A 56,905-nucleotide genomic window follows, 5' to 3' on the forward strand; every position below is an offset into this window, starting at 1 on the left:
CCCCTCAAGATGAGATTTCCCAATTAGTAAGACCCCTTGAAGACGACGAGGTTGATAGGCCTGAGGTGGAAGTGCAGCAATGTATGGAGCTGACAGGTACTAATCGGTCGAGGGCTTATCCAAAAAACACCCCAAAAAGTGAAGCGAGGCTTCGAAGGTAATTCCGATTACTTTTCGGGGACCCCGATAAACCAAGTAAGGGCTAACACGCAAATACGTTTCGTATCCAGTTTTCAAGGATTAAACCTTGAATCGTTTGGTGGCGATGGCGGAGGGGTTCCACACGTACCCATCCCGAACACGACCGTTAAGCCCTCCAGCGCCGATGGTACTTGGACCGAAGGGTCCTGGGAGAGTAGGACGCCGCCAAGCAAGAGGAAAGAGCACTACCGTTCATTCGGTAGTGCTTTTTTTGTTGTTGGGCAAATCGAGGCGAATTCCGTCACGCATATTCCCATCTATTTCATGTACAATAAGAAATGAAATTTTTAAATGGAACTTGCACGAGGTTTTACAAGAATGAGATAGATGGAGGTCGCTGAGGGGAATGAAGCCGATACTGGAAGTGGCTGCAACATTCGGCATAGCCGAGGAGTTTGTAGAGTTGTACGGACGTTACAAAAGCAAATTGGATCCTAGTTTACGGGAGAAGCTAGGTGACCGGCCCGACGGAAAATTGGTGCTGGTGACCGCGATGAATCCGACGCCGGCCGGCGAAGGAAAAACGCTAACCACGATTGGCCTGGCGCAATCGCTGAACGCCATCGGAGCGCCGACAATCGCAGCGCTGCGAGAACCGTCGCTTGGACCCTGCTTTGGAATGAAGGGCGGTGCTACGGGCAGCAATAAAGCACAGCTGCTACCTTCCGAAGATATCAACCTGCATTTTACCGGTGATTTGCATGCCATTACATCGGCGCATAATTTACTTGCGGCGATGCTGGATAATCATATTTTTCATGGGAATGTGCTGCAAATCGATACGAATCGAATCTTGTGGAAACGTGCTATGGACATGAACGACCGGAGCTTGCGACAAATCGTTGTTGGACTTGGTGAAGGAAACGGGAGCGTGCACGAATCCGGGTTTATGATCACGACCGCCTCTGAAGTCATGGCGGTGCTGTGCCTCAGCGAGGATGCACTAGATCTCAAGCAGCGTTTGGGCCGGATCGTCGTAGCCTACAATATGACCGGGGAAGCGATCACCGCGGCGCAAATCGGCGCCGTGGATGCGATGACCGTTCTTTTGAAAGAGGCGATCAAGCCGAACCTTGTGCAAACAGCCGAAGGAACCCCAGCGATCGTTCACGGCGGACCGTTTGCCAATATCGCCCACGGCTGCAGCAGCGTCATCGGAACGAAAACTGCGCTCAAACTGGCAGAGATCGTCGTAACCGAAGCGGGCTTCGGAGCCGACCTGGGCGCGGAGAAATTCTTTGACATTAAATGCCGACAAGCGGGTTTAAAGCCGGATGCGGCGGTGTTAGTCGTCACGATAAAGGCGTTGAAATATAACGGCGGAGCGGCCAAGACGGAGTTGGATCAGCCGAATTTGGAGGCGCTGCGGGCCGGACTTCCCAACATGAAACGGCATGTGGAGAATCTCCGGAAATTTGGGGTACCGGTGATGGTTGCGTTAAATCATTTTACCAGTGATACGGAAGAAGAGATCTCGATCGTGAAAGAGGCATGTGCCCGCTGGGGAGTAAAGGCAGAGCTATCCGATGTTTGGGCCAAAGGCAGTGAAGGCGGCAAAGAATTGGCGACAACCCTGCTCGGCATCCTGCAACAGGAAACCGCACGGTATACGCCGCTCTATGCGGACGATCTGGACCTTAAGACCAAAATGGAGACGGTCGTAGGAGAGATTTACCGTGGAGTTGGTATCAAGTTGAGCGCCAAAGCCGCGGCCCGACTGGAGGAACTTGAACGCCAAGGCTTCGGCCGGCTGCCGGTGTGCATGGCGAAGACGCCGTATTCGTTCTCCGACCAGGCGAATCTGCTGGGAGCTCCCGAAGGGTTCACGGTACAAATCAAGGATATCACCTTATCCGCAGGAGCCGGCTTCGTCGTCGTTCATACCGGCAATATCGTTACGATGCCCGGACTGCCGAAAGTGCCGGCGGCGGAGCGGATCCATCTGGACGAGCACGGAGAAGTTGCAGGTTTGTTGTAGCCAAGTAATCATGGGCAATTGACACTTCAGGTATCTTCTGACAGACTCTACATAAAGATTAGAATTTGAGAGTGGTCAATCGATGAAATGAGGTGGATTTGTGGAAATCAGGCCATTGCGAGCGGTTGAATTTGATGCCAGCCTGAGCTTGTCCGAATATGCTTTTCAATATAAGGTGAAGCCGGAGGACAGAGAAGAACGGAGAAAATCCTTTATTCCCGAACGTTCCTGGGGAGCGTTTGAGGGCGGCGAGCTGCTCGCCAAGCTCATGCTGCTACCCTTGCATCTGTACGTACAGGGACGCCCCGTCCCTATGGGAGGCATCGCCGGCGTGGCCACCTGGCCGGAGCATCGGCGGAGCGGACTCGTGAGGGAGCTGCTGGCTACCGCGCTCCGCCGTATGAATGAGCAAGGGCAAATTCTTTCTTGCCTTCATCCTTTCTCGATCCCCTTTTACCGGAAATTCGGCTGGGAGGTCTACACAGATTACAAGAAGTATACCGTTAACATCGATAGTTTCCCCTCCAAAACGCTGGTTACGGGGAATGTTAAGCGGGGCGTAAAGGATATTGAGCTGTTGAACGGGATCTATCATTCCTTTGCCCGGCGATACAACGGAATGCTTGTCCGGGACGAAGAGTGGTGGAAGCGTATGGTATTAGGCGAGGAGGACCATACCGCCGTTTATTATGCTGAATCGGGGCAACCGGAAGGGTACGTGCTCTACCAGGTGAAGAACAAGGAGCTTATTATTGACGAATTCGTATTCCTGAACGAGACGGCCCGTCAAGGCTTGTGGACATATCTGGCCAACCACGACTCCATGGTAACCCAGGTGATCTTTGATCGCGTGCCGGCGGATGACCTGTTGCCGTTTCTGATGCGCGACCCGCGCTGCAAGCAGGAAACCGTGCCGTATTTTATGGCTCGGATTGTCAATGCGGCGGCGTTCGTTGGCGACTATTCGTTTATTCCACCGGCTTCCACCAGCCCGATTCGCCTTGGACTGCGAATTGAAGACGAGGCTGCACCCTGGAACGAAGGGGATTGGCTGCTGGAGGTGTCCTCGGAAGGGAAGGGGAGCCTGACGCCGGCGAATCCGGCGAATCCTGCAGATTCTGGGCTGGTTTGTGACATCCAAACGCTGACAGCCCTACTGCTCGGCTATAAGCGGCCGCGGGAGATGTTCGCCTGCGGTAAATTAAGCGGCCCGGGAACCGATGCGGAAACGCTTGAACGGTTGATTCCCTTGAGCCAAACGGCATTACTGGACTTCTTTTAAATCACATGATTGGCATTTTCGGTCGATTCCCCACTTCTTCGAGTGGGGGATTGGCTTTTTTTGTTTTCGATCAGAAAAATTCCAACCTGAAATCGCAATTTTGCCTCCTCAAAAACCGAGTCCGTTTTAGCTAGACTAATAGTATAAATTCGGATGCAGGAAAGGATTTAACCGCAATGAAGAGAAGACAATGGTTGGCTGTTCTACCGCTTGCCGCCATGATGATTTCTTTGCTAGGCGCTTATGGCGTAATCAATGCGGCGAATAACGAGGAGAATCAAGTTCCGGGCATGTCCGAAGGCAGTCAAGGTTATCCCATTGAGCTGACTTTCTGGGCGTTGGGGAATACCCATTACGTGACCCTGGCTCAAGAGTATATGGCGGAGCATCCAAATATTAAGATCAACATCAGTGTCCAAACCGATACATTCGCGCACCATGACCGCATGGAGTCAGCCTTGTCTTCTGGATCGGGCGCACCGGATATCTTCATGCTGGATCGGGAGTTTATGGAACGGTTCGTGAACGCACAGGACCAATTTTATAACCTATATGATTTCGGAGCAAAAGGCATCGAAGTGGACTATCTGTATTGGGCCTGGAAACAGGCGACTTTGGTGGATGGCTCTTTTCAATTGGGCTTGCCGGCCGGTATCAGTCCGACCGTTGTATATTACCGCGCAGATTTCATGGAGCGGGCGGGTCTTCCGGCCGATCCAGAGGAATTTAGCGCAGCGATTAACAAATGGGACAAATTTGCCGCAGTGGCGAAGCGGTTCACGGAAGAAACCGGACTCCCGTTTGCGGATTCGGCAGATTTGGTGTACAACGGACTTAGGGATCAATCGACAGACCGGATTTATTTCAATAAAGTCGACGGGTCCTTTATCGGAGATACGAATCCGCAGGTGAAAAAGGCGTATGACTATACGGTAAAAGGCATTCGGGAAGGGTGGATCGGCAACTGGACATTGGGGTCTCCGGAATGGGAAAATGCGATCCGCGAGGGTGACCTTGGCGTCATCCTCGGCCCGACCTGGATGGAAGAAACGATCCGCAGCGCGAAGGAGACTGCAGGGAAGTGGCGGATTGCCCAAATTCCGGAGGGCTCCGGCAGTTGGGGAGGCACCTTTTTGACGCTGCCGAAGCAAGGAAAACATCCGAAGGAAGCTTACGATTTCATCACCTGGCTGACAAACAAGGACAATCAGTTGAAGTCGTTTCAAGCAAGCGGTCAGTTGCCATCGATCCCGGCGGTGTATAACGAACCGGCATTCCAAGCGGATCAAGACGAATTTTTTGGTGGCCAGGTCATTTCGGAAGCCTACGCACGATCGGCACAACGCGTAAAGCCGGTTTATTACGGGCCACGTTTTGAACAAGTTGATACGTTGATTAAGAATGCGCTCCGAAATGGATTTGAGAACAAGGTCGACCCGCAAAGTGAATGGGATGACGCCATGAAACGGGTCGCAGACGCGGCTTAATCATAGATCTTGAATGGATACGATAAACCTGATTCGCAAGAGGGCTAGCCCTCTTGCGATTTTCTCTTTGTTAAGAAGCAAAGGAATCTGTCGTGCCATGAAGAATAATAGAGTAGGAGATGCATAGGAGGAACGAAATGAAGCTTCGAAGAAAAATCTTGCTGGCTATTATTCTTCTCGTCTTTATTCCCGTCATTCTGATGGGTTCGATATCGTACTACAGCTTCTCACGCGCCATGGAGAACAAATCCAACAATTTCTATTGGGTCTCCTTGCTCGAAACCGACCGTAAGCTGAAGTTCGCGCTGAACGAAGTGACGACCGTATCCAACTCGGCGATCGCGCAGCCGGTGATTCAGAAGCTGGTGAAGCAGCCGAATTTCACGGTGACCTATGAGCAGAAACAAGATATCAACAATCTGATTAACCACCCGATGATCACCTCCTTCGGGTTGTATTCCAAGGACAAGCTGCAGTACCAATATAATGAGGCGATGTCTTTCAGGGAATTGAAGCAGCAAAGCTGGTATGGTGCCATGGAAGCCGCCGAAGGCCGCTCGGTATGGGTAGGTCCAGGCGAGAACGGCTCCGCGGCGACGGGGAAGCCGGTTCTGATCCAAGCCCGCCTGATTAAGGATTACTATTCGCTAGAGGATATCGGTGCTTTAATTATTTATGTGAAACCCGATATTCTGGACCAGGTTTTTTGGGATGCCGCGACCTTAAAGCAAGGGGATATTTTACTCGTCAACAAGCTGGGGAATATCGTGTTCGACAAGTCCGGCACACATATCGGAGAACGCACGGAATTTCCTTTCCTGACCCATGACGAGCCGGAAGGAAAGGGCTACTATACGGCCAAATATCAAGGCGAAAAGTCGCTGATCACCTACTTGCCTTCGCATAACAAGGATTGGTACCTGGTGGCCATTACGCCAAGCAAGCTGATCGCTTCGGAATCGAACTCCATCCGCAACATCGCGATCGTGTTGGTTCTGGTATCGTTGATCTCGGCTTTCCTGTTCGACCGCTTTTTCGTCCGCCGCCTGGTGCGCAGCATTATCGGTGCGGTGAACGGGATGAAACGAGTGCAGCAAGGGATATTCGTACCGATCACGTCCGCGGTCCGCAGCGAAGACGAGACGGATTTGCTGGTCGATGGCTTCAACCGGATGAGTACGCAAATTTCCGAATTGATCGAGCAGGTGCAGACCGAGCAGGCGCGTAAGAAAGAATTTGAGCTTCAGGCGCTGGTCGCCCAAATCAATCCTCATTTTATTTACAATTCGCTGGAGTCGATCAATTCGCTGGCCGTCTTGCAGGGAAATAAGGATATCAGTAAAATGGTGGTCTCGCTTGGCAAGCTGCTGCGAATCAGCATTAGTGAAAATCAGCAATTGATCACGCTTTCGATGGAAATGGAGCATGTGCGGCACTATCTGGACATTCAGAAATTTCGCTTTGAGGATCAATTCGACTATCATATTGAAATCCCCGAATCGCTTAAATACTTCTTGACCCAGAAGCTCATTGTACAACCGATCGTAGAAAACGCGCTGTACCACGCGATTGAACCCATGGAGGAGAAAGGGTTGATCTCAATCACGGCCAAGGAGGACGATCGGGACATTATGATCGACGTGACGGATAACGGGCCGGGCTTCAGCTCGGATACGCTGATGAACCTGTGGAGCAAAGACGGGAGCCCGAAGAATTACCGGGGGACCGGCGTCGGGCTCAAAAATGTGCACGAACGGCTGCGCATCCGATTTGGCGCCCGCTACGGCATCTTGATTTGCTCTTCTCCCGGACACGGCTCCATCATTCGCATCCGTATTCCGAAAATTCTCCACGAACCGGGAGCGGCCAAACGATAAGGCGGACAAAGGAGGCGGACAACATGAAAAAATGGTTCTTAAACTGGGGTTGGATCGCCGTTTATGCTGTTGTGCTGGCGATTTCCGTACTGATCATCGCTGCCGACGGGCACGAGCCGATTGAGGAGAAACAGGCGGAGAAGGTCACGTTAACCTTTCGCCACTTCTGGATCAAGGAGCATGACCGGCAGATGCTAGATATCGTTGAGGATGTCGTCGCCAAATTTCAAGAGACGCATCCCAACGTGAAGGTGAATTTTGAGGGAATGGACCAGACTGTCCATCGTGAGCAAAAGCTGAAGAGCGAGATGGTGACCGGGACACCTCCCGACATGTTCGTGTTGTTTGGGGGCGCTGAAATCGAGCCGTATGTCCGTTCCAACCGGTTGATGGATCTGACCGATTTCGTGGAGAAAAACGGGCTGGAGCAGGAATTCCAGGACTTGCACTTATGGACCTTCGACAACCATATTTACGGTTTGCCGATTGAGGGGAATGCCGAACCTTTATTTTATAACAAGGAAATATTCCGTGAACTAGGGATAGAACCGCCGCAAACGCTGGAGAATTTAAACGAAGCCATTCGCGTTTTGACCGCCCACCAGATCACGCCGTTTGCGCTCGGAAATGAGGAACGTTGGCCGGCGGCCATCTTCGCGCATTATTTAATGGACCGCTATGCAGGTCCGGGGCTGATCGAAGAACTGGTGCAAGGCGACGAGTCGTTAAGCTTCCAAAATCCTTATTATTGGAAAGCGTTTAAGCAATTGAAAACCTGGATTGACGAGGGCGCTTTCTATGAGCCGGCCAACGACCTGTCGACTGAGGAGGCTATCGAGCGGTTCACCAGCGGCGAAGCCGCGATGTACCTGAACGGGAGCTGGGATATCAACCTGTTCCACAACGAGAAGGCACCGACCGGGTTTCAGAATCAGGTCGGCGTCCTCCCGTTTCCTTCGCTGACGAAGGGAGGCAATCAATCGATTGCCGGAGGTTACACGATCGGGATCGGCTTGTCCTCTAATTTGGAGGAAACGAAATGGGAAGCGGCACAGGAGCTGCTGAAGGCTTTTTATACTGAGGAGGTACAGCGGCGTATCGTTTACGAGGCCTTGCGTATACCTTCGATGAAGATTACGTACGATTCGGAAAAAACGGGACCGGTCTTTGCTCAGGTCGTGGAAATGATGGAGCGAAGCAGCCAAAGCTTTGTGCCGTATGACAACGTACTTCCGCCTGAGGTCAACAAGACTTTCTTGAAGGTGTTGGAGGAAATGATCGGCAAGCAGGCGACGCCCGATGAGGCGTTGGAACAAATCCAGCAAACCTCGAAAGAGTACTGGCAGCTGCGGAGGAGCTCACTGCCTGACGGAACGACGGGAGGTGCAACATGGTAGCAAAGGGGGAAAAATACCGGGTTATTCTAGTGGATGATGAACCGGTTATTCTGCGAAGCTTGAGAGTAGCCGTGCCTTGGGAAGAGCTGGACTTGGAGATCGTCGGAGAGGCGCGGGGCGGCGAAGCGGCGCTTCAGCTCGTGCACGAGCTGTCGCCGCATATGATCATCAGCGACATCCGCATGCCGGGGATGGATGGGATCACGTTGATGAAGGAAGTGCTGGCGGAGAATTCGAATCGGCTGTTTATTTTTATCAGCGGTTATGGGGAGTTTGAATACGCACGCGAGGCGTTGCGGGAAGGCGCATTTGACTACCTGTTGAAACCGATCGATCACGACGAGTTGATCGAGATGATCCGTCGGGCCAAGAAAACGTTAGAGAAACAGATGGAGAACGACAAGCTGCTGCATTCGGTGCAGGTGTTGTCGGTTCTAGCAAGGGAGCGCATGTTTGCCGAATTTATCGAAGGCAACCAGAGTCAAAGCCATCTGCAGCATATGCGTTGGCTGGAGAACAGCGAGCTGATGCAGGACTATTTCATGGCCGTGATCCAACTGGATCACTTCATGAAGCTGAATGAGCAGTGGTCCCCGGAGGAGCGGCGGCTGTGGTTGTTTGCGGTTCGCAATATTTTGGGAGAATGGTCCATGGCGCGGGGGGCGCTGACGATGTTTCCTTTTCATGGCGGGGAGTGGGTTCTGCTGTTTCCGAGCACGCTTACGAGCCAAAAGGAGGAGCTCGGCAGCGATGTGATCCGGCAAATTCAGCTTTACACCAAGTTGTCCTGCTCGATTGGGTTTAGTCAAACGGTTGCTGGAATGGAGCGGTTGAGCGAGGCGTACCAAAGTGCTGCCAGGGCGTTATATCAGCGGTTTTACAGCGACAGGGCAGGCGTATTCGTCGATCAGCCAAGCCGGGAGTCTGGGGTTGACCGGGAGGCGAAATATCCGAAGCATCTGGAAGCGGTGCTCCTGGACAGCATCCGGACGTTAAACCGGGAACGTTTGTTGTCGGCATTGGATGAAACAAAGCAGTATATTGAGGAGCAGGGCTTCTCGAAGGAAGCCGCCGAGCGAATCATCGTGGAACTGACGGTAGTGATGTTCCGGCAATATGAGCAGATGAACCTGCTGTCGGAGTGGTCGTTGGAGGGCTTGCTCCAGGAGCTGCAGTCCTTGGAAACGCTGCATGAAATGATCGGACTGCTCAAAACGAATTTTGGACGGTGGATAAGCGAAAGCCGAGACAGCCAATTCAAGGACAACGTGCAGACGGTGATCGCCAAGACGCAGGAGTACATCCTCAGCAACTACCATAAGGACCTCAGCATGGAGGAGGTCGCGGAGCGGGCCGACTTGAGCATCAGTCACTTTTGCTTGCTGTTTAAGCAGGTGACCGGCTACACGTTCCTTGAGTATTTGACGGAATGCCGCATCGAAAAAGCCAAATACATCCTGAAGAACAGCCACGTCAAAGTGTTCCAGGTGGCCCCGATGGTCGGCTACCAGGATCCTCGCTACTTTACCCAGGTGTTCAAAAAGGTGACTGGCATGACGCCAACGGAGTTCCGGGAGGTAGGGGCGTAGGTGCTCGGCTGGGGGACAAAAAAACCTGCATTGGATGCAGGTTTTTTTGTGGTTACGGGGATCACGCGACTCACCATCTCCGTTGCTAGGAAGTAATGTATGCGAAAAATCGAATAGAATTCAGCATCATCCACGATTGCAAAGGAATGTATTCGAAATTTCATACACATTTGCGCTATAGGAGGACGTAGACAAGGATTCTGTATGAAAAACCGAATAGAATTCGGACTTTTCGCCGTTCCCACCATTTTATATGCGAAAAATCGAATACATTTCATAGCTAGAGTCGCTTGCGGCGGAAGAAGGCAACGAACCCGGCGGTGCCCAGCAGCACCAGCAAGGAGATGCCGGTGAACAGGGCCACGTCGGCGCCGCTGCCTGCGGCCGTGGCGGCAGCCCCGAACTCGGGGCCGCCACCAGGGATGCCGCCGCCTTGGGTACGGTCACCGCCCATCGGGCGGGCTTGACCTGCGCCTCCGGCGGCATCGCCTGGCGCACCGGCGTCGCCCGGGAACCCTTCCGGGGGCTGGAAGCCCTCCGGAAGGGCCGGGGGCCCGCCGGCTTCGACGCCCGCGGCGTCCGCGCCAGCGCCGGCCTGCGCGCCGCGCTCGGCCCCGGCAGCCGGCACGCTCTGCTCGGCGGCATCGCCTTGGCCGCCGCCATCCGCCGCCGCGCGGGCGTTCCGCCACTCGCCCATGCCGCCGCCCATGCCGCCACCGCTGCCCGAGCCATCGCCCGACGAGGCGATCGTGCCGTCGAGCTGCTGTCGGATGCTCTCCACCTGGCCGGCGTTGGTGGAGAGCAGCTGCGGCAAGGCCTGCTCGTACTCGTCATAGGTGTAAAAGGCCGTTGGATCGGCCTCCACATAAGACGAGATGAGCTCCGACAGCTCCGCCACGCGAGCGGAGAAACTGCCATCGGCCAGATAGCCGTCGATTGCCTGCTGCAGCATTTCATGATACTGCGCCTTGTAGTCCTCGACCGCCAGCAGCTTCGCTACCAGCGGCCGTTCGGACAGCGCGCCTTGCGTCGGCTCGTCGATTAGCAGGCTGGCCTGGCCGATGGATGCGGCTGGAGCCGCGCCGCCTTCAGCCGCATCGCTTGGAGCCGCACCCCCTGGGGCTGCAGCATTCGGAAGCGCGATACCGCCAACTGCGCCTCCAGCCGCACCTCCAGCCTCATCGCCGCCGCCAGCAGGAGCCGCGTCTGCACGGCCCGAGTCCGCCGCCGCATCAGCGCCGTCCGCACCGGCACCGCCGTTCGCTCCGCCCCGGCCAAACCCGCCGCGGCCCATCCCCATGCCGCCGCCCATCCCGCCAAAGGCCATGTTGTAATCCCACGGAAGGATGGAGAAGACTCCGTCGTCTTCATACAAATAGTAGTTTTGCTTGTTGCTGCCCAGGTAGCTGTCCATATTGTTCGTCAGCACGTTTAGCGCAATGTAGCCCAGCGCGTCCGGCACATCGATATATTTTTCAACATCGTTGCCGTTGTTCAGCTCATCCAGCATATGGATCAAAATATCCTCATTCGTCGTTTCCGACTTCAACGCCAATCCGGTATAAGCAGCCGGATCTTCGCCCAACCAAGTCAGGTCGCTGCCGCTGCCGGTCATTTCTCCTTTGTACAAGGCCCCGTAGGCGTTGCCGAAATGCCGCTCCAGATAGGCGTCGCCGATCTGCTCCACCGCCAGGTAGAACCCCCGAAGCTCGCCATTGACGTACACATTCACGTACGAATATTTGGGCGTAGGCAGCCCCATCTGCTCCGCCAGCTCATAGGTCAGAAACTCGCGCATGTAGGAAGCGTCGCTGTAGTTGTTGTTCAGGTTGATCTTCTGAATGCCGTCCAAGGTTTGATTCACATATTCGTCAAAAGACAGCTTAAAACTGTACCGATCGGAATCGGTCATCTGTACCACGCTTCGTAGACTTAAGTTACCCTTGGTGCGAATTCCGACGTTGTCGAAATGCTGTCCGTTGTAATCGACCGACGCCGTCTTGTATTCCTCGGCGCTGGCATTGTCCAGCATGTCCTGGAAATCCGCCTCGTCGATCGTGATCTTCACGTCGACCACCCGGTCCTGGGGAAACACCTCTTCATCCAACCTCTTCTCTTCCGCAGAGACCATTCGCTCCTCGGCGGTGTCCGTCTGACCGTCCGAACGGGGTCCCCCAGATGGAATCGCCTCACAGGTGATCAAGCCCGCAAACAACAGCCCAACGCATGTCCAAAGCAACAGCCGGGTCCCTTTGCGTATCATTCTCCTTCACCCCCGGATAATCGTTAGGATACGTAGTCGCCGTTATAGCTGATCAATACGGCGTTTTTGACGCCGCCCAGCCCGGTTATTTGGTTGACGAATTTCCCTTCCTGGTCACGCAAGCGCACTTCCAGCGTCATCTCGATATTACCGGAGGTCACGGTTTTTTGCTTCACGTTGTAACGTTTGACCATCTGCCCGATGTGCGAATGAACCAGCTGTTCGCTTTCGTCACTTTCACAGTTGACGACAAGCAAGTAAGGCGTTTCGAGCGAGCTGCTCTTGATAAACAGGAAAAGAATCAGGCCAATCACCGCAGAGCCAATGGCAGCGAGTGCATAAAATCCCGCGCCGGCAACAATCCCGGCCGCAGCTGCCCAGAACAGGAAGATCAGGTCGGTGGGGTCTTTGATCGGTGTACGGAAGCGGACGATCGACAAGGCGCCGACCATACCAAGTGACAACACCAGGTTGGAATTGACGGCGATGATAACCATGGCGGTGACCATCGTCATGCCGATGAGCGAGACGTTAAAGCTTTTCGAGTACAGTACCCCGCTGAACACTCGTTTATATAAAACGTAGATGAACAATCCGATGAGAAAAGAAACTCCCAGCGTGATCATCATTTTGCTTATGCTGATGTCTGAAGCGAAATTGTCTAGAAACGAATTTTTGACGATATCACTAAAATTGGTTGGGTTTGCAGTTTCCGTTGCATTCATAAATCAATAATCCTCCCATGCGTTAGTTTTCAGAAATTTACGGCAAATGACGTATTTGGACGCCGATTGTTGCTTCAGCCCTTCCATTTGCAAGGCGGCCCGGAGAATTTCGGGAATGTACTCGTCGTACTTGACCTCGAGAATGATGAGCTGATCGTCGATGGCCGAGACGGGCCGTAAATCCGGATCGAACAAGTCGACGGCGTGAAGACCGGTTCGCAGCTCTTTGTCGAAGGTGATCCGCACGTTGCCGTTCGGACAGATAAACGGTTCGCGCACATAGTCGACGATCACTCGCGGGGCGAGCAGCTGTTGCTTCATTTCACGGTACAGTTCAAGGAGCAACGGCTTCTCCGGCACGTTCAGCCCTTCGATCTGTCCGGCCAGAATGGCGTCCACCGTCTCCCGGGTTAATCGCTCTTTTACTTTGGCGATCCTATCGCCGGTTTTGATTTTTTTCTCAAAATGGATGAGGTCGTCCCGCTGGTTATAAATCCGGATCCGGTACTTGCGGCGGTCGCGGAGTCCTCCCAATTTATTGTGCAGCGCGGAATTGTTGATGTCGTCGAAGTAAAGGCTGCGAATATGGTATTCTCCGCTCGTGCCCGCATGCTCGTCATAACGGGCCAATCCCCGGAGCCGCTGGCGAAGGACGTAATACTGGTGGCGATTGATCAGAAATTTTAGTTCATGGCGGTACTTCAGGTTTGGGTTCAAGTTGCACCTCTTTTCTCGGGGGCCGGATGAATTACGCTACCTATCCTATCAAGGCTCGCTGATTGTCCACTTAACGCAAACTGAAAATAAACTGAAAGTTTTAACGTAGGGTTAACAAATGTAAAATGGTGTAAGCGGCTTATTTGACAGAGGGCACCTCAGACTTTATGTTAAGGGGAACTGGAAGGAGTTTATCGCATGAAAGGTCGGAGAGAGATGATTTGGCTTGGAATTCTGATCATCGCTTTGCTGCTCGGGGGTGTGATCTTCGGCTGGCAAAAAATGCAGCAGGCCAACGAACCCGCTGCCGCATCGAAACCCCACTCGATCGTCATGACGATCGGCGGGGATGCGCGGACGACGCGGGCGTTCACCTGGCAGACGGAAGGGAAGGCTGGGGAAGCAGGGATTCTTCAGTTAACGGAGGGGGCGGGGCCCATCTCCTCCTGGAACGATTCTAAGGTACTCACCATCGAGGCGGAATCGGCCGAGATCAAGTTGGCCCGTGAAAGCGGCAGTGGCGGACGGTATACCGTGCACAAGGCACTTGCCAGCGGCCTTCGCCCGGGAACGGCATACGTCTACCGCGTGGGCAATGGGCAGGAGAGTGGCTGGAGTGAACCGGCGGAGTTCGTGACGGAACCAGCGGAGTCCTTGGCGTATACATTCATCAACGTATCGGATTCCCAAGGAGAGAAGAAGGCGGATTTTAAGCTGTGGGCACAGACACTGGACAAAGCGTTTGAAACGTTTCCGGACGCCCGGTTTATCGTGCATAACGGGGACCTGACGGAGAATCCGGACGAGGAGAAGGGCTGGAAGTGGCTTCTCGGAACGGCATCGAAATGGCTGACCCGGGTGCCGCTCCAGCCGGTAGTTGGTAATCATGATGAGATTTCCGGGAACGCGGAGGTGTTTGCGTCCCATTTTCGGTTGCCGGACAACGGGGCGGATGGAGCAACGCCCGGAACTACGTATGCCTTCGACTATGGATTCGCCCATTTCATCGTGCTGAATACGGAATCCAACCTCAAGTCGCAGACGGTTTGGCTCAAGGAGGACTTGCGCGAGAATACCAAGCCTTGGACGATCGTAGCGATGCATCGCCCGGCTTACGGCGGCAATCAGTATGACAAAATCAGCGACTGGATCGAGGGATTTGATGAATATAGCGTAGACCTGGTGCTGCAAGGCCACAACCATGAGTATTCCCGGTCTTACCCCCTGCGGGACGGGGAAATCGCCCCAGACGGTAAAGGGACCGTCTATGTTGTCACCAACACCTCCGGTCCCAAATTTAATGTTTTGAAAAAAGATAAGATTTATCATGCCGTGCATACCCAGCCAAATCAACAGATGTTTGCTGGAATCGCGGTTAGCGAACGGACGTTAACTTACGCGGCTTATGCCGTGGACGGCAGGAAGCTGGATGAGTTTACGCTGACCCGCTAATGGCTGATGCTTTCTGCGTTGGAAATCGGCCGGACCGCTTCCTGCGGTTCTTCCTTGGCCGGACGATTCCGTCGCAGCAGGAGTCCCAGCACGGCGCCGCCCATCGCGACGAACATCATGATGAAGAACGTATCGTCGAACCCTTTGGCCAGTGCAGTCGCCGCTGCTTGGCGCATGGCCTCGGCCGATCCAGCCGCCGCTTGAGTCAAGTCGCCAGCGGATTGGGCGGCCTGCGCCGCGGCGGCTTTCATTTCATTTCCGCGGAACGTGGCTCTGGAGGTCAAGAGGGTCACCAGCGTAGAAATCGCCAGCGAATTGATGACCTGCTGCATGGAGTTCGTTAGCGACGTAACGCGGTTGATTAGCGGTTTCGGCGCCTTGTTGAGCAAATGGTTATTCATCGGCATCGTCATCATGCCCATCCCCGCACCGCACATGATCAGCGGCAAGATCAGCTGATGGCTTTCGGTCGTCAGGTCGACATGCGAATATTGGAACAGCGCGCCGGAGACCAGGCTCAATCCCAGCACAACCAGCCAACGTACGCCGATCCGGTCGAACAGAATCCCGGCGATCGGCATGATTAGCCCTGAGGCAATCGCTTGCGGCAGTAAGGTTAGGCCGGTGTCGAACGCACCGAATCCACGGGCTTGCTGCAAGAACTGGGGCAGGAGGAACAATGCCCCGTACAAACCAAACTGACCTACCCATTGGACGAAAATCCCGGCGCTGAAATCAACCGAGCGGAATATGCGCAGCTCGAGCAGCGGGGTGCGGGTTCTCAGTTCGGCGATCACAAAGGCGATCAGGGCAACGCCGCCGATGGCGAGACCAAGGATCGTTTTATCGGCGCTCCAGCTTTCCGCCCCTTGGCTGACGCCATAGGACAGAGAAGCAAACACCAGCGGCCCGAGGATCATGCCCCATTTGTCGATGCCGGCGACCGGATTCCGCTTGACCTTCGGCAACTTCAAAATCCCGATGGCCAGGCAAAGGATCCCAACCGGAATGTTAATCAGGAAAATCAAGCGCCACGAATGATACTCTACCAGCCACCCCGATAGGACAGGGCCGATGGCCGGGGCGAACAGCACGGGAATCCCCATGATGCCCATGACGACGCCCACTTTGCTGGCTGGGCTTAATTTATACACGTAAGCCATCGCGACCGGCAGCACGCAACCGCCGCCCAAGCCTTGGATGACCCGGAAGGCGATCAGCCATTCCGCTCGGCTTGGTGTCGCACAGAGCAGGGAGCCGACGGTAAACAATACGACGGCGCTGAGAAATACCGTTTTCGCTCCGAAACGGTCGGATAACCAGCCTGATAGCGGGATGACGGAAGCTTGTGCCAGCATGTAGCCGGTGACGACCCATTGTAAGGTCTTGAGATCGGTGCCGAAGTCGGTGGCAAGCGTCGACAAGGCGACGTTCATCGCCGTATTGTCCAGCACGACCATGAAGACCCCGGCGATGATGGCGAGCAGCGGCACGAGGATACCCGTTAGTTTGAAATTCGCGTGGGATGGAAGCGTCTGCTCCATGATTGTTCTCCTCCTAAGTGGCCGGTCAGGGGGCACTCGCTACGTTACGGAAAAGCGTATCGGATTGTCCGTCGGCCGGTATCTCTGTATAATGGGAATATAAGATTCGGACAATTGTCCGTTCAAATCACGATACCTAGTTTACGGACAATTGTCCGATAAGTCAAATGCGTTTTTGGAATGGCGCAGGCAGGGGGGAAGGAAAGCGATGAATCAGGACAGGCGGGAGACCGACCTTTATCGGGAACGCATCCTGAAGGCGGCTCGGCAGTTGTTTCACGAGCATGGCTTGGACGGTGTCAGCATGTACATGATCGCCCGCACGGCGGAGATCGGACAAGGCTCCCTTTATCGGAGATATGCGGACATCGGCGAAATTGGGTCGGATCTGCTGAGGGACAACACGGAGAAATTGCTGAGCGGTCTGGAAGCATTGACAAATGGACCGAGCCTGCAGACGAAACGGGGGGAGCGTATTGAAGTGGAGGGGCACGCAGGAAGGAAAGACTCTTATCTAGAGTATCTGCGGATCGCGATTTCCCGGGTCGTTGATTTCACCGATGAGCACGCCGAGTTGCTGCTGCGAATCAAATCCGAGTTTACGGGCAAGAAGCAGCTGACCCAATTCGAGCATCCGATTTTTGAGAAACTGAATCGCATCTTGACGGGTCTATTCCGACAAGCCGTCCAGGCCGGGGAGATTCGCGAGGTGGAGCCGCCGTTTATGGGCAGCGCCTTAACCGCCGTATTAAGCCCCGATTTGTATTTGTATCAGCAAAAGGTGCATGGCAGCACCAAAACGGAAATTCGGCAAGGCATCCTCACTCTCGTCGAAGCACTGGCCATAAAATAGCACAAAGCCCTTCGGAACTACGGATGATGCATCTTCCGTGCTCCGAAGGGCTTTTGTAGGTTTGTATGAAGGGCTTAGCTGAGCAGGGCTTACACCGGAACCTGCCCATCCCGTACCCGCGTGCCGGTTAGTTCCGGCAAGGGCTTGCGCTCCGGTTCTGCGCCGCAAAGTCCAGCGCATTCGCGGAAAGCGAAGTGACGGCAGCCCCGGCATTTATCGGCGTTGATGATGCCCAGCGCATGGGTCAGGGCTTCACCGGTGTTCTCGAAGAAGTTCGCTTCGCCGATCGTCTCGTAGCAGCCGGTTTTGTCCATCAGCTTATGCGGCTGTACGCGAAGGCCGGAGACCAGAACCGTGATGCCGGCTTTGTGCAGCCGTTTCACCAGGGCCGTGAAATTGGCTTCGCCGGTCGTATCCATAAACGGTACTTTGCCCATCCGGATCAATACGACCCGCAGCATGCCGTCTTCGATTTGCGAGACGAACTGGTCAAACGCCTGTGAGGCTCCGAAAAATAGCGGGCCGTCGACGGTGAAGATCGAGACTTGCGGACAATCGTGATCTTCGGTTACCATATGCGGCCGGACTTTCTCCTTGCCGGAGGCCAGGTCCGGCAGCACTTTATCGACGGTGAGCAGCTCGCCCATCCGTTTAACGAACAGCACGACGGCTAGCACCAGGCCCACTTCGACAGCGGTCGTGAGCGTAGTGAACACCGTGAGTAGGAAGGTGACAAGCAGCACTAGCGTATCGCCGGTCCGCGTCTTCAGCATATGAGCGAACGCTTTGCGCTCACTCATGTTCCAGGCGACGACCATCAGGATCGGCGCCATGCTGGCGAGCGGAATGTTGGACGCGTAAGGCGCGAACAATGCCACGATCAAGAGCACGACGATGCCGTGGATGATCCCGGAAAAGGGGGAGACCGCCCCGTTCTTGATGTTCGTCGCCGTCCGGGCAATCGCGCCGGTCGCTGGAATGCCGCCGAACAGCGGTGCAGCGATGTTGGCGAGGCCTTGCCCGATCAGCTCGCGGTTGCTGTTGTGGCGGGTGCCGGTCATCCCGTCCGCCACCACGGCCGAGAGCAGCGATTCGATGCTGCCGAGCAAGGCGATGATGAGCGCCGGCTGCAGCATCGGCACGACGCTGCCCCAGGACAACGTCAGCGGGTGGAGGCTGGGCAGGCCGCCGGGAATTGCCCCGTAAGCGGAGCCGATCGTTGTAACCTTGCCTGGGAACAGCCAGGCGGCAGCCAGTGTGGAGACGAGGATGCCAACCAGCGAACCCGGGATTTTCGGCAGGAACTTCGGCGTCAACAACAGGGCTGCCAGGCAGATGGCTGCCGTCAGGAGACTGTAGAAGTTTAAGGTATGAAACTGCAGGGCAATCTCCTTCATATTTTCATGAAAATACTCATGCCGTTTGATGCCCGTCAAGCCAAGGAAGTTGCCGATCTGTCCGCTGAAGATCGTCACCGCGATACCGGCGGTAAACCCGATGGTGACCGGCCGCGGGATGAACTTGATCAACGTTCCGAGCCGGAGCAGCCCCATCAGCACCAGGAAGATCCCGGCTAGGAAGCCGGCGATCAGCAGATTTTCGTATCCGTATTGCAGCACGATGGCGAGGAGAATCGGAATAAAGGCCCCCGTAGGGCCGCCGATTTGGAACCGAGATCCTCCCAACAGCGAAATCAGAATCCCGGCAATAATCGTCGTATACAACCCATATTCCGGCTTGACGCCGGACGCGATCGCAAAGGCCATCCCCAGAGGAATGGCGACGATGCCAACGATACACCCCGAAATCAAATCTTTGCGTAAAGAGGCCGCGTTATAATTACTGAACCTTCCTGTCCACTTCATCCGTTAAACCCTTCTTTTCTTAGAAATCTGCAGTTGCTCATGCAGCATGATCCATCCCGGTAAACAAAAAAGATCCCCCGCAGCCCGGCGGGGAAACTTGGGGTTCCTCATTTTTGTTTGCGGATCCCTTGCAGTAAGGATATCGATTCAACCAAGTGGTTATCGAATATTTGCCGGGCTACTGCGAGCAAATCCTTCAGCAGCGGATCTCGCAGCGAATAAACGACCGTTGTGCCTTCTTTGACCGTATTGACTAGATTTTTGGCGCGAAGAACGGCTAATTGCTGGGATACGGCCGACCCCTCCGATCCGAGAATCGCTTGCAACTCGTTGACATTCCGCTCGCCTTCGCTCAGCACCTCCAGAATACGAATTCGCATCGGATGGGCGAGAGCTTTGAAAAATTCCGCTTTAAACTGTTGTAGGTTCGCGTCCATCGACTAAACTCCTTAAAATCTGAAAATTCATATCTCTGAATCTTTGCATATTTAACACTATAGCATAGCACTTGCGAAAGTGTATAGGGAAAAATGTCACGGCAGCAGTTGGCAGCTATGATCGTGGCTAAGGCGTACAGACTTTTTCCAATTGAGCTTAGGCGACGAAACATGTTATACTTAATAATGATAATCATTATCAGTAGAATAACGGCTCATTTTCAGAGAGTAGGATGAGGCTGTCTTATTTCATAGAAGCGATCCTGATGACGGGATGGGATAGAAAAGAGGATTCGAGATACGATGGAACATCTATTAGAAGTGAAAGATTTGGCCATCTCGTTTAACACCCGCGAGGGAGAGGTGCAGGCCATCCGCGGCGTTAGCTTCCACGTCGACAAGGGCGAAACGCTAGCGATTGTTGGGGAATCCGGTTCGGGCAAAAGCGTTACCTCTCAAGCTGTCATGCAACTGGTTCCCCGGCCGCAAGGCATCTATAAGCGCGGGGAGATTTGGTTTGATGGACAAGAACTGATCGGCAAGACCGAGAAGCAAATGCAGCGGATACGCGGCAAGGAGATCGGGATGATTTTTCAAGACCCGATGACTTCGCTAAATCCGACGATGAAGGTGGGCAAGCAGATCACCGAGGTGCTCCATACCCACGAGCAGATGTCCAAGGACGCTGCGGATCAGCGAGCCGTGGAACTGCTGGGCTTGGTCGGAATCCCATCGCCTGAGCGGCGGTTCCACCAGTATCCGCATGAGTTTAGCGGCGGGATGCGGCAACGGGTGGTCATCGCCATCGCGTTGGCCGCGAATCCGAAGCTGCTGATTGCGGACGAGCCGACGACAGCGCTGGACGTAACCATCCAAGCGCAGATTCTGGAGCTGATGAAGGAGCTGCAGCGGAAGATCGGCACCGCGATTATTTTCATCACGCATGATCTTGGCGTCGTGGCTAAAATGGCTGACCGCGTAGCGGTGATGTATGCCGGGCAAATCGTCGAATCGGGGACGGTGGAGGAAATCTTCTACGATCCCCGGCACCCGTACACCTGGGGGCTGCTGGCCTCGATGCCAAGCCTGGATGGCCGCGGCGGCGGGAAGCTGTCGGCGATCCCCGGCACGCCGCCCGATTTGATCCGTCCGCCGAAGGGCGATGCCTTCGCGCTGCGAAGTTCGTATGCGATGAAGATCGACTTGGAGCAAGAGCCCCCGTTGTACCGGGTATCGGATACGCATGCGGTGAAGTCGTGGCTGCTGCATCCGCAGGCACCGGCCGTTCTGCCGCCGGACGTGGTGAGCGGGAAGCGCCGCCAGTTGCCGGGGGTTTATGAGGTTCCGGTATTGGCGGAGGCGTAAAGGAGTCGAAGTACTATTTTCGTAGGGAGGAACCGGAATGTTTGTGATGACAAGGACGATGGTCATTGAGAAAGGGAACAGCGACAAAGTGATTGCACGGTTCAGCGGAGAGAACCCGCTCGATCAGATGGAGGGTCTGGTGGACATCAGCGTGATGGTTAACCGGAAAAGCCAAGAGCAGGAGGAAGTTGTCGTTGTGATTCGTTGGGAGTCGCAGGAGGCATGGAAGAACTGGGAGAAGAGCGACGCGCATATCCAGGGTCACAAGAACAGCCGGGGGCAGCAGCCGCCCGCGTTCATTCTGAGCACGACGGTTCAGATGTACGATGCGCAGGTTGTGAAGAAGGGAAAAGCTTTTTTGAACGGCGTGTGACGTGATACACTTTAGTTGAATCGCGAGATTTCTAGATTGCTAGACTTTCGGCGGCGATTCGCGATTAATTCAAGGCAAGGAGACCTGAAATGAAGCTGGTTTCATGGAATGTGAACGGACTACGGGCCTGTGTGGGCAAAGGGTTTTTGGACTATTTCAAAGAGACGGATGCGGACATTTTTTGCCTTCAGGAGACGAAGCTCCAGGAAGGGCAGATTGAGCTCGACCTTGGCGGCAATTACGAGCAGTATTGGAATTATGCAGAGAAAAAAGGTTACTCCGGCACCGCGGTCTTCACGCGGATCAAGCCGTTGTCCGTACGTTATGGTATGGAGGAGGACTCCGAGCCGGAGGGGCGGATCATCACGCTGGAATTCGAGGAGTTCTATCTCGTGACGGTATATACGCCTAATGCGAAACGCGATCTTTCCCGTCTGGACTACCGGATGGAGTGGGAAGACCGGTTCCGCGCTTACCTGACGGGGCTGGAAGCGATCAAGCCGGTGGTTGTTTGCGGCGACCTGAACGTCGCTCACATGCCCATCGACATCAAGAACGCAAAGTCGAACGAAGGCAACTCCGGCTACACGCTGGAGGAGCGCGGCAAAATGACGGACCTGCTGGCGTCCGGGTTCACCGATACGTTCCGGTATTTCTATCCGGACCGCGAAGGGGTGTACAGTTGGTGGTCGTACATGCCGAAGATTCGCGAGCGCAACGTCGGTTGGCGGATCGACTATTTTCTCGCCTCCTCCCGGCTGGAGCCGCAGTTGAAGGACGCAGGGATCGACTGCCACATCCTAGGCAGCGACCACTGTCCGGTGTCGTTGACGGTGGAATGGTGAACTAATTCAAGCTAGACGAAGAACGTCCTTATGACCGTATAAGCTGCGGTTTAAGGGCGTTTTTTATTTTTCAGGGAGGGGTGGTTTGAGATATGGACTTTAATCAGGCGCATCAGGCATTTATGGAGAAGCATTTGGCGGGGAGGACGGGAGAGCTAGGGGGAGGGGGTGGCTTAGGGATAGGCGTAAGGTAGAATTTTTGACTTCATTGGTGGTGAATCCGGGGAAATGTTGCATTTTCTGCTGCATTTTCTCGGGATTTTGCAGGGGACGGGTTAAAATGTTGCACTTTTTGCAACATTCCGCTCCCAGGGCTCGCTGCAACGCCGAAATGTTGCAGGTTTTGCAACAATTCATCCGTCGGCTGGGGGAAACTGCGGCATGCAAAGTGTTAGATCGACCCAACACCCAAAAAAATGAGTGATTACTCACTTGACACACCGCCTGCCCCAGGAGTATCTTTATCTCATCAGCAATATGTGAGTAAGTACTCACTTTTAACTATCTCCCCATGGAGGAGTGACTCTAATGAACGATAAAATGGAAGTTTGTGTCCGGACCCGAGAGGTAACTCGAGCCTTCAACGGTAAGGAGGTGCTGCATGGCATCAGCCTCGAAGTCCGACGCAGCGAAATCTTCGGGCTGTTGGGGCCGTCGGGCTCAGGTAAAACGACATTCGTGAAAATGATCGCCGGAATCGACGAAGCGACCCGCGGCGAGGTTGAGGTGCTGGGCACGCCGATGCCGAAGCTGACCATGATGAACCGCATTGGCTACATGGCCCAATCCGATGCGATGTATGCCGAGTTGACGGCCAAGGAAAACTTGGAGTTTTTCGGAGCGTTGTTTGGTCTGCGTGGTGCAAAAATGAAGCGGCGGATCGATGAAGTCATGGCGCTGGTGAATCTGACGGATCACCTCAAACGCCCGGTCGGCGCATATTCCGGTGGGATGAAGCGACGGCTGTCGCTGGCGATCGCACTGATGCACGAACCTGAAGTGCTGATCCTCGACGAACCTACCGTTGGCATCGACCCTGTCCTTCGCAAGTCGATTTGGGACGAATTCGAAAGCCTTAGCCGCCAGGGCACAACGATTCTGGTGACGACCCATGTCATGGACGAAGCCGACAAGTGCCATCGTCTTGGCATGGTGCGTGACGGCAGCCTGATTGCCGTAGGTACGCCGGAAGCACTTAAGCAGGAAACCGGTAGCGTTACGATCGAAGAAGCTTTCCTGTATTACGGAGGTGTTCGCGCATGAGAATCCGGGCTCTGATTGTTCGCATTATTCGCCAATTCATTCACGATAAACGGACAATGGCTTTGTTGATCGTCGCCCCGCTGTTGGTTTTAGCCATGATGTATCTCGTGTTTAACGGCGACGCCTATCAGCCTAAAATCGGTACGGTGCAAGTCCCAGCCGCCCTGGCCGATAAATTGAGCAGTGCGGATGCTGAAGTGACCGCCTTCATGACGGCGGCAGCAGCCGAAGCGGCTCTAGCTGATCAAGAGATCGATGCGATGATCCGCTTCGATCAAGGCGTGCCGAATATCTTACTGGAAGGCAGCGATCCCTCCAAGAACCGGGCAGTTATCATGCTGATCCAAAAAACGCTGCAAGGCCAAGGGGTTCCAGGCGCTTCAAGTATGATGACCCCGGACCAGAACAGCAGTACCGTTGTTGATCCTGGCAGCGCAGCAGCCACGAATCCGGCCACCGGTGCTGCAGCTAATACGGAGGGCGCGGCGCAGCAACGGCCAACGACGCAGACGCCGGTGTTCGAATATTTATACGGAGGGGCAAACATGTCCTCTTTCGACAGCTTAAGCCCCGTGCTCATTGGTTTGTTTGCCTTCTTCTTCGTGTTCTTGATCGCCGGGGTTTCCTTTCTGCGCGAGCGAACGAGCGGCACGTTGGAACGACTGCTCGCCACTCCGTTGCGCCGATGGGAAATCGTCACCGGCTACATGGCCGGCTTCGGTATCTTTACAAGCCTGCAGGCAGTGCTCATCGCCGGATTTACCGTCTATGCGCTCGGCAGCCTCATGGTGGGTTCTTTCGGGTACGTTCTGCTGATTATGCTGCTGCTATCGCTCTCGGCCCTTAGCTTCGGCACGCTGCTTTCGGCTTTCGCAAACTCCGAATTCCAGATGATTCAATTCATTCCGGTCGTCATCGTGCCGCAGGTGTTCTTCTCTGGATTGTTCGACCTGGAGAGCATTTCGCCTTGGCTGCGCTGGATTACACACATTACACCACTGAAGTACGGTGCGGACGCGCTGCGCGGCATCATGATCCGCGGCGAGGGCTGGAGCGGGATCGCACTGGACGTCTATGTGCTGGCCGGGCTATCCCTCGTATTTATGCTGGCCAATGTCCTCGCGTTGCGTAAGCACCGCAAAATATAGTACGCTGGACAAAGAAGCTTACGATACGAAGGGAAAGGGGAGAGGCCTCTATGTCGAATGAGAAAGAGCAGTGGCTGGAGGACTTGATCCGGTTGACGGAAGAAGAGGACACAGAGAAGAAGACGGAGAAGCAGATCAAAATTTTGGAGGCGGCGACGGAGATTTTTGCGGAGAAAGGGTATGCGGCCACCTCCACCAGCGAAATCGCGCAAAAGGCCGGGGTCGCGGAAGGAACGATTTTCCGCCATTACAAGACCAAAAAGGATTTGCTGTTGTCCATCGCCGGGCCGATCGTGATCAAGCTAGTTGCGCCGTTTCTGCTTCGGGATTTTGCCAAAATGCTCGATCTGCCGTACGAGCGGGCGGAGGACTTTTTTCGCGCGTTGGCCAAGGACCGTTTCAAGTTCGTCCGCGAGAATATGCGGATTATCAAAATACTGATTCAGGAGGTCCCGTTTCAGCCAGAGCTGCTGGAGCAGGTGAAAAACCTGGCGTCCGAGATTGTCTTTCAGCGAATCCAGAGAGTTGTTTTACATTTTCAGGAAAAAGGTCAGTTGGTTGAAGCGCCGCCATGGCGGATCGCCAGAACCGGAGCCAGCGTGATGATCGGGATGATTCTGGTGCATGTGCTGATCGTGCCGGATTTCCCTTTTGACGAAGAGGAAGAAATTGAACGCACTTTGGATCTGCTGATGTACGGCATCGCCGGCCGTTCCCAATAAATGTTGTGAATGATAACCCGTTTCAGGCATAGCCTGAGGCGGGTTTTTCCTTGTAAGGCCGTGTTGTAACAATTTCGTAAGGCTTTTCTAAGAATTTCGCAAGCGGTTCGTTCTTGGATGGTTAGCATTGTTCGTTAAGATAAGAGGCGAACGAGTCCAAATGACGAAAGGAAGAGGAACGATGAAGAAAATCGGTGTCATCTTGCTGCTTGGAACTATGCTGACATTAGCGGCTTGCGGGGCCAAGAACAACGACATGAACAAGGAGAACATGAACGATGGGGCCAATGCCTCGACGGAAATGAGCGGTACCGCCGGGAATAGCGAAATGAAGGACGACGGAATGAGCGAGGGCACGATAGGAGAAGAGACGAAGGACGATGGAATGAGCGAGGACATGATGGGTGATGAGATGAAGGACGGCGAGATGAAGGATGGGAATATGACCGATCAGGAGATGACCGACAGCGAGATGGGCAAATAACGGAAGAGGTCGTATCCCAGCTAACAACGCGATATAATGTGATTAATGATACAGGAAGAACTTTCCACAGGCCAGGGGGCAAAATGGGTGAGCGCCAAAATTGTAGTTGCCGACGATGAACAAAATATTACGGATGTCTGCCGCCGTTATCTAGAGCGGGAGGGCTGGACGGTTTGGGTTGCCGCTGACGGGGACGAAGCGCTGCGACATTGGGAGCATCATCATCCCGACTTGTTGGTGCTGGATCTCATGATGCCGAAGCTTGGCGGTCTTGAGGTGTGCGACCGGATTCGGCAGCAGGAGGATACGCCGATCATCATGCTGACGGCCCGCGGCGAGGAAGCCGACCGGCTGTTGGGTCTCACCATGGGAGCGGACGATTATCTGACCAAACCGTTTAGTCCCCGTGAGCTGGTCTTGCGCATCAAGAATATTTTGCGGCGATCCGGCATTCAGGCAGGAGCAACTGCAGCGGCGGAACCCCGGAATATCACCGGCGAAGGGGGAGTAGAGCCAGTAATCGCGTTTGACGGTCTGGAGATTTATCCGCAGGAGCGACGGGTATTGATCAAGGGAGCCGAAGCGGATTTGACGATGAAGGAATTCGATCTGCTGCATCTGCTCGCGAAGTATCCGGGCAAGGTGTTCTCGCGCAGCCAGCTGCTAAACCAGGTGTGGGATGTCGCGTATGACGGCGATACAACGACGGTGACCGTTCATATCCGGCGGCTGCGGGAAAAAATCGAAGCCAACCCTTCTGCCCCGGACTGGATCAAAACGGTGTGGGGCATTGGCTACAAGCTCGAAGCAAGGGGGCAGGAGCGATGAAGCTGCGGTCCTACCTCCTGCTGGCCAACCTGGTCAGCATCGCGATGATCATTCTGCTGCTGCTGGCGTTTTATCGATATATGCTGCTGAATAGGGAGCAATTTGTCTGGCTGACGATCGCTTCGATCGGCGCGGGTTTGGTATCGGCGCTGCTGCACTTCGTGTTGGTACGGCCGCTGGAAGCCTCGGTTAAGCGGATCGGCGAAGGGGCAAGACGTATTGCTGAAGGCGATTTGAAGGCACGGGTCGAGTATACCGGGTTGAAGGAGTTCCGCCAGTTGGCCGATCAGTTCAACCACATGGGGGACAGCCTCGAGGCCAGCTTCAATCGAGTTTCGGCGGCGGAGGCTGCACAACGCGAATTGGTCGCCAACATGGCTCATGACTTGAGAACGCCGCTCGCTTCGGTTCAGTCCTACGTGGAAGCGCTGGAGGACGATGTCATACAGGATGAGGCCGCCTTCCGCCGATACTTGACCACCATTCGGACGGAGACGGTACGGCTTGGGGAGCTGATCCAGGATTTATTGGAGTTGTCGACGCTGGAGTCGGCAAGACTGGAAGCGGAGGAGCTTCAGCTCTCGATCGCGGAGGACGTCCTCGTCGAGCTGCTGCCGCGTTTCGCCAAGCCTAGCGAAGCGAAGTCGCTGCAGTTGGCGGTGCAGTTGCCCGATCGGCCCCTAAAGCTCCGAATGGCGCCCCGGCACCTAGAACGAGTGCTGCAAAACCTGCTGGAAAATGCCGTAAGGCATTCTCCCCAAGGCGGGACGATTACGTGCTCGGCGATGGAGATCTCCGGCAGCCAAGAAGGTAAGAGGGTGCGGTTTACAATTACGGATCAAGGTGCGGGCGTCCCTCCTGAAGAGAGGGTTCGGATCTTCGAACGGTTTTACCGCTCCGATCGTTCCCGCAGCCGGGATAGCGGAGGCGCCGGCCTGGGGCTGTCTATCGCCAAGCGGCTGGTGGAACAATATGGCGGAGAGATCGGCGTGGATGAAGCGGAGTCGGGGGGCAGTGCGTTTTGGTTCACGGTGCTGGAGGCCGGCGATGGCAGGCATGCCGAGGCGGATTCAACGAATTGAGGAGGCGGTGGAGCAATGAAGGGTATCCTGGAAGGCCTGCGTAAGGGTTTTGGCAAAAAACTCGTCGCCCTGCATGCCTGGAACGGCTGGATCGTCGTGATTCTGGCCCTGACAGGGCTGCTGCTGGTCGGCGGGTTTTGGCGCGGTTTGCTGGGCGAGGGTCGGGTTTGGCTGAAATGGCTGCATATCGCGGTAGGCATCGCCTCGATCCTCCCGGTCTTGTATTACCTGCTGTTAGCGGGGAAGCACTGGAAGCAGTTGCGTCAGAAGCCCTGGCAGCGATTTAACGTGATTATGGTCCTCGCATTGCTGTTGGGCTGGTTTGGCTCGGGCGTGCTGCTGTGGCAGTTCAAGGCGGTGGGGCCAAGGGTGTCCAATGCGGCGCTGACCGTGCATGACTTATTGACCTGGATCGGGTTGCCGTATATCATCTACCATTCCTTAACCCGGACAAAATGGCTGAAGGAACCAGCTAGACGGTCGATTCAGCCTGAAGTGCGTTCTGCCGCCGCTGGCAAAGAGGCGGAGACAGGAGCCAAACAACCTCAAGGGCCAACATCTCCCCAACCGGTCTACACCCGCCGAGCTTTTATCCGCGGGGCGATCGGCGTCGGGCTGGCGGTAACGGTCGGACCAACCTTTCTCAAATGGCTGGGCAGCTCTCTCGGCAGCATCGGCGGCACGAGTACCGTCGACCGGCTGCTAGAGGAGAATGCCAATCGGCTAGTTCCGAATCCGGTGCCGCTGCCGGCCTCCGCGCAGGTTGTTGGCGGCGGGGCGCAGGGACATTTTCGCGTCTATACAGTGACGGATATCCCGTCCTTCTCCAATGAGAACTGGTCGTTTACGATCGACGGTTTGGTGAACAATAAGTTCAAGTGGGGGTGGGAGGATTTTCTCAAGCTGGAGCGTACGGTGCAGGTCAGCGACTTTCACTGCGTCACAGGCTGGTCGGTGTACAAGAATACTTGGGAAGGGATCCCGCTGCGTGTTCTGCTCAAGAAAGCCGGCGTGAAACCGGGCGCCCAAACGGTGAAGTTCTATTCGGGGGACGGCGTGTACACCGATACCCTCACTTTGGAACAGGCGGACCTAGAAGATGTCATGGTAGCGGTGATGCACGATGGTAAGCCGATTCCGAGCGACTTGGGGGGGCCCGTAAGGCTGATCGTTCCTAAAATGTACGCCTACAAGTCGGTGAAGTGGCTGACGCGAATCGAGCTGATCGAAGGCGAGCATGTCGGATATTGGGAGCAGCGCGGCTATTCCAATGATGCGTGGGTTGGACTGAGCTGATAGATCGTATAGTAAAAAGAAGCCGGATACTCCTTTCAGGGGGCCGGCTTTAATTGATTTCATTTATCCGTTCCCTTCTTTTGAGGATTATCCCGTTGCATCAGGCAACAGCCTCACTCTCGATCCCCCCAATTCTGAACGAAAGGGATAATCGTGCAAAGGAGGTGTGAGAAGATACTACCCACTCTGTTATTGACCATCATTATCAATGATACGGAGGAAATGGCCGAACTGATAGCCCCGCGATGCGGGGTTGTTTTTGTGTGATTCAACAAATTTTAGACCCGGCGCTTTATGTTCCGGCTACGGACGGCTACAATAACAGAAAAGAGAGCAAGCGATAAGGAGTGCAAGAGCCATGAACATCCAGGAACTAAGGGAGCACCGCCAATACCCGGACAATATCGGACATGAAAATAACCGTGCCACCTTCGAACGCGATTATTCGCGGTTAATCCATTCCCCAACCTTCCGCCGGCTGCAAGGGAAGTCGCAAGTGTTTGGGGCCGGTACGGGCGATTACTATCGGACCCGACTGACCCATTCGCTGGAGGTCGCGCAAATCGCCCGGGAAGCAGCGCGAAGCCTGCTGCGCGCGTATCCGGAGCTAGCGGTCGATCGAGCCCGGCACCCGGGCTTGGTCATCGATCCGGAGGTGGTGGAATGCGCCGCGATTTGCCATGATTTCGGGCACCCTCCGTTTGGGCACAAGGGCGAAGAGGTGCTGGACCAAATTCTGGAGAAGCTGATCGAGGAGAAGGTACGGACGGCCTTGAAAGGCAAACAACCAACTCCGGGGGAAGAGCAGCAGACCCGGGAGGCGCTCCGGCGAAAATACGAGCATTTCGAAGGCAACGCCCACAATTTCCGGCTGATGATGTTCCTGGAGAAGCGGGAAAACATCGACGGTCTGAATTTATCCGATGCGGTGCTGCTCGGAACGAATAAATATCCGTATCCCGGTACGATCAACAAGAAGGGACTTTATCTGCATGAATGGGAGTACATCTCCTCCATCCGCGACCGATGGGGCATTCCGGAGGGCAAGAAGACGTTTGAAGCGCAGTTGATGGACCTTTGCGACGATATCGCCTATTCGGCCCATGATCTTGAAGACGGCATCAAGGCGGGGAAAATCGAGGTGCACGAGCATTTTCTCAAGGATTCGAATATCCAGCGGCTGATCGTCGAGAAGATCATGACTTTGGAAGATTCGTTTTGGGCGGGGTGGATGCCGGACAAGGTTCAGGTCAAGGTGGCCGAGGTTTTGGACGATTTCCTACGTATATGGAAGGCCAAAATGCCGATTTGCGATCAGGACTATTCCCGCACGCGCCGGGAGGTGAAGGCCTATTGGGTCAGCTTGTTCGTCGGCAGTCTAGGCGTGGTCGAAGACGGGGATTGGCAGAAGGTCACGTTCGTCAAGGAGGGGCAAGAGGACAAGGACATGCTGCGGACGGTGAGCGTGCTAAAAAGCTTTGCCTGGGTCACGATGATCCGCGATTTGCGGGTACAGCGGCTGCAAAAGCGCAGCGCTTGGGTGATTAAGCGGCTGTGGGACGCTTTCGTCGATCCGGAGACGAGCAAATCGATCATTCCCGGCGACTGGCTGCGGCGGTTCGACCGAGACCAGGCAAAGGCCAAGCCGATCTGGACTTGGGAGCATATGATCATCGATTATATTGCCGGCATGACCGACGCCTACGCGGAAAAAATCTACAACGAGCTGTACGGGCTGAAGGTCGGCACGATTTACGATATGGATTAAGCGACAAAAAACGGACCGGTATTGACCGGTCCGTTTCACTTTTGAAAGAAGTTACAGCGGCGGGTTGGTGTGGCATTTGCGGCACACCGGGAAATACGACTCGTTGCCGCCGATTTGGATCTGCTCGCCGGTGTAAACGGGTTTTCCGTTCTCCACACGCAAGTTCATCGTTGCCTTGCGCGCGCAGAACCAGCAGATGGTTTTCATTTCCTCGATTTTATCCGCATAAATGAGCAGCAGGCGACTGCCTTCGAACAGCTGGTTCTGGAAGTCGTTCTTCAGCCCGAAGGCCATAACCGGAATGTTAAGTTCGTCAACGATCCGGACCAACTGCTTGATGCTTTCCTCGCCGAGAAATTGACATTCGTCCACCAATACGCAGTACAGGCGCGGCGTATGATTTTTGACGATATCAAACAGGTTCGTATCCGGGAAAATAGGAATGGCCTCCCGGCGCAATCCGATCCGTGAAGACACAAAGCCTACTTCATCGCGATTATCGATCGCCGAAGTAAAGAGCAATACCGGCTTGTTCTGTTCTTCATAATTATGAGCTACTTTCAAAATTTCGATAGACTTGCCGCTGTTCATTGCTCCGTATTTGTAAAATAATTGTGCCAAACGATGACGTCCCCTTCTGTTAGTTCTATCGCAACCATGATGCTCTTTATTCTAGCATATTTCGGTTCGGTTGTTGGATAGGCAAGCGCGAATTTTGGAGGAAATCATCGCTTGGCAAATCTTACAGGGCTGCTTCCGCCGCCCGGCTTTGAGCTCTGCGGATTTGCATCGCCATGACCGCAGCCACGAAGCATACGAATCCGGCGATCACGAACGCTTGGGAGTAGCTTCCCAGCCAATCGCGCAGGACCCCCGCGCCGTACGCGGCCGTGGAGGCACCGATCTGGTGGGCGACGACCACCCATCCGAAGATCATGCCGGATCTCTCTTTCCCGAATGTTTCGCCCGCCAGTTTGGCGGTCGGCGGAACGGTAGCGATCCAGTCGAGGCCGTAGAAGACGGAAAACACGACGAGCATAGCGGGAGAAGCCGAGTTCAGCGCGAACGGCAGGAACAGTAAGGAGAGCCCGCGCAGGCCGTAGTACCAGAATAGCAGCTTACGGCTGTCGAAACGGTCCGACAACCAGCCGGAAATCGTAGTGCCAAACAAATCGAAGACGCCCATCATCGCGAGAAGTCCGGCGGCGGCAACTTCCAGCATGCCGTGATCGCCGCAGGCGGCGATCAAATGCGTGCCGATGAGGCCGTTGGTCGAAAAGCCGCAGAAAAAGAAGGTGCCGGCAAGCAGCCAAAACGTCGGGTGTTTCATCGCCAGTCGCAAATTTTGCAACGGCGCGATCAAGATGTTGCCCCGGAAGGGCTCCGGTTTGATGACCTCGGTCGAACCATAGGGGGCGGCGCCAACCTCGTACGGGTGATTGCGCATCCAGATCGTGACGGCAACCAGGACGACGACAATGCTGGCGACGGCAACATACACGGCGTAGCGCCAGCCGAGGTCCGATGTCAGTTTGGCGAACAAGGGCAGAAACAGCAATTGGCCGGTCGCCGCACTTGCGGTGAGCAGTCCGATAATTAGACCTTTTCGCTTGACGAACCATTGGTTGCTGACCGTGACGCCCAAGACGTTAGCCATCATCCCGGTGGACAAGCCCGACACGACGCCCCAGAGCAGTTCAAATTGCCATAAAGCATGGATGAACGGAGTGACAGCCAGGCTTAACCCAAGCACAGACAATGAGCAGATGATCACTTTGCGGAAGCCAAAGCGCAGCAGCAGGGAAGCCGAGAAGGGACCGACCAGGCCGTACAGAAGGATGCCGATGGAGATGACGCTCGAGATGCTGCCCCGGCTCCAGCCGAATTCATCCTGAAACGGGAGAAGCAGCACGCTCGGCAAGGAGCGAATGCCTGCCGAGACGAGCAAGGTGATAAACGTAAGCAGGACGATAATCCAGCCGTAATAGAAACGTGATTTTGGCCTGATTTCAGGCGAAGCGTTCATTTCATTCATCGTAGGTTTCTCCTCTATTTATAATTTTGTTTGTACACACAAATGTTTTGAGTAAGGAACGGAATTACCGTTCCAATTGCTCGCTAGCCTGTTCTTGCTGCGACGTAAGCAAGTCGGCCAATTCTTCTCCAAGAACGGCCACATAGGAGGCTTTCAGTTTTTTCGAAGCTGCGCGAAGGGAGGGCTCAAGGGAACGGCCTTTATCGGTAGGGTAAACCAGCACGGTTTTCCCTTGGACTTGGCGTTCTACAAGCCCCTTCGCCTGTAGCTTGTCAATAAAACGCGTCAACGTAGACGGCGTGATGTACAGCTTCTCGGACAGCTCCTTTTGCGTAATACCGGGTTTGACGATGACCAGACGGATCAGATAGCCGTAGGCGGGAGCCAAACCCGTCGTCGCAAACGCTTCGTCGGCGATCCGGGTGATCGCTCGGCTCAGACGGTTGGTGGTAAAGTACATGCAGCTATGCAGGAAAGCGTCGTCGGCTTCGGCAGCGGCGGCTGTGTTTTTTGATTCGTTTGCCATTGGTAAAGCCTCCTTTTGAGGATCACTTATCAGAATTTATATTTTGTATGTACAACGAATATATAAAATTGGAGATCTATTGTCAATCCCTTAATAGGCGGACGAATGAGAAAAATTCCACCTTGGGGTTATTCGTTGCAGCAGGGGCCCTAGATGAAGCTGACCAAAGCTTACCGGGCTCCAGCCTATAGGTGTATAATGGGGATGGGGAAAATGCCCAATGAAGGGAGAGGTGGATATGTCCGTCTTTACGGAGAAATCGCTGCCTAGAAAAAGCCTGAAGGAGCTGGGAATCTCAGCTCGGAACGCGAATGACTTTTTAACATACTTGAAAGCGCATTCTATCGAACTGCATAGCTTGATGTTGGTACGGCATGGGCATGTTGCGGCGGAGGGCTGGTGGGCACCTTACGGGCCGGATCTGCCGCATATGTTATTTTCCCTTAGCAAAAGCTTTACCTCCACGGCAATCGGTATGGCCGTACAGGAAGGCAAGCTGAATGTGGAAGATCCGGTCGTCTCTTTCTTCCCGGAGGACGTGCCGAAGGAAATATCGCCGAATCTAGCTGCGATGCAGATCAAGCATCTACTGATGATGGGCACGGGCCACGCCTTCGATACGATGGATCCGCTCGCCAGAGCGAAAGACGGAAACTGGGTGAGGGCATTCTTGGAACAACCCGTTGAGCATCAGCCGGGAACGTTCTTCCTGTATAACACGGGAGCCACCTACATGCTGTCCGCCATCCTGCAGAATGTCACCGGGGAAACGCTGCTTCAATATTTGCAGCCCCGCCTGTTCGAGCCGCTTGGCATCGCCAATCCGACATGGGAGAGCTGTCCACGCGGCATCAATACCGGCGGATTCGGACTCAAGGTAACCACCGAGGATATCGCCAAATTCGGTCAACTTTACTTGCAGAAAGGCCTGTGGGGCGAGCGGAGGCTATTGGAGGAAAGCTGGATTGACGCCGCGACCTCCAAGCAAATCTCTAACGGAGATGGCGGAGACAGCGATTGGGCGCAGGGCTACGGCTACCAATTCTGGCGCTGCCGGCACGGGGTTTATCGGGGGGACGGGGCGTTTGGGCAATATTGTATCGTTCTGCCGGAGCAAGAGGCGGTTCTCGCTATGACGTCCGGCACCAACGATCTGCAAGGTGTATTGAACGGAGTATGGGAGCATCTGCTTAAAGCTTTTGACAAGGGCGAGGGGAGCCTGGCCGACGAGGATGCGGCGGCGGAGAAAGATCTGCAGCATGTACTGGAAGGGCTTTATATAGAGCCGCCTCGAATCGAGCCCGGCTCTGTGCGGGAGGCTGAGCTCGGCAACAGCAATCGTTGCCTGCTGGAACCTAACTCCCTGGACCTGCAAAGCACGCGAATCGAAATTCATGGAGATACGGCCGTGCTGGATATCCAAGACAAACGCGGAGAGCACCGGGTTGAACTCGGTCGGCAGTCTTGGCGACTAGGGCGGACGACGTTGTTCGAGGAGGAGGAGCAGATTGCGGCTTCCTTCACCTGGAAGTCGTCGGACACGCTGCTGCTTAGCATCCAGCGGATTGAGACGCCGTTTCGCTTAAGTATCGAAATCGAATTCCTGGAGGAAGGCATTGAAATTCGCAGCCAGTTCAACGTTTCCTTCGGGGAACCGACCTCGGCACCGATTCGGGGGCATCTAGAGTAAAGGCCGGGTCTCTTTATCTTGCGCTACGCTCGGCTAACAGGCGGTTCACCAAATCACTCATGCCTTCCCATGAGTCCCTCATGAGGAATTGCTCCTGGATTGGCGCATTCCACGGACGGGGGATGCCGATGGTTAATCTTCCGGCTTCTTTGGCAGGGAGCAGATTATGTGGACCGTCATCGATCAGCAGGTCGAAGTCCAGCAGCGTTTTCCGCTTGGCAACGAAGAAATTCTCGAACGGAATAAACGGCATCCAGCGCTGCAGCCAGTTCCATTTCTCCGGAACCGATGACGGTCTGGCGGCCGTAACGATGATTACATCGTGGTCCTTTGCGATCTTGCGCATCTCCTCTACGGTATGCTCATCAAAGATCTCCAGCTCTTCATATAAGCCGGGGCGCCCAAAGAAGAGGTCTTCATTGCATTCGGGATGCCAAATCCCCGTCATGTCGAAGCTGATCATTTGGTCCATGGTCAACTGGCGGTCAGGGAACTGCAAATTGTGATAGTGGATCGCCTTTGGCACGAGGTGGCAGATGGTATCATCCATGTCGATGGCTACGATGTGTTTGCGCATAAATGGGTAATCTCCTGATTGAAGTTGGATTGAAATTCATGACTTCTTCTAAGATATCAGAAAAGTGCGGCTTTGGGGTATAGGAGACTCCATGAAAAAAGACCCGGCTCCGTTGATCGCGGTGCCGGGTCTTTGGCGTATATAGTCGCAGGAGCGGGCTAACCCTTGACTTCATCCCGCCAGAAATGGACGGGCTGCCATCCGAGCAGCTGTTTCGCCTTCTCGTTGCTGAGCAGCGTTTCGTGAGCCTCGAGCGGTGCTCGGAAGTCGCCCACGCCTGGATAACGGGCAGCCATCAGATCCCGGCTGCGAATCGCCATGCTGGAGTCGTCCGCGGCGATGTTCAGCGCTACTGCGCCAAGGCCCTCCGCTTCGACGGCTAGCCGGCAGGCGGTCGCCGCATCGCGCGTGTCGATATAACTCCACAAGATGCGTTCCCGTTCGGCCGGGTCGTGGATGAAGGACGGAAACGACGCATAACGTTCCGGCGGAATCACATTGCCCAGCCGTAGGGATACGATCTGCATATCCGATCGGCGGTGGAACATGTCCGCCGTTAGCTCGTTCACCACCTTGGACAAGCCATAGCTGTCCTCGGGGAGCTGCGGGTGCGCTTCGTCCACCGGTACATACTTAGGGGCGGGCGGATGAATCGCAAAGACGATGCCGTAAGAGGATTCGCTTGATGCGATCACTGCTTTTCGGATGCCAAGCCCCTCTGCAGCTTGCAAAATGTTATACGTGGACATGACATTATTGCGGAAGGTGATCTCCGGCGTGCGGATATGCGCGGCCGGAATCGCAGCCAGATGTACGACCGCGTCCGCGCCGGTAAGTGCACTGTAACATTCGCCAAGTTGCTCCAGATCGACGATCAACGTCGGACAAACCGGATCTTCCGAAGGCCGAACGTCCACATTCAGCACCTCGTAACCGCGCTCGACGAATTCACGTACGACGTAGCGCCCCAGCATGCCGCTCCCGCCGGTAACGACGACTTTAGCCATAGTTGCCTCGTCTCCTTAGTTCAAAATTTCTTCGATTCGTGTCAGCACATCTTCGCTAAGCTTGATACCGGAAGCTTTGGCGTTTTCGGTTACTTGCTCCGGACGGCTAGCCCCAACAAGCGCGCTTGCGACGTTGCTTTGACGCAGGATCCAAGCCAGGGCGAGGTTCCCCACGCTGATGCCAAGCTCGGCGGCAATGCCTTCCAACTGCTTCACCTTTGCGATGTTTTCTTCCGTAATCCCCTTGCGAACCCAATCCAGCTTGGCCGCGCGGCTGTCCTGCGGAATGTTGTTGGCCGACGTGTATTTGCCGGTTAACAAGCCTTGAGCCAGCGGGGAGAAGACGACTTGCCCGATGCCGGAGCGTTCGCTGACCGGGATCACTTCCTTCTCGATATAACGGTTAAACATGTTATAAACCGGTTGATTGACCACGATGCGATCCAACAGATAACGATCCGCTAAACCAACCGCTTCCGCAATCTGCGAAGCTTGCCATTCGCTGACGCCGGCATACAGGATTTTGCCTTGGCGGATCAGGTCATCGATGGTGCGCAGCGTTTCGTAAAGCGGTGTCTCCGGGTCGTGGCGGTGGCAGTAAAAGATATCGATATAGTCATGGCCCAGCCGCTTCAAGCTCGCGTGTACCTGCTCCATGACATGCTTTCGCGACAAGCCGCGGTCGTTGGGACCTTCTCCCATTGGCCAGAACGCTTTCGTCGCCAGCACGTAGGATTCCCGTGGATAAGCTTTCAGCGCTTTGCCCACCAGCTCCTCTGCTGCCCCTTTTTCATATACATTGGCCGTATCGAAGAAGTTAATCCCCAGATCGTAGGCCGTTTTGATGGATTTCTCGGCATTTTCACGTTCGACGTACCCGCCGTAGGTTAGCCAACTACCCAAGCTGATTTCGCTTACCTTAAGGCCGCTTCCACCTAGTCTTCTATATTCCATGATTTATCATCCTCCTGATCATTTGTGTTGTAACCATTTTCATTCTATTAAAGTTCATATACAATTTAAAGAAGTGAAAACTCTTTCACTTAATTATATCCATGATACTTGCTATACATAATATAGCTATATCCAAGAGGAGGTTTGCCGGATGACTACAGTCCGCAAAGCAAGCAATTATATTCCGAAAACGCCGGTGCATATCGAATGCAATATCGAAAAAACCCTGGATGTGCTCGGAGGGAAATGGGCGTTTCTTGTCATACGTGAGCTATTTGGCGGTACCCTTCGCTTCGGAGAACTGCAACGCCGAATTCCTCAGGTTAGTCCGCGCGCATTAACGAGTACATTGCGCCATTTGGAGGAGAAGGGAGTGTTGGAGCGGACGGTTTTCCCGACCGTTCCCGTGACGGTTGAATACTCGCTCACGCCGAAGGGCATGGATCTTCACGTCATTTGCCATGAAATGAAGGTTTGGGCCGCGCGGTGGACCTAACGAGTCTGGGGCGGGGAGCCATGCTTAGACTGATCGGCAAAAGCATCCGCGATTTTCGCAAGTACTCCGCCAAGCTCTTGCTTTTTCAATTGCTCTATATGCTTGTTACGAGCATCGTTGTCCTCCCAGTCACCACGCTGCTGTTCAACCGTATTCTTCGGGTGGTTGGATCCGGATCCTTGCTCAACGGGGAAGTGTACCGGATCGGGCTAAGTTATAAAGGATTAACTGGATTGATTCTCATAGGGCTTGTCGCTTCCTTTACGCTGCTGATCGAATTGCTAGTGCTGATCGTTCTCATTCAGCAGCGCTTTTTCGGAAAGGAGATTGCCCTATCGGATGCGGTGCTGACCGTGTTGCGCAAGACGCCTAAGCTGCTCGGGTTCGGGGTGTTCCAACTGCTGCTGCTCTTGCTGCTTCTGATTCCGTTCATTGATTCACCGCTGACGGCCTCGTTTTACGCGTTGTTTAACGTTCCGATCTTCTTGAACAATCAGGTGCTGGACGCCTCTTTTACCATGACCGCCGCTTATATCGTGCTGCTTGCAGGGCTGTTGTATACCTTGCTCCGGTGGATCTTCGTCCTGCATTGCATCGTGCTGGAGGATATGAATCTGCGGCAGGCGGTTCGCCAGAGCCATGCCCTGACGCAAGGCCGGCGTTGGCGGTTGTTTGGTTCGCTCCTTCTGTTTAATGGTTCGATCCTCGCGGTCACCTATACGGTGGTGTCCGCTCTTGGACACATCCCTTCTTGGTTGGATCTCGATGTGCTCGCGCTCGTGTCCCAGCACTATTCGCTGACGATCTCAACCGTGCTGGCTTACTTGTTGGAGCTTCTGCTGTTGCCGATCAACCTTTTCGTGCTGACGAGACTTTATTACGCATTCGGCCGTTTAAATTGGATTCGGGCAAGAGACCAGCTTCAGGTCAGCCATAGCAGGATAGGCCGCGTAGAAATGCGGATCATCGCTTGGTGGAGAGCGTTGAAGTGGAAGAGGACGGTTTATGTCTTGGGTGCTGCCGTCTATATCACCCTGGCTGTGGTCATCGGTTCGCGGGCGAATGATAGTCTGGTGTACGCCAAATGGAACGTTCAGATTGCGGTGCATCGCGGAGATACGTCGTATGCCCCGGAGAATTCGCTGCCCGCTCTACTCTCTGCGATGGATAAAGGCATCCAGGTCGCCGAGTTGGATGTGCAGATGACCAAGGACGGAGTGGCCGTGTTAAACCATGATTCCGATTTGAGAAGGATGGCTGGGGTACGGAAGCGGATCGCCGATATGACCTCCGCGGAGGTGAGTCAGTTATCTATCGGTAGGGACGAGAATGGATACCCGGTACAAATCCCTTTGCTGTCCAGCGTGCTCGCCGAGACGCAGGGCAAGATCAAGTTGCTGCTGGATCTGAAGCCGAATGGCTCTTCCAGCGAAGCACTGGCGGAAGAGGTCGTTCACCTTATCAAGGAAGCCGGAATGGAGGAAGAGGTGAGGGTGCAGTCGTTCGATGGGGTCGCGCTCGGCCGAATTCGAGAGCTGGCCCCGGAGATCAAGATCGGGAGAATTCTCTTCTTTGCACTTGGAGACCTATCGGTGCTCGACGTCGATTTCTATACGATCGAGCAGGTCATGCTGACGGACTTCCTGCTCAATAAAGCCCACGCCGATGGTCGCGAGGTATGGGTCTGGACCGTTAATACCCGACGGGATATGAAGGAAGTCCTCAAGTACCCCATCGATGGCATGATCACCGATGCTCCCGAGACGGCGCAGTCTTTGGTGGAGGTAGATTTGTAAAACGCCATCGGTGAAACCTAAAAAGCGTCATCCCTTGTATGGGATGACGCTTTCGTATTTCTAGAGCGCTTGGGAAGCTTGTGCCAGCAAAGTGGAAAGCAAGGCGTAGTCCGGTGCGGCCCCTTCCTTGAATTTGATCCACTTGCGCTCCGGCGGTCCCTCGAAGCCTTTTGGAACCTCTAATCCTTCGGCGTTCATGATCATGAACGCAATCGCGTCCTTCGATGGGGAAATCACCGCTGCGTAATGGCCGTTCTTCAGGAAATGGGGCTTCTTGTACTGAATCCGCTCTTCCACCGACGGAATGGTTTGGTGCACCATCTCTCTCAGTCGTTGGGAGAGCTCGATTTGCCATGCCGCCCCTAATTGATCAATAAAGGCGGTAACCTCTTCGTTCATGGTCTTAATCATCTCCTGCCGTAAAATTTTTCCATAACGGGAATATACCACGGCAGGAATATACTTGTAAAGGTACTTAAAATTTTACTTATTCTTCGTTCGTCGCGATCGGATTCTCGGGATAAGAGATCCAATCGCTCCAGCTACCGGCGTACAGCTTGACCTGCGGGTAGCCGAGCCGATGGAGGGCGAGCACGTTCGGGCAAGCGCTCACGCCGGAGCCGCAGTAGACGATAGCCTCGCGGCCTTCGTCCATTGCGGCGATGACGGGCGCCAGTTGCTCGCGCAGCTCGCCGTCGCTCTTCCAGGAGCCGTTGTCGCCTTGCACCTGCTTCCAAAAACGGTTGATCGCCCCCGGGATATGGCCGGCCTTGACGTCAAGCGGCTCCTGCAGTCCGGCGTAGCGATCCGCGGCGCGCGAGTCCACTAGCAGGACGCCGGGATCGCCCAGCGCCCGGCGGACGTCCTCCACTCCGGCCAGCATGTGCGGCCGGAGCGACGGGGTGAAAGCGGCGGGGACGACGGTCCGCCGCTCAGCGGTCACGGGATAGCCGCCGGCTTGCCAGGCGGCGAATCCCTCATCCATGACGTAGACGTCGTCATGGCCCAGCCAGCGCAGTAGCCACCATAGGCGGGAGGCGTTCATGCCTCCCTGGTCGTCGTAGGCGACCACCCTGGTGGCGTTGCCGATGCCGGCGCGAGCGAAGCACGCGGCCAACGTGTCCGGGGCGGGCAACGGGTGACGCCCGCCGTGCTCGGTTACCGGGGCCGACAGATCCTCCTCAAGATCGAGATAAACGGCACCCGGAATGTGCGCGGCGTCGTAGGCCGCGCTTCCGGCTTCCGGCCGGCCGAGCTCGAAGCGGCAATCGACGATCACGAGATTTGGCTCATACATGCGGGCTAACAGCCAGCGTTTGGATACGATCGGTTCCATATGGGGGACACATCCTCTGCACTCATCGTTATCATATGGAACCATTATAAGCCTAAAGCTTAAATCAGGCGATATCCGCTTGGCAACGTACCGCTGGTGCGGATTTGACGAACTTGCGCTGCCGTCAAACGTTGGTTTGTCGCGATGATCGATTCGACGTCGTTGCCGTTGATGAGATCATCTAGATCATTAATGCGCCGGCTGCCGCGGAGGATGCGAAAGCTGCCTCTGAACCGGGTCCGCGTAAACAACACGAGCGTAGCATTGCTGCTGGATGAAACGAACCGTAGGCTCTCGATTCCATCCAGAATTGCGTCGGTGTCGCGGATGCCGAGGTTCCCGGTGTAGACACGGCTTCTTCCCGTCAGATTCTCCTCGGAATATACCGTGAGACGGGGAGAAGTTTGAGAAATGTGAACTAGCTTTTTCATTGAAAGTTCCTCCTCAAACGAATGGGTCTGAACGATCGTTCGAAACACTCTATTCTTTCATTTTCTATCCGGTTTGGATGATATGACCTTGGCGCGCCTAGATTACGAGAAAACAGGCGGAAACCATTAGGGTAAATGATAGGGGATGGGAGAAATAGAGACGCTTTTTTTGATTGAGGAACCTTTCTAACTCCGCTATAATGAAGTGGTTTGCACCAAGAATGTGCCGATAAAATTAACGGAAAGCTGGGACCCTGACCTTTATGCATACCAACACCAAGTCCATGGGCAAATATGAAATTTTGTACATGATCGGCATTATTGCCATCTCGTTTTCATCTATTTTCATCCGCTGGTCCAATGCCGAGGTTTCGGTAATCGCGATGTACCGGATGTATCTGACGAACTTATTGATGCTGCCGCTGCTGTGGAGTTATCGGGGGGAGATTGCGCGCCTGACACGCAAGCAATGGGGGCGCCTTTTGTTTTCCGGGCTCATGCTGGGGCTTCATTTCCTGCTCTGGATGGGGTCGCTTCGCTTGACGACGGTAGCGAGCTCCACCGTTATTCTGACGCTGGAGCCGATCATCGTGATGTTCGGGTCGTTCTTCCTATTCGGGGCCAAAATCAATAAAGCGATGATTCTCGGCGTATCGTTGGCTCTAATCGGTTCGATCGCCATCGGCTCCGGGGATTTTGCCTTGTCCGGCGCTGCCGTTACGGGAGACTTGCTCTCTCTGTTCGGGACGGTGGCGGTCGCGGTTCATATTCTGGTCGGCAAGCAACTGCTGCAAACGATCAGTGCGTTTGTTTATAATTTCCTCGTGTTCGCGGTGGCTGGAACGTCGATGGCCATATATAACGTGGCTGCGGGCATCCGTTTTACCGGATATGAGCCGCGCGAATGGGGGATTTTCCTGCTGCTCGCGATCGTCCCGACGCTGTTTGGGCATTACCTGTTCAACTGGCTGATGAAATACCTCAGCGCTTCAGCCGTATCGATGGCCGTTCTCGGCGAGCCGGTGTTTGCTTCGCTGTTGGCTTGGATGCTGCTTAAGGAGAGCCTGACCCCGCTGCAATTGTCAGCGGGCGCACTCATCTTGTGCGGCGTGTGGATCTTCATTCGTTACGGCAAAGAGGCGTCAGCCGTGACGCAGGAAAACGCGAAGGTACTGGCGACGGGGCAAGAGGAAAAGGCGAGTTAAGGGGAAGTAAGAAGGGCGGGTTTGGTTTTATTTTCTCAGCTCGAAAAATTGGCATTCCCGGCGTGGATGGTAGGAAAGCTCGCTTACTCCAGCCTGGGTGATAATGGTGTCGTCCGTGAAACGGATAATGATACTGCCGTTGTCGATCATATGATCGTCACGGAATACGCGGATGCGAAATTTGCGGTCCAGCGCCTCCTGGAAATCGAAATCGGTAAACAGTTCTCTGAGGGTAGGCATATCACTAAACTCCTTATTGGCTTAAGTTGGGGACAACTTGCGTAAATTTGGCTCTTGTTATTGTACCCGGAACCTTGCCGGTTGAAAAGAGAGCGCTTGGGCCTGAGATCAACCCTCTTGTTCGGCATCTTGCACCATTATCCCGTTTGATCAGATCATGGGGAATCCGGGACGGACATGCTCGGGAGAAGCGAATACGAGTGAAGGTGACCTCCCTTAATCAAAGGGATAATCGTGTAAAGAGCCAATTTGACAAGGGTATCATAAAAAGGTCGATCAGGATTCCGCCCCCTGATCGACCTTTTTTCATATGGTGTCCGGCACGCCCCAGCGCATAATTAAGCCGGCATGGGTCAAGCCGCCGCCAAATCCGTACAGCAGAACACGGTCACCGAATTTCAGCCGGCCCGTGTCGACGCCGGCTTGCAAAGCCAGCGGGATGGACGCGGAGGACGTATTGCCCTTATCCTGCACGCTTTGCAGCGTTTTGGAGAGCGGAAGGTCCGATTTTTCGCAAATGGACTCGATCATACGCAGATTGGCGCTATGCGGCACGAACCAATCGATATCCTCCCGGGTGAGCTCAGCCTGCTCTAGCAGCTGTTCAATTCCGGCGGTGACGGTGCGGACGGCCCATTTAAATACCTCGCGTCCGTTTTGTACAATTTTGCCCTTCCCTTCGAGGGGCTGGCCATCCATCTGATCCGCCAGTCCTGAACGGTAGACGTGGATGCCGCCTGCCCCATTCGTCCCGAGGATAAACGATTCGAACCCGGGCTGCTCGGGATCCGCTTCGACAAGCACCGCCCCGGCCCCATCCCCGAACAGGATGCAGGTACTGCGGTCGGTGTAGTCGGTGATTTTGGACATCGTTTCGCCGGCAACGACCAGGATTTTGCGATGCAGGCCGGAGCTAATCATGCCGTTCGCCAAATGCAAGGCATAAGCGAAGCCGGCACAGGTCGCGTTAAGATCGATAGCCCCGGCCTGTTCCATGCCGAAGTGTTCCTGAACCCGGCAGGATACGGTCGGGAATGAGAAATCCGGCGTTGTCGTCGCTGCGATAATGAAGTCGACATCGTCCAGCGTGGCCCGATACGTATCGCGGAGTCGCTCTGCCGCCCGGATGCATAGATGCGAGGTGAATTCGTCCTCTGCGGCGATATGCCGCTCCTTGATGCCCGTACGCTGAACAATCCACTCGTCGTTCGTATCCACGAGCCGCTCCAAATCCGCATTGGTCAGAATTTGTTCGGGGACATAGGTGCCTAGAGCGGTAATGCGAGCCTTGGAATAGGGTTTCTGTAGGGTCAACCGTATCAGCTCCTTTAATATGTTTGATTTACTTATGATCAGGTTTTAGTACCAGGTGCTAACCCGAGTATATCATTTTTTAAATAATTATCAATGGTTTCAAAAACGATATAGATTCCGTTTATGGACTTTTAGCTGTATACATGGTATTCTTGGTTCAAATTTACGAATGGAGGCTTGCGTGTGCTAATTTAGTCCCGATCGAGACCGCATTGCATGGATTGCAACTGCTCTTTCTGCTCTTTAGTTTGTGCAGGGTCATCGGGATAAGTTTGCCTATTTGCGCAGGTCCGCCAAGAAGAATCGCTCCTTCCGGAACGAGGCTTTTTTTGCCTACGATTGCGAGCGGACAACGGGCAATTCCTATTTCGATTGCGGCTGCACAGACCTTGGTCTGTGTTTTTATTTTGCCCATAAGGAGAATGCCTTTATGAATATGGAAAAGTCGAACGATTATCAAGAGGTGAAAAGGGAGCTTTACGCCTGCGCCGCTCAGCACGGTTTGCATTTGAATACGGAAGCGTTTGAGGTTAATGAATCCGGCTTGGATTTCTTCGTTGCGTTTGTGCGGGATAACAACGGTCAAGCGTGGGTTCTTCGCAAGCCTAGACGTTCAGACGTTTGGGAGCGGGCCCTTAATGAACGGAATGTGTTGAAAGCAGTAGCGCCCCGTATCTCCGTTGCCGTACCCGATTGGCGCATCTGTTCTCCAGATTTGATCGCTTACCCGCTCCTTGCGGGAAACCCGGTTGCCACAGTTGATCCGGCCGGGAGCGGATATGTCTGGAGGTTCCCACAGGAGGCGCTGGGGGATACCTTCTATGATTCCTTGGCCGAAACATTGGCAGCGCTGCATTGCGTCGACCATGACGAGGCGATGCGATCCGGCGTTCGCCGCAAAACCCCCGCGGAGACACGGGAAGCTTTCGCCGCAAATATCGAGGAAGTTCGGCAGAACTTTGACATCCCTGCCAAGCTACTTGACCGATGGATGAGCTGGTTGACCACGGACAGCTATTGGCCGGAATTTTCGGTACTGCATCATGGCGATTTGCATCCTCCCCACATCCTTGTGGATGACAATCAGCGCATGACGGGCCTCATCGATTGGACCGAAGCGGAAATTGCCGATCCGGGCAAGGATTTTGTGATCTTGTATGCTCTCTTTGGCGAAAAAGGCCTGCAGGATATACTGAACCGTTATGAACGGATGGGAGGCAGAACATGGTACCGTATGAAGGAGCATATCGCCGAGCAATGGGCCGCGTATCCGGCGCTAGTCGCCAAATTTGCCCTCACGACGAGGAAAGAGGACGATATGAATATGGCACGAGGGATGATAAATAGCTGGAACATTGATTAAGAGGCAGGAAGGATCTCGTCAGACGGAGTGCCCTCTAGCTTCGCGTAAAGGAAATGGTCAGTGCTATAATAGTTCAGAGGAAAGGAGTGTTCGAAACCATTTATGAAGACGTTGGTATTAGCGGAGAAGCCGTCTGTCGCCAGAGAAATCGCGCGAGTGATGGGCAGCCGAGATAAGCATAAAAGTCATTTTGAAGGGCCAAAGTACGTGGTGACCTGGGCGCTGGGCCATCTGGTCGGTTTGGCCGAACCGGAGGATTATGACGCGAAGTTCGCGACGTGGGCGTTGGAGGATTTACCGATCCTGCCGGATAAAATGAAACTGAAGGTGCTGCGCGAAAGCAGCCATCAGTTCAAGGCGGTGCAGCAGCTCATGCGGCGTCAGGATATCGGCGAACTGATCGTGGCAACCGATGCCGCACGCGAGGGTGAACTGCTCGCCCGCTGGATTATGGATATGGTCAAATGGAACAAACCGTTTCAGCGGCTGTGGATTTCGTCGCAAACGGATAAAGCGATCAAGGAAGGATTCGCGGCATTGAAGCCGGGCAGCCAATATGAACGCTTGTACCACTCGGCGCGTTGCCGGGCGGAGGCCGATTGGATGGTGGGCCTCAATGTCACTCGGGCGCTCACGACCAAATTTGGCGCGCCGCTCTCGGCCGGAAGGGTACAGACGCCGACGCTGGGCATGATCATGCAACGCGAGAACGAAATCCTCCGTTTCCGTTCGGAGGAATTCAACATGCTGCGCGCCGACTTCGGTAAGTTCGAAGCGGTATGGCGCGGCGGGAACGGAGATGCACGTATTTTTGATGCGGAGCGGTTGAACGCTCTGAAGCAGAAGCTCGAAGGGGCTTCCGGCCACATCGTCAAGCTGGTCAAGCACGAAAAAACGGTACCCCATCCGCTCGCTTACGATTTGACCGAGCTGCAGCGGGACGCGAACCGGCTGCTAGGGTTTTCGGCCAAGCAGACTTCGAACGTGCTGCAGCGACTCTACGAGCAACATAAGCTGGTGACTTATCCGCGGACGGATTCGCGTTACCTGACGTCGGACATGACGGAGACCCTCAAGGAACGGCTGACCAGCGTAGCGATCGGCCCTTACGCGCCTCTGGCCCGGCCATTGCTTCGGGCCTCGCTGCAACTGAGTAAACGGGTTGTTGATGATAGTAAGGTGACCGACCACCATGCGATTATCCCGACGGAGCAAACGGTGCTGCTGAACGCGCTGAGCGCGGACGAACGCAAGCTGTACGATTTGATTGTGCGGCGGTTTATCAGTTTGTTTTATCCACCAGCAAGGTTCGATCAGGTCAGCGTGACGGTGGAAATCGCCGGCGAGACGCTGCACGCCAAAGGCACGACCATCAAGGACGCCGGATGGCGCGCCGTTTATGACGGGCAGGCGATGGAGGACGAAGAAGGCGGCGAGGACGATGCCGAGAGCGGTTCGGCATTGCCTGAGCTGAGCCAAGGCGAGGCGGTGAAAGTGCAGCGCTGCCGTGTGACGCCGGGGCGGACCCAACCGCCGAAGCGTTACACGGAAGCCGCCCTGCTGACCCAAATGGAGAAGCATGGGCTGGGCACGCCGGCAACGCGGGCGGACATCATTGAAAAGCTGGTCAGCTCGGATACGATCGAGCGGCAGGGGAACTCCCTGCATCCGACCGGCAAAGGCAAGCAACTGATCGAGCTGGCGCCGGCCGATTTGCGCACGCCGGAACTGACAGCCCGCTGGGAGGCGGAGCTGGAGCGGATCGCGCGCGGCCAAGGCCAGCCAGGGCCGTTTCTTAGCGGCATCCGTGAAATGGCGGTCAGCCTCGTGCAAGGTGTTAAACGCAGTGATGCGACCTATAAACCGCATAATGTCTCAAGTAGCCATTGCCCGGAATGCGGAACGCGGATGCTCGAGAAGAAAACCGGACGCGGGCTGATGCTGCTCTGTCCAAACGAAGATTGCGGGTATCGCCGTTCTGGCGAGAAGCGCCTGTCCAACCGTCGCTGTCCGCAATGCCACAAGAAGATGGAACTCAAGGAAGGCAAGGCGGGGATGTACGTGCAGTGCATCTCCTGCGGCATTACCGAGGTGCTTGAGAAAGACAAGGATAAGCACATGAACAAACGCGAGCAACAGCGGCTCGTCAAGCAATACTCTCAACCGCAGGAGTCTGGCGGGGTGAACCTCGGCGAGTTGCTGAAGGCAGCTCTGGAGAAGAAGGGCGATGATTAACCGGCTTAGCAAGCGGTTCTAGGTCCGCATAAATCGGCAGCCTTTACGGGACGCTAAGTACCGGAGGTGATAAGGGTGCCGCATCACAAAGCGCGGAAGACCGAGAACCAGCAGAACAAGTCGAGGCTGATGGAACCAACCGTGGCGGCCAAGCCGAAGAAGCAGGCCGATTACCCGCCCAGTTTGAACGAGATTCCGAAGAACGAAACCTGATGATATTTACAAGTGCGGCTCCCCAAGCGGGGAGCTTTTTACATAGAAGCGAATTTGGTGAAAAGATGCTGTTGCTCCGCGGTTGAGTTATAATGGAGTTAGGAACGTCGACATTCGAACGTAAAGATCGAAAGGGGGCGGCGAAGACGAAAACGGGTTTGCTGGTATGGTTTCTATTTATCAACGCGGTTGCTTATCTAGTCATGTCCGACGACAAAAGGCGAGCCAGGCAGAGGCGCGAACGGACTCCCGAGAAGACGTTGTTTTTGCTGGCTGCGCTCGGCGGCGCGTTGGGCGTATTGGTGGCCATGAACACAAAGCGCCACAAAACAAAGCATTTCAGCTTCCGGGTGGGCATTCCACTGCTGCTTCTTTTCAACGCCGTGCTTTATGGGTATTTTTTAATATAAACTCTTGGGACAAGTGAGGTGCTTTCCATGCTTTTTAACAAAATTCTTGCTGCGTATGACGGTTCGAAAGCGGCGAACAAAGCGCTGGACAAAGCGATCGAGTTGTGCAAATCGACGCCGGGAGCCAAGCTGGAGGTCCTGCACGTGTACGACTTCCCGCGTTTTTATGTGGCCGAGGGCTTCGCTCCGGTACCCACTTCGATGAACAAGGATTTTTATGAGCTGGCGGAAAGAACGGCAGAGGAAGCAAAAAACCGGCTGGCGGCCGCAGGGCTGGAGCCCAAAGTCGAAATGGATCAAGGGGCGCCGGCGGAGACGATTTTGGAGTACGCTCAGAAATACGGAGCGGATCTCATCGTTATTGGCAGCCGAGGATTGGGTGGTATCCGCGAATTCGTGCTCGGCAGCGTCAGTCACAACGTCGTCCAGCATGCCCATATTCCGGTGCTCGTCGTGAAATAAGAATAGAGCTTGTTTGGTAGAAGCCTGACCGAAGCGATTCGGTCAGGCTTTTTTTGCGTGCGCATGGGTTGTCTTGCGTGATCCGGATTTAGGGCTAACGCTTGCCAGAATGCTTATTTAGGCGTGAATAGCGTCTTATACAAGCGTTAGAGTTTCAATAGCGGTTTTTCGAAATAGCTTCAAGGAAGATTCTTGTGAGGAAAACTGACGCTTGTCCGACCGAATCGGCGAGGAAAGAATTAAATTTTGGGCTATTTTCGAGATCGCGCGTAGGATGATGTAGTTTTTTATAGTCGCCAAAGTAAGGTTATGTTCAAATGTTACGATTACTCACATTGGCATGATGCAAGTACGGTCGAAAGGAACATCCGAACGCTGAAAGGAGGGGTGCCGTTGATTCGCTTTCACCAGGTCGATAAGCACTTTGGCCAATTTCACGTGCTGAAGAGGATTGAGCTGCAGGTCAAAGAAGGGGAAGTCGTGGTGGTCGTCGGTCCGTCCGGTTCGGGAAAAAGCACGATGCTGCGCTGCATCAACCGGCTGGAAACGATCACGAACGGCGAACTGACGGTAGGCGGCCTTCCGGTCCATGACCGTAAGACGGATATCAACAAGTTGCGGCGGGATATCGGAATGGTCTTTCAGCATTTTAATTTGTATCCGCACAAGAAGGTGATCGACAATATCACGTTGGCACCGATGAAGGTGCTGGGCATTTCTAAGGCGGAGGCGGAGCAAACGGCGCTGTTTTATCTGGAGAAGGTGGGCATCGCCGATAAAGCATCGGCGTATCCGTCCCAGCTGTCGGGCGGCCAGCAGCAGCGGGTGGCGATCGCCCGTGGGCTTGCGATGAAGCCGAAGATTATGCTGTTTGACGAACCTACCTCGGCGCTGGATCCGGAGATGGTCGGCGAAGTGCTGGACGTCATGCGGACGCTCGCTAGAGAAGGCATGACGATGGTGGTAGTTACGCACGAAATGGGGTTTGCTCGGGAGGTGGCGGACCGGGTTATTTTTATGGACCAAGGGCAGATCGTTGAGGAGGCCGGGCCGGAGGAATTCTTCGCCAATCCGCGGGAGGAGCGAACGCGTACCTTTCTCAGCCGTCTGCTAAGCCATTAAACCATGATGATCCTAAAAGGGAGGAAGAGAAGATGAAGAAACGTTGGAGGTTGATCAGTATTGCGGCGGTTTGCGCATTGGCGGTGCTGGCGGGCTGTGCGAATAATGGGGCGGGGGGGAATACAGCCGGCGATGGCGGCAATGCTACCCCGACGGCCGGGGAGAGCGGATCCGGGGCTCTGGGCAAAATCAAGGAACGCGGCAAGCTGCTGGTTGGCGTGAAATACGACACGAAGCTGTTCGGTCTAAAGGACCCCGCCAGCGGCAACGTCGAAGGTTTCGACATCGATATCTCCAAGGCGATCGCGAAGCATATTTTCGGGGATGAAAACGCCTTGGAGTTAAAGGAGGTTACCTCCAAAACGCGAATTCCGATGCTGAATAACGGCGAAATCGATATGATCGTGGCTACGATGACGATTACGGAGGAGCGCAAGAAGGAAGTCGACTTCTCCGACGTTTATTTCCAGGCGGGGCAATCGCTGCTGGTGAAGAAAGGCAGCCCGATCACGGGCATTGAGAACCTGACCTCCGATTCGACGGTATTGGGCAGTAAAGGCTCGACTTCGGTGAAAAATATCCGCGATAAAGTAAATGGCATCAAGGTGCTGGAGTTCGATAACTATCAGGATGCGTTTAACGCCCTGAAGGCGGGGCAAGGCGATGCGCTGACGACGGACGATGCGATCCTATACGGCATGTCCGCTCAGGATCCGAATTACGAGGTGGTTGGCAAGCCGTTTACCGACGAACCTTACGGCATCGCGGTGCAAAAAGGCAACTCAGATATCGTACAGGCGATTAACGATACGCTGAAGGAGCTCCACGATAGTGGGGAGTACGATAAGATCTACGAGAAATGGATCGGCAAGAAGCCGAGCGAATAATCGTTATGGACTTTACGATATTGACCGATTACTTCGATGTTTATCTGGAAGGGTTCCGAGGGACGATTCTATCCAGCTTGCTGGCGTTGGTCGGCAGCTTTCTGCTGGGGGCGTTGATCGCCGTATTCCGCATCGCCCCAGTCCGCGCCCTGCGCTGGTTCGGAACGGGGTACGTTGAATTTATCCGCAATATTCCGCTGCTGCTTGTCGTATATATTTTTTATTACGGGCCGTCGGCACTGGGCTTGCCGCTTGATGGTTTTACGGCCGGGACGATAGGGCTGGCCGTGTACACATCATCGTTCATCGCCGAGGCGATACGCGCCGGAATCTTGGCGATCCCGAAGGGGCAAACGGAAGCCGCCCGTTCTTCCGGGTTAAGCTACGCGCAAACGATGATGCATATCATCCTGCCGCAGGCGATCAAGCTGGTTATTCCGCCGCTCGGAAACCAGTTCATCAATTTGATCAAGAACTCGTCCGTATTGACGATTGTCGCCGGGCTGGACCTGATGTATTTCGCCGACATCGTGAATACGGAGACGTATCGGACGTTTGATACTTATATTTTTGTGGCGTTGTTTTATTTGGCGCTGACCTTGCCTTTGAGTTACGGGGTTAGGGTGTGGGAGCGGAGACTCGAGAGAAGGTATTGAGGGTGGGGTAAAACGGAAAACGGGTGGATCTAAATTAAGCCCGCTGCGGTACGGTTTGGGCTTACGATCGCTGTTATCCTCGGATTTCTTGAATTTGTAGAACCTTAATCTGTAGAAATCCGAGGATAAAGGCGACCACTCCGTTTCTTCAGCTCCAAACCTTCCCTCCGGGGCTCTGCGATCCACCGGCTCTATCTCTCCCCTCCGCTGTGCTGGGGGAGTAGTAGCAGCGTGCGTGCGGTATAACCCGCATGCACGGCTGCGCAAAAGCAAAAGCAAAAGCATTGCTAGGAAGGAGGGATCCGATGGACTTTGCGGGAGCGTACAGTGCGGAGAATTTGAGCTTTCTGGCGGATGGGTTAGTTGTGACTTTGATTGTCGCCGGGGCGTCGATCGTGCTTAGCTTCCTGATCGGCTGCTTCGTTGGCGTCATTCGCTATACCCAGCTGCCCGTGTTGTCGCCGATCCTGCTGGTGGGCGTCGAGCTGATCCGCAATTTGCCGCTGCTCTTGATCATTTTCTTCATGCGCTTCGCCTTGCCGGAGATTGGCATCAAGCTGGGCCTGGTGGCCGCGACGGTTACAGGGTTAACCATCTTCGAGGCGGCGATGATCGCTGAAATCGTGCGCGGCGGACTCGCCTCCATCGACAAGGGGCAAATTGAAGCGGCTCGATCGTCGGGCCTCGGCTCCTTGCAGACGCTATGGCATATCGTGCTGCCACAAGGATTGCGGCGGATGGTGCCGCCGCTGGTCAGCCAGTTCATCTCGCTGCTCAAGGACACTTCGCTGGCGGTCGTGATCTCCTTGCCGGAGCTGATGCATCATGCCGGCATCGTCATCGGTCACGGCTACACCTACACGATACCTATCCTGTTGCTCGTGGTGTTGATCTATTTCTCCGTCAACTTTGTGCTTTCGGTGATCTCCAGGCGCTTGGAAGCCCGGCACGTGTAGGCATCAGCTGACACGGCTCTTACATATAATGGGATGTATGATATAGGCATCTTTCCCTGGATATGGTACGATAAGGGGCAAAATAACCCACGGGAGCCGGGTGAGCGGAGATGGGAAACTTTCCTCTGAAGTCCTATTTTAGATCCGCCTACGTACAGATCGGAGTCGTGGCCATCGGAACGGCATTGGCCGGGGAGCTGAAGATCAACCCGTTTGATGGTGATATTTTTCGGATCGGATTGGGGAGCAGTGCGTTCTTGCTATTCTTGCTGCTGCTGAGGCGATTGCCGTATCTCATCACCGGCGTCATCTCAGGCTTGGTGGTGCTGCTGTTTCGCACCGGGTTAGATCAGGCGTTTGGCCACGGCTTAACCTTGGCCGACAGCGTGACGAGGCATTGCTCGGCGGCGGTGTATTACATCGTGTTTGCGTTAGGGATGAGCGTGATCAAACGGCGGTTGGACCGCTTCTATCCCTTGGCTCTGGGAGCGGTGACGGCAGTAATCGATCTGCTGTCCAACGAGGCGGAGCTGCTGACTCGGCTGTTGGTGACCGGCACCGCCACGTTTAAGCTCAACGAATGGACATTTTTGATGGCGATTGCGATGCTGCGCACGTATTTCGTGACCGGCATTTACAGCAGCATTTCCGTCAGCCGGATGCGGATCGTGCAAAAGGAGCAGAACCGCCGAATTGAGCAGATGCTTAGCTTTAGTTCCGGATTGTACGGGGAAGTCTTTTACCTGAAGAAATCAATCGGTACGCTGGAGAACCTGACCCTGCAAACCTATGAGCTGTACCGTCGGTTGTCTGACGAAGGGCAAGAGAAGCACAAACACTACGTTTTGGGGATTACGCAGCAAATCCATGAGGTAAAGAAGGATTCGCAGCGGATTTTAGGCGGGCTGATCAAGCTCACGGAACGCGAAGTTCCGGGGGATATGCCTTTGTCGGGTTTAGTCCAATATACCGTCCATAGCAGCCAGAAGTACGCCGAAATGTTGGGAAAAAGAATTGTCTTTACGCAGAAGATCACCTTGGACTACGCCACCGCCAACTACATTCCCTTACTTACGCTGCTGGGCAACCTGACGGCGAATGCGGTAGAAGCGATCCAGGGCCAGGGGCAGGTTCATCTCGAGGTCCGCGAGCAAGCGGGATGGACCTTATTGACGGTGAACGACAGCGGGGGCGGCTTTCCTCAGGACGAGCGGGAGCTCGTGTTCGAACCGGGTTTTACGACCAAGTTCGATGAGGAAGGCGTTGCTGCGACAGGGATCGGTCTATCTCATGTGAGAGACATCGTGGCCCGGTTTGAAGGGGAGATCTCGCTTGATACCGCGCCGGGACTTGGTGGGGCGAGGGCCCAAATTCGGATACCGACGCGGATGTTGCGGAAGCCGACAAGTCCGACGTAAACGCGACTTACCAAACGTTGAGGAGGGTGTACCGATGCCGCTCTCTTTTTGTATCGTGGACGATGATGCCAGTGCCCGGAAAATGCTGCAGTACATTATCGAGGACAGCGGCCTAGGCGAGGTAACGGGGACGGCCGGCGGCGGGGCGGAGGGCGTGCGGCAAATTTTAAGCGAGTCGCCGGACATCGTGCTGATGGATCTGTTGATGCCGGATCAGGACGGAATCGAGGCAATCGACTCCCTGCGTGCCCAAGGCTGCCGCTCTCGGTTCGTGATGATCTCCCAAATCGAAAATCAGGATATGGTCGGACGGGCGTACCGGAGCGGGATTGAGTTCTTCATCCGCAAGCCGATCAATCGGATCGAAGTGGAGACGGTACTGCAGAAGGTCAATGAACGGTATGCGATGAGTCACTATCTGGATGAAATTAAAACCAGCCTAAAGAAGCTGGAGGGCTTGCGCAGCACGCCGTTGGCTGGTCCAGGCAAGCGAACGGCTCGTGAAGCGATTCAACCGATCCTGATGAATCTCGGTCTGATTGGCGAGAGCGGCAGCCGGGATATCATCGCGATGATGGAGCTGTTGCTTGGACAGGGTGACGAAGTTGGCGGCAACCTGCCACCCTTGAAGGAGCTGTATCGTCGAACCGCAGCCTTATACAAGGAGGAGCCGGAGGACATCGCCAAGGAGGTCAAGGCGATCGAGCAACGGCTGCGGCGCGCGTTGACCGCGGGGCTGACGAACCTGGCATCGCTGGGCCTGACCGATTACGGCAATCCTCGGTTTGAGTATTACGCCCCTCTTTATTTTGACTTTGAGGATGTGCGGCTGAAGATGAAGGAGATCGAGGAAGGTCGGGAACCCGGCAATGGAAAGGGGAAAGTGAACATCAAGAAGTTCCTGCAGGTGCTGTACATCGAATTGCAGGAACAGTTGGGCGGATAAATGAAAAAGGTGAATCTTTCATCTAACCTAGCCGGTTTTTAGGGGCTAGGTTTTTTGGTTCTTGTTCAAAAACGAACATTCGGATTTTACAATCATTTAATGTTCGGATTTGAGTTGACATGTCGTGTCCGCCATTGGTAAACTAGGAGAGAAAAGGCGGCTCGCCGCCGAACATCATAATCTCGTATAATGCCGGGGATAGGGCCCGGAAGTTTCTACCCGAGAACCGTAAATTTTCGGACTACGAGCGAATACGTGATGAAGGTAGGGCTACTCCGCACGGAAGGCCTTCTTTATTATGAGCCTGGGCTTGCAAGCGCCGGGCTTTGCGTTGCCGTCGGCGCGGCCCTTAGCTGCCCGTATGCAGGTTTCGTATTCCTCAGGGTCCGCGAATTTCGGGAAATCTTCGTTATTTTCCAGGAAGTTCGGGGCCCTTTTCCGTATTCGGCCATCTATAGATCGTAGGCAGAGTTTTTGACTTCTACTAAAGAAAGTGGGTTGAAGCATGACAGCACAAGTCGCCGTCATCATGGGCAGCAAGTCGGACTGGGAAACGATGTCCCATGCCTGTTCCGTTTTGGAAGAACTGCAGATTCCTTATGAAAAAAATGTCGTATCCGCGCACCGCACCCCGGATTTGATGTTCGAATTCGCGGAGCAGGCTGCGGGTCGCGGGCTGAAGGTCATCATCGCGGGAGCAGGCGGCGCGGCTCATCTGCCAGGCATGGTGGCGGCCAAGACGACGCTGCCGGTCATCGGCGTGCCGGTGAAATCGGCCGCGCTGAACGGCCTCGACTCGCTGTTGTCGATCGTGCAAATGCCGGGCGGTATTCCGGTAGCGACGGTGGCGATCGGCAAAGCCGGGGCGATCAACGCCGGATTGCTCGCGGCGCAAATGCTGGGCGCGTTCGACCCCGAGGTGATGCGCCGGGTGCAGGAGCGTCGCGACCGGATTCAAGCCGAGGTGCTGGAAAGCGGCTCGGAGTTAGGAGCGGCTGAATGAGCGGCAGACCGTCGGGCAAAATGAGCGGTGTTCAAGGTGCTCCGGTCATCGAGCCGGGCGCAACGATCGGGGTGCTTGGCGGCGGGCAACTTGGGCGGATGATGGCGCTGGTGGGGAGCAACCTCGGGTACCGGTTCGTGGCGATGGACCCGACGCCGGATGCGCCTTGCGGACAAGTTGCGGGGCAGATCGTGGCCCGCTACGACGACCAGGCGGCCGCGCGTGAATTGGCGGCGCGGGCCGATGTGATCACGTACGAGTTCGAAAATGTAGACGCGGGCGTCGCCGCGCTGTTGGAGCAAGCATCGTACGTGCCTCAAGGCAGCCGACTGCTGTACACCACGCAGCATCGGCTGCGCGAGAAGCGAGCCATCGAAGCGGCGGGCGTCAAGGTAGCGCCGTACGCGGAGATCGGCAGCGAGGAGGAACTGCGTGCGGCCGTGGCCCGGCTGGGCCTCCCGGCCGTGTTGAAGACGGCCACCGGCGGCTATGACGGCAAAGGCCAATGGGTGATCCGCAGCGAAGACGAGATTACAGCGGCTTACGCCGAGTTGAGTCGGGCCGGAACGGCGCTTGTGTTGGAGCAATTCGTCCCGTTCGTCAAGGAGCTGTCCGTCATCGCGGCGCGCAGTCCGCGCGGGGAGATTCAAACGTTCCCGGTAGCGGAAAATATCCATGTCGATAATATTTTGCATGTGTCGATCGTGCCGGCCCGCGTGGAGGAGCAGGTGCAGCGAGAGGCCGAACGATTGGCGGCCCGGATCGCCGAAGGTTTGGAAGCGGTTG

Annotated in this window: 53 protein-coding genes, 2 rRNA genes and 1 riboswitch (1 of these 56 cut by a window edge); of the genes, 38 read left to right on the forward strand and 17 right to left on the reverse strand. The window is 54.8% G+C overall.

The features are described 5' to 3' along the window. The 8 genes from KJS42_RS18900 to KJS42_RS18935 all read left to right on the forward strand — a co-directional run. Window positions 1-123, forward strand: a 23S ribosomal RNA gene (locus tag KJS42_RS18900); the annotation flags it as partial. Between the two features lie 132 nt (window positions 124-255). Then, window positions 256-372 (forward strand): 5S ribosomal RNA (gene rrf / locus KJS42_RS18905). Window positions 373-547: 175 nt separating this feature from the next. After that, window positions 548-2,179, forward strand: coding sequence for a formate--tetrahydrofolate ligase (locus tag KJS42_RS18910; RefSeq protein WP_213623791.1), 1,632 nt, complete (start codon window positions 548-550; stop codon window positions 2,177-2,179). 100 nt (window positions 2,180-2,279) lie between these two features. After that, on the forward strand, window positions 2,280-3,461 hold the full coding sequence (locus KJS42_RS18915) for a GNAT family N-acetyltransferase (RefSeq protein ID WP_213623792.1): 1,182 nt from the start codon (window positions 2,280-2,282) through the stop codon (window positions 3,459-3,461). Between the two features lie 176 nt (window positions 3,462-3,637). After that, window positions 3,638-4,948, forward strand: a complete 1,311-nt coding sequence (locus KJS42_RS18920; protein WP_213623793.1) for an extracellular solute-binding protein — start codon at window positions 3,638-3,640, stop codon at window positions 4,946-4,948. A 137-nt stretch (window positions 4,949-5,085) separates the two neighbouring features. After that, window positions 5,086-6,825 (forward strand): cache domain-containing sensor histidine kinase, encoded by a 1,740-nt coding sequence (locus KJS42_RS18925; RefSeq protein ID WP_213623794.1) that lies wholly within the window; start codon window positions 5,086-5,088, stop codon window positions 6,823-6,825. Window positions 6,826-6,848: 23 nt separating this feature from the next. Further along, on the forward strand, window positions 6,849-8,222 hold the full coding sequence (locus KJS42_RS18930; RefSeq protein ID WP_213623795.1) for an ABC transporter substrate-binding protein: 1,374 nt from the start codon (window positions 6,849-6,851) through the stop codon (window positions 8,220-8,222). Continuing rightward, a complete protein-coding gene (locus tag KJS42_RS18935) occupies window positions 8,216-9,811 on the forward strand; it encodes a response regulator (protein ID WP_213623796.1) in 1,596 nt (531 codons plus the stop codon). Before KJS42_RS18930 ends, KJS42_RS18935 begins: the two co-directional genes overlap by 7 nt. Window positions 9,812-10,091: 280 nt before the next feature. Here KJS42_RS18935 and KJS42_RS18940 read toward each other — a convergent pair whose 3' ends face one another. From KJS42_RS18940 to KJS42_RS18950, 3 genes are read right to left on the reverse strand one after another with little or no spacing between them, the layout of a single operon-like run. Beyond that, window positions 10,092-12,074 carry a CotH kinase family protein gene (locus KJS42_RS18940; protein WP_213623797.1) on the reverse strand — a complete coding sequence of 661 codons (1,983 nt, stop codon included), beginning with the start codon at window positions 12,072-12,074 and terminating at the stop codon, window positions 10,092-10,094. Between the two features lie 23 nt (window positions 12,075-12,097). Next, window positions 12,098-12,799: a DUF4956 domain-containing protein gene (locus KJS42_RS18945; protein WP_155608839.1), complete on the reverse strand. Its 702-nt coding sequence runs from the start codon at window positions 12,797-12,799 to the stop codon at window positions 12,098-12,100. Window positions 12,800-12,802: 3 nt separating this feature from the next. Further along, window positions 12,803-13,516 carry a polyphosphate polymerase domain-containing protein gene (locus KJS42_RS18950; protein ID WP_213623798.1) on the reverse strand — a complete coding sequence of 238 codons (714 nt, stop codon included), beginning with the start codon at window positions 13,514-13,516 and terminating at the stop codon, window positions 12,803-12,805. Window positions 13,517-13,714: 198 nt separating this feature from the next. Here KJS42_RS18950 and KJS42_RS18955 point away from each other — a divergent pair, with 198 nt between their 5' ends. Beyond that, entirely contained in the window at window positions 13,715-14,968 is a 1,254-nt protein-coding gene (locus tag KJS42_RS18955; RefSeq protein WP_213623799.1) for a purple acid phosphatase family protein, read from the forward strand. Here the strand turns inward: KJS42_RS18955 and KJS42_RS18960 are convergent. Further along, window positions 14,965-16,512 carry a DHA2 family efflux MFS transporter permease subunit gene (locus KJS42_RS18960; protein WP_213623800.1) on the reverse strand — a complete coding sequence of 516 codons (1,548 nt, stop codon included), beginning with the start codon at window positions 16,510-16,512 and terminating at the stop codon, window positions 14,965-14,967. The two genes, KJS42_RS18955 and KJS42_RS18960, sit on opposite strands and share 4 nt — an antisense overlap. A gap of 208 nt (window positions 16,513-16,720) precedes the next feature. Between KJS42_RS18960 and KJS42_RS18965 the strand changes: the two genes are divergently transcribed. Further along, entirely contained in the window at window positions 16,721-17,365 is a 645-nt protein-coding gene (locus tag KJS42_RS18965; protein ID WP_213623801.1) for a TetR/AcrR family transcriptional regulator, read from the forward strand. 89 nt (window positions 17,366-17,454) lie between these two features. On the opposite strand, the gene KJS42_RS18970 is transcribed toward KJS42_RS18965, so the two are convergent. Next, window positions 17,455-19,230: a SulP family inorganic anion transporter gene (locus KJS42_RS18970; RefSeq protein ID WP_155608844.1), complete on the reverse strand. Its 1,776-nt coding sequence runs from the start codon at window positions 19,228-19,230 to the stop codon at window positions 17,455-17,457. 107 nt (window positions 19,231-19,337) lie between these two features. Further along, window positions 19,338-19,667: an ArsR/SmtB family transcription factor gene (locus KJS42_RS18975; protein WP_059047243.1), complete on the reverse strand. Its 330-nt coding sequence runs from the start codon at window positions 19,665-19,667 to the stop codon at window positions 19,338-19,340. A gap of 303 nt (window positions 19,668-19,970) precedes the next feature. Between KJS42_RS18975 and KJS42_RS18980 the strand changes: the two genes are divergently transcribed. The 11 genes from KJS42_RS18980 to KJS42_RS19030 all read left to right on the forward strand — a co-directional run bounded on the left by KJS42_RS18980 (window position 19,971) and on the right by KJS42_RS19030 (window position 30,841). Then, a complete protein-coding gene (locus KJS42_RS18980) occupies window positions 19,971-21,032 on the forward strand; it encodes an ABC transporter ATP-binding protein (RefSeq protein WP_213623802.1) in 1,062 nt (353 codons plus the stop codon). A gap of 37 nt (window positions 21,033-21,069) precedes the next feature. Continuing rightward, entirely contained in the window at window positions 21,070-21,405 is a 336-nt protein-coding gene (locus KJS42_RS18985; RefSeq protein WP_213623803.1) for an antibiotic biosynthesis monooxygenase, read from the forward strand. 89 nt (window positions 21,406-21,494) lie between these two features. Next, window positions 21,495-22,250: an exodeoxyribonuclease III gene (locus KJS42_RS18990; RefSeq protein WP_213623804.1), complete on the forward strand. Its 756-nt coding sequence runs from the start codon at window positions 21,495-21,497 to the stop codon at window positions 22,248-22,250. Between the two features lie 528 nt (window positions 22,251-22,778). Beyond that, entirely contained in the window at window positions 22,779-23,513 is a 735-nt protein-coding gene (locus KJS42_RS18995; protein WP_155606723.1) for an ABC transporter ATP-binding protein, read from the forward strand. Then, a complete protein-coding gene (locus KJS42_RS19000; RefSeq protein ID WP_213623805.1) occupies window positions 23,510-24,661 on the forward strand; it encodes an ABC transporter permease in 1,152 nt (383 codons plus the stop codon). Before KJS42_RS18995 ends, KJS42_RS19000 begins: the two co-directional genes overlap by 4 nt. Before the next feature lie 50 nt (window positions 24,662-24,711). Then, a complete protein-coding gene (locus KJS42_RS19005; RefSeq protein WP_155606721.1) occupies window positions 24,712-25,383 on the forward strand; it encodes a TetR/AcrR family transcriptional regulator in 672 nt (223 codons plus the stop codon). Window positions 25,384-25,564: 181 nt separating this feature from the next. Further along, window positions 25,565-25,867, forward strand: coding sequence for a hypothetical protein (locus tag KJS42_RS19010; protein ID WP_213623806.1), 303 nt, complete (start codon window positions 25,565-25,567; stop codon window positions 25,865-25,867). 87 nt (window positions 25,868-25,954) lie between these two features. Next, a complete protein-coding gene (locus tag KJS42_RS19015; RefSeq protein ID WP_193415781.1) occupies window positions 25,955-26,695 on the forward strand; it encodes a response regulator transcription factor in 741 nt (246 codons plus the stop codon). After that, window positions 26,692-27,777: a sensor histidine kinase gene (locus KJS42_RS19020; RefSeq protein WP_155606718.1), complete on the forward strand. Its 1,086-nt coding sequence runs from the start codon at window positions 26,692-26,694 to the stop codon at window positions 27,775-27,777. Before KJS42_RS19015 ends, KJS42_RS19020 begins: the two co-directional genes overlap by 4 nt. 15 nt (window positions 27,778-27,792) lie before the next feature. Then, entirely contained in the window at window positions 27,793-29,073 is a 1,281-nt protein-coding gene (locus KJS42_RS19025; protein ID WP_213623807.1) for a molybdopterin-dependent oxidoreductase, read from the forward strand. Window positions 29,074-29,431: 358 nt separating this feature from the next. Then, window positions 29,432-30,841 (forward strand): deoxyguanosinetriphosphate triphosphohydrolase family protein, encoded by a 1,410-nt coding sequence (locus KJS42_RS19030; protein ID WP_155606716.1) that lies wholly within the window; start codon window positions 29,432-29,434, stop codon window positions 30,839-30,841. A 51-nt stretch (window positions 30,842-30,892) separates the two neighbouring features. Here KJS42_RS19030 and KJS42_RS19035 read toward each other — a convergent pair whose 3' ends face one another. The 3 genes from KJS42_RS19035 to KJS42_RS19045 all read right to left on the reverse strand — a co-directional run bounded on the left by KJS42_RS19035 (window position 30,893) and on the right by KJS42_RS19045 (window position 33,402). Further along, complete coding sequence (locus tag KJS42_RS19035) at window positions 30,893-31,462, reverse strand: thymidine kinase (RefSeq protein WP_213623808.1); 570 nt, start codon at window positions 31,460-31,462, stop codon at window positions 30,893-30,895. A 121-nt stretch (window positions 31,463-31,583) separates the two neighbouring features. Continuing rightward, window positions 31,584-32,876 (reverse strand): MFS transporter, encoded by a 1,293-nt coding sequence (locus KJS42_RS19040; protein WP_306433141.1) that lies wholly within the window; start codon window positions 32,874-32,876, stop codon window positions 31,584-31,586. A 64-nt stretch (window positions 32,877-32,940) separates the two neighbouring features. Next, window positions 32,941-33,402, reverse strand: a complete 462-nt coding sequence (locus tag KJS42_RS19045) for a MarR family winged helix-turn-helix transcriptional regulator (protein ID WP_193415773.1) — start codon at window positions 33,400-33,402, stop codon at window positions 32,941-32,943. A gap of 238 nt (window positions 33,403-33,640) precedes the next feature. Here KJS42_RS19045 and KJS42_RS19050 point away from each other — a divergent pair, with 238 nt between their 5' ends. Continuing rightward, a complete protein-coding gene (locus KJS42_RS19050; RefSeq protein ID WP_213623809.1) occupies window positions 33,641-35,092 on the forward strand; it encodes a serine hydrolase domain-containing protein in 1,452 nt (483 codons plus the stop codon). Window positions 35,093-35,105: 13 nt separating this feature from the next. Here KJS42_RS19050 and KJS42_RS19055 read toward each other — a convergent pair whose 3' ends face one another. The 3 genes from KJS42_RS19055 to KJS42_RS19065 form a co-directional block, all read right to left on the reverse strand. Beyond that, a complete protein-coding gene (locus KJS42_RS19055) occupies window positions 35,106-35,669 on the reverse strand; it encodes a 5' nucleotidase, NT5C type (RefSeq protein ID WP_213623810.1) in 564 nt (187 codons plus the stop codon). 158 nt (window positions 35,670-35,827) lie between these two features. Next, window positions 35,828-36,676 (reverse strand): NAD-dependent epimerase/dehydratase family protein, encoded by an 849-nt coding sequence (locus tag KJS42_RS19060; protein ID WP_193415770.1) that lies wholly within the window; start codon window positions 36,674-36,676, stop codon window positions 35,828-35,830. Window positions 36,677-36,691: 15 nt separating this feature from the next. Then, a complete protein-coding gene (locus KJS42_RS19065) occupies window positions 36,692-37,630 on the reverse strand; it encodes an aldo/keto reductase family protein (RefSeq protein WP_155606710.1) in 939 nt (312 codons plus the stop codon). A gap of 151 nt (window positions 37,631-37,781) precedes the next feature. Between KJS42_RS19065 and KJS42_RS19070 the strand changes: the two genes are divergently transcribed. Next, the gene (locus tag KJS42_RS19070; RefSeq protein WP_155606709.1) at window positions 37,782-38,126 is read left to right on the forward strand and encodes a winged helix-turn-helix transcriptional regulator; all 345 of its coding nucleotides are present in this window, start codon (window positions 37,782-37,784) and stop codon (window positions 38,124-38,126) included. Between the two features lie 20 nt (window positions 38,127-38,146). Then, window positions 38,147-39,922 carry a glycerophosphodiester phosphodiesterase gene (locus tag KJS42_RS19075; protein ID WP_213623811.1) on the forward strand — a complete coding sequence of 592 codons (1,776 nt, stop codon included), beginning with the start codon at window positions 38,147-38,149 and terminating at the stop codon, window positions 39,920-39,922. 60 nt (window positions 39,923-39,982) lie between these two features. On the opposite strand, the gene KJS42_RS19080 is transcribed toward KJS42_RS19075, so the two are convergent. From KJS42_RS19080 to KJS42_RS19090, 3 genes are all read right to left on the reverse strand, one after another. Next, on the reverse strand, window positions 39,983-40,321 hold the full coding sequence (locus KJS42_RS19080; protein WP_213623812.1) for a DUF1801 domain-containing protein: 339 nt from the start codon (window positions 40,319-40,321) through the stop codon (window positions 39,983-39,985). Window positions 40,322-40,409: 88 nt separating this feature from the next. Then, the gene (locus KJS42_RS19085) at window positions 40,410-41,258 is read right to left on the reverse strand and encodes a sulfurtransferase (RefSeq protein WP_213623813.1); all 849 of its coding nucleotides are present in this window, start codon (window positions 41,256-41,258) and stop codon (window positions 40,410-40,412) included. 59 nt (window positions 41,259-41,317) lie between these two features. Then, complete coding sequence (locus tag KJS42_RS19090) at window positions 41,318-41,689, reverse strand: hypothetical protein (RefSeq protein ID WP_155606705.1); 372 nt, start codon at window positions 41,687-41,689, stop codon at window positions 41,318-41,320. Between the two features lie 263 nt (window positions 41,690-41,952). Here KJS42_RS19090 and KJS42_RS19095 point away from each other — a divergent pair, with 263 nt between their 5' ends. Continuing rightward, on the forward strand, window positions 41,953-42,894 hold the full coding sequence (locus KJS42_RS19095) for a DMT family transporter (protein ID WP_213623814.1): 942 nt from the start codon (window positions 41,953-41,955) through the stop codon (window positions 42,892-42,894). 27 nt (window positions 42,895-42,921) lie between these two features. Here the strand turns inward: KJS42_RS19095 and KJS42_RS19100 are convergent, their stop codons facing one another. Next, a complete protein-coding gene (locus tag KJS42_RS19100; RefSeq protein ID WP_155606703.1) occupies window positions 42,922-43,134 on the reverse strand; it encodes a hypothetical protein in 213 nt (70 codons plus the stop codon). 306 nt (window positions 43,135-43,440) lie between these two features. After that, a complete protein-coding gene (locus KJS42_RS19105) occupies window positions 43,441-44,448 on the reverse strand; it encodes a ketoacyl-ACP synthase III (protein WP_213623815.1) in 1,008 nt (335 codons plus the stop codon). A 430-nt stretch (window positions 44,449-44,878) separates the two neighbouring features. Here KJS42_RS19105 and KJS42_RS19110 point away from each other — a divergent pair, with 430 nt between their 5' ends. The 13 genes from KJS42_RS19110 to purK all read left to right on the forward strand — a co-directional run. Beyond that, window positions 44,879-45,811, forward strand: a complete 933-nt coding sequence (locus tag KJS42_RS19110) for a macrolide 2'-phosphotransferase (RefSeq protein WP_213623816.1) — start codon at window positions 44,879-44,881, stop codon at window positions 45,809-45,811. A gap of 102 nt (window positions 45,812-45,913) precedes the next feature. Continuing rightward, a complete protein-coding gene (locus tag KJS42_RS19115; RefSeq protein ID WP_155606700.1) occupies window positions 45,914-48,046 on the forward strand; it encodes a DNA topoisomerase III in 2,133 nt (710 codons plus the stop codon). Window positions 48,047-48,121: 75 nt separating this feature from the next. Then, complete coding sequence (locus KJS42_RS19120; protein WP_155606699.1) at window positions 48,122-48,259, forward strand: hypothetical protein; 138 nt, start codon at window positions 48,122-48,124, stop codon at window positions 48,257-48,259. A gap of 92 nt (window positions 48,260-48,351) precedes the next feature. After that, window positions 48,352-48,669: a DUF1294 domain-containing protein gene (locus KJS42_RS19125; RefSeq protein ID WP_155606698.1), complete on the forward strand. Its 318-nt coding sequence runs from the start codon at window positions 48,352-48,354 to the stop codon at window positions 48,667-48,669. 27 nt (window positions 48,670-48,696) lie between these two features. Continuing rightward, the gene (locus KJS42_RS19130; protein ID WP_213623817.1) at window positions 48,697-49,131 is read left to right on the forward strand and encodes a universal stress protein; all 435 of its coding nucleotides are present in this window, start codon (window positions 48,697-48,699) and stop codon (window positions 49,129-49,131) included. Window positions 49,132-49,524: 393 nt separating this feature from the next. Beyond that, on the forward strand, window positions 49,525-50,253 hold the full coding sequence (locus KJS42_RS19135) for an amino acid ABC transporter ATP-binding protein (RefSeq protein ID WP_193415752.1): 729 nt from the start codon (window positions 49,525-49,527) through the stop codon (window positions 50,251-50,253). Window positions 50,254-50,285: 32 nt separating this feature from the next. Further along, a complete protein-coding gene (locus tag KJS42_RS19140) occupies window positions 50,286-51,140 on the forward strand; it encodes a glutamate ABC transporter substrate-binding protein (protein WP_213623818.1) in 855 nt (284 codons plus the stop codon). Beyond that, window positions 51,113-51,796, forward strand: a complete 684-nt coding sequence (locus KJS42_RS19145) for an amino acid ABC transporter permease (RefSeq protein WP_155606694.1) — start codon at window positions 51,113-51,115, stop codon at window positions 51,794-51,796. The genes KJS42_RS19140 and KJS42_RS19145 overlap by 28 nt, the downstream gene beginning before the upstream one ends. Before the next feature lie 305 nt (window positions 51,797-52,101). Further along, the gene (locus KJS42_RS19150; RefSeq protein ID WP_213623819.1) at window positions 52,102-52,752 is read left to right on the forward strand and encodes an amino acid ABC transporter permease; all 651 of its coding nucleotides are present in this window, start codon (window positions 52,102-52,104) and stop codon (window positions 52,750-52,752) included. A 110-nt stretch (window positions 52,753-52,862) separates the two neighbouring features. Beyond that, window positions 52,863-54,170 (forward strand): sensor histidine kinase, encoded by a 1,308-nt coding sequence (locus KJS42_RS19155; RefSeq protein WP_213623820.1) that lies wholly within the window; start codon window positions 52,863-52,865, stop codon window positions 54,168-54,170. A 34-nt stretch (window positions 54,171-54,204) separates the two neighbouring features. Beyond that, entirely contained in the window at window positions 54,205-55,116 is a 912-nt protein-coding gene (locus KJS42_RS19160; protein WP_213623821.1) for a response regulator, read from the forward strand. 162 nt (window positions 55,117-55,278) lie between these two features. Next, window positions 55,279-55,380, forward strand: a riboswitch (purine riboswitch). A gap of 241 nt (window positions 55,381-55,621) precedes the next feature. Then, window positions 55,622-56,119 carry a 5-(carboxyamino)imidazole ribonucleotide mutase gene (purE, locus tag KJS42_RS19165; RefSeq protein WP_155606690.1) on the forward strand — a complete coding sequence of 166 codons (498 nt, stop codon included), beginning with the start codon at window positions 55,622-55,624 and terminating at the stop codon, window positions 56,117-56,119. Beyond that, a protein-coding gene (gene purK / locus KJS42_RS19170) for a 5-(carboxyamino)imidazole ribonucleotide synthase (protein WP_244868549.1) crosses the window boundary here: on the forward strand, window positions 56,116-56,905 show its 5' portion. Its footprint extends 431 nt past the window's final position; 790 of the gene's 1,221 nt are visible here — the first part of the coding sequence; the start codon lies at window positions 56,116-56,118; its stop codon lies off the right edge, out of view. Before purE ends, purK begins: the two co-directional genes overlap by 4 nt.

The organism is Paenibacillus sp. J53TS2 (assembly GCF_018403305.1).
In the GTDB taxonomy this organism is placed as follows: domain Bacteria; phylum Bacillota; class Bacilli; order Paenibacillales; family Paenibacillaceae; genus Fontibacillus; species Fontibacillus rhizolycopersici.

Excerpts from the sequence above, each read along its gene's own strand:
- KJS42_RS18910 (WP_213623791.1), top strand. The coding sequence starts at position 548 with ATGAAGCCGATACTGGAAGTGGCTGCAACATTCGGCATAGCCGAGGAG.
- KJS42_RS18920 (WP_213623793.1), top strand. The coding sequence starts at position 3,638 with ATGAAGAGAAGACAATGGTTGGCTGTTCTACCGCTTGCCGCCATGATG.
- KJS42_RS18925 (WP_213623794.1), top strand. The coding sequence starts at position 5,086 with ATGAAGCTTCGAAGAAAAATCTTGCTGGCTATTATTCTTCTCGTCTTT.
- KJS42_RS18930 (WP_213623795.1), top strand. The coding sequence starts at position 6,849 with ATGAAAAAATGGTTCTTAAACTGGGGTTGGATCGCCGTTTATGCTGTT.
- KJS42_RS18935 (WP_213623796.1), top strand. The coding sequence starts at position 8,216 with ATGGTAGCAAAGGGGGAAAAATACCGGGTTATTCTAGTGGATGATGAA.
- KJS42_RS18940 (WP_213623797.1), bottom strand. The coding sequence starts at position 12,074 with ATGATACGCAAAGGGACCCGGCTGTTGCTTTGGACATGCGTTGGGCTG.
- KJS42_RS18945 (WP_155608839.1), bottom strand. The coding sequence starts at position 12,799 with ATGAATGCAACGGAAACTGCAAACCCAACCAATTTTAGTGATATCGTC.
- KJS42_RS18955 (WP_213623799.1), top strand. The coding sequence starts at position 13,715 with ATGAAAGGTCGGAGAGAGATGATTTGGCTTGGAATTCTGATCATCGCT.
- KJS42_RS18960 (WP_213623800.1), bottom strand. The coding sequence starts at position 16,512 with ATGGAGCAGACGCTTCCATCCCACGCGAATTTCAAACTAACGGGTATC.
- KJS42_RS18965 (WP_213623801.1), top strand. The coding sequence starts at position 16,721 with ATGAATCAGGACAGGCGGGAGACCGACCTTTATCGGGAACGCATCCTG.
- KJS42_RS18970 (WP_155608844.1), bottom strand. The coding sequence starts at position 19,230 with ATGAAGTGGACAGGAAGGTTCAGTAATTATAACGCGGCCTCTTTACGC.
- KJS42_RS18975 (WP_059047243.1), bottom strand. The coding sequence starts at position 19,667 with ATGGACGCGAACCTACAACAGTTTAAAGCGGAATTTTTCAAAGCTCTC.
- KJS42_RS18980 (WP_213623802.1), top strand. The coding sequence starts at position 19,971 with ATGGAACATCTATTAGAAGTGAAAGATTTGGCCATCTCGTTTAACACC.
- KJS42_RS18985 (WP_213623803.1), top strand. The coding sequence starts at position 21,070 with ATGTTTGTGATGACAAGGACGATGGTCATTGAGAAAGGGAACAGCGAC.
- KJS42_RS18990 (WP_213623804.1), top strand. The coding sequence starts at position 21,495 with ATGAAGCTGGTTTCATGGAATGTGAACGGACTACGGGCCTGTGTGGGC.
- KJS42_RS18995 (WP_155606723.1), top strand. The coding sequence starts at position 22,779 with ATGAACGATAAAATGGAAGTTTGTGTCCGGACCCGAGAGGTAACTCGA.
- KJS42_RS19000 (WP_213623805.1), top strand. The coding sequence starts at position 23,510 with ATGAGAATCCGGGCTCTGATTGTTCGCATTATTCGCCAATTCATTCAC.
- KJS42_RS19005 (WP_155606721.1), top strand. The coding sequence starts at position 24,712 with ATGTCGAATGAGAAAGAGCAGTGGCTGGAGGACTTGATCCGGTTGACG.
- KJS42_RS19010 (WP_213623806.1), top strand. The coding sequence starts at position 25,565 with ATGAAGAAAATCGGTGTCATCTTGCTGCTTGGAACTATGCTGACATTA.
- KJS42_RS19020 (WP_155606718.1), top strand. The coding sequence starts at position 26,692 with ATGAAGCTGCGGTCCTACCTCCTGCTGGCCAACCTGGTCAGCATCGCG.
- KJS42_RS19025 (WP_213623807.1), top strand. The coding sequence starts at position 27,793 with ATGAAGGGTATCCTGGAAGGCCTGCGTAAGGGTTTTGGCAAAAAACTC.
- KJS42_RS19030 (WP_155606716.1), top strand. The coding sequence starts at position 29,432 with ATGAACATCCAGGAACTAAGGGAGCACCGCCAATACCCGGACAATATC.
- KJS42_RS19040 (WP_306433141.1), bottom strand. The coding sequence starts at position 32,876 with ATGAATGAAATGAACGCTTCGCCTGAAATCAGGCCAAAATCACGTTTC.
- KJS42_RS19045 (WP_193415773.1), bottom strand. The coding sequence starts at position 33,402 with ATGGCAAACGAATCAAAAAACACAGCCGCCGCTGCCGAAGCCGACGAC.
- KJS42_RS19050 (WP_213623809.1), top strand. The coding sequence starts at position 33,641 with ATGTCCGTCTTTACGGAGAAATCGCTGCCTAGAAAAAGCCTGAAGGAG.
- KJS42_RS19055 (WP_213623810.1), bottom strand. The coding sequence starts at position 35,669 with ATGCGCAAACACATCGTAGCCATCGACATGGATGATACCATCTGCCAC.
- KJS42_RS19060 (WP_193415770.1), bottom strand. The coding sequence starts at position 36,676 with ATGGCTAAAGTCGTCGTTACCGGCGGGAGCGGCATGCTGGGGCGCTAC.
- KJS42_RS19065 (WP_155606710.1), bottom strand. The coding sequence starts at position 37,630 with ATGGAATATAGAAGACTAGGTGGAAGCGGCCTTAAGGTAAGCGAAATC.
- KJS42_RS19070 (WP_155606709.1), top strand. The coding sequence starts at position 37,782 with ATGACTACAGTCCGCAAAGCAAGCAATTATATTCCGAAAACGCCGGTG.
- KJS42_RS19075 (WP_213623811.1), top strand. The coding sequence starts at position 38,147 with ATGCTTAGACTGATCGGCAAAAGCATCCGCGATTTTCGCAAGTACTCC.
- KJS42_RS19080 (WP_213623812.1), bottom strand. The coding sequence starts at position 40,321 with ATGAACGAAGAGGTTACCGCCTTTATTGATCAATTAGGGGCGGCATGG.
- KJS42_RS19085 (WP_213623813.1), bottom strand. The coding sequence starts at position 41,258 with ATGGAACCGATCGTATCCAAACGCTGGCTGTTAGCCCGCATGTATGAG.
- KJS42_RS19090 (WP_155606705.1), bottom strand. The coding sequence starts at position 41,689 with ATGAAAAAGCTAGTTCACATTTCTCAAACTTCTCCCCGTCTCACGGTA.
- KJS42_RS19095 (WP_213623814.1), top strand. The coding sequence starts at position 41,953 with ATGCATACCAACACCAAGTCCATGGGCAAATATGAAATTTTGTACATG.
- KJS42_RS19100 (WP_155606703.1), bottom strand. The coding sequence starts at position 43,134 with ATGCCTACCCTCAGAGAACTGTTTACCGATTTCGATTTCCAGGAGGCG.
- KJS42_RS19110 (WP_213623816.1), top strand. The coding sequence starts at position 44,879 with ATGAATATGGAAAAGTCGAACGATTATCAAGAGGTGAAAAGGGAGCTT.
- KJS42_RS19115 (WP_155606700.1), top strand. The coding sequence starts at position 45,914 with ATGAAGACGTTGGTATTAGCGGAGAAGCCGTCTGTCGCCAGAGAAATC.
- KJS42_RS19125 (WP_155606698.1), top strand. The coding sequence starts at position 48,352 with ATGGAGTTAGGAACGTCGACATTCGAACGTAAAGATCGAAAGGGGGCG.
- KJS42_RS19130 (WP_213623817.1), top strand. The coding sequence starts at position 48,697 with ATGCTTTTTAACAAAATTCTTGCTGCGTATGACGGTTCGAAAGCGGCG.
- KJS42_RS19140 (WP_213623818.1), top strand. The coding sequence starts at position 50,286 with ATGAAGAAACGTTGGAGGTTGATCAGTATTGCGGCGGTTTGCGCATTG.
- KJS42_RS19145 (WP_155606694.1), top strand. The coding sequence starts at position 51,113 with ATGGATCGGCAAGAAGCCGAGCGAATAATCGTTATGGACTTTACGATA.
- KJS42_RS19150 (WP_213623819.1), top strand. The coding sequence starts at position 52,102 with ATGGACTTTGCGGGAGCGTACAGTGCGGAGAATTTGAGCTTTCTGGCG.
- KJS42_RS19155 (WP_213623820.1), top strand. The coding sequence starts at position 52,863 with ATGGGAAACTTTCCTCTGAAGTCCTATTTTAGATCCGCCTACGTACAG.
- KJS42_RS19160 (WP_213623821.1), top strand. The coding sequence starts at position 54,205 with ATGCCGCTCTCTTTTTGTATCGTGGACGATGATGCCAGTGCCCGGAAA.
- purE (WP_155606690.1), top strand. The coding sequence starts at position 55,622 with ATGACAGCACAAGTCGCCGTCATCATGGGCAGCAAGTCGGACTGGGAA.